Annotated in this window: 51 protein-coding genes (1 of these 51 running past the window's edge); 30 read left to right on the forward strand and 21 right to left on the reverse strand. The window is 47.1% G+C overall.

Annotation, left to right across the window (positions count from 1 at the left end; translation table 11 throughout):
* Nucleotides 1-436: 436 nt before the first annotated feature.
* A complete protein-coding gene (locus tag N2K84_RS09050; protein ID WP_282591476.1) occupies nucleotides 437-1177 on the forward strand; it encodes an NADPH-dependent oxidoreductase in 741 nt (246 codons plus the stop codon).
* A gap of 8 nt (nucleotides 1178-1185) precedes the next feature.
* Here the strand turns inward: N2K84_RS09050 and N2K84_RS09055 are convergent, their stop codons facing one another.
* From N2K84_RS09055 to nrfH, 5 genes are read right to left on the reverse strand one after another with little or no spacing between them, the layout of a single operon-like run.
* On the reverse strand, nucleotides 1186-1989 hold the full coding sequence (locus tag N2K84_RS09055) for a cytochrome c biogenesis protein (protein ID WP_282591477.1): 804 nt from the start codon (nucleotides 1987-1989) through the stop codon (nucleotides 1186-1188).
* The gene (locus tag N2K84_RS09060; RefSeq protein ID WP_282591478.1) at nucleotides 1976-3220 is read right to left on the reverse strand and encodes a cytochrome c biogenesis ResB family protein; all 1245 of its coding nucleotides are present in this window, start codon (nucleotides 3218-3220) and stop codon (nucleotides 1976-1978) included. The genes N2K84_RS09055 and N2K84_RS09060 overlap by 14 nt, the downstream gene beginning before the upstream one ends.
* A gap of 3 nt (nucleotides 3221-3223) precedes the next feature.
* A complete protein-coding gene (locus N2K84_RS09065) occupies nucleotides 3224-4441 on the reverse strand; it encodes a hypothetical protein (RefSeq protein WP_282591479.1) in 1218 nt (405 codons plus the stop codon).
* A 21-nt stretch (nucleotides 4442-4462) separates the two neighbouring features.
* Nucleotides 4463-5977, reverse strand: a complete 1515-nt coding sequence (gene nrfA / locus N2K84_RS09070; RefSeq protein WP_282591480.1) for an ammonia-forming cytochrome c nitrite reductase — start codon at nucleotides 5975-5977, stop codon at nucleotides 4463-4465.
* An 11-nt stretch (nucleotides 5978-5988) separates the two neighbouring features.
* Nucleotides 5989-6561, reverse strand: coding sequence for a cytochrome c nitrite reductase small subunit (nrfH, locus tag N2K84_RS09075; protein WP_282591481.1), 573 nt, complete (start codon nucleotides 6559-6561; stop codon nucleotides 5989-5991).
* A 438-nt stretch (nucleotides 6562-6999) separates the two neighbouring features.
* Between nrfH and N2K84_RS09080 the strand changes: the two genes are divergently transcribed.
* The 15 genes from N2K84_RS09080 (at nucleotide 7000) to N2K84_RS09150 (ending at nucleotide 20231) form a co-directional block, all read left to right on the forward strand.
* The gene (locus N2K84_RS09080) at nucleotides 7000-8274 is read left to right on the forward strand and encodes a hypothetical protein (protein WP_282591482.1); all 1275 of its coding nucleotides are present in this window, start codon (nucleotides 7000-7002) and stop codon (nucleotides 8272-8274) included.
* Between the two features lie 14 nt (nucleotides 8275-8288).
* Nucleotides 8289-9611, forward strand: coding sequence for a phenylacetate--CoA ligase family protein (locus N2K84_RS09085; RefSeq protein ID WP_282591483.1), 1323 nt, complete (start codon nucleotides 8289-8291; stop codon nucleotides 9609-9611).
* A gap of 13 nt (nucleotides 9612-9624) precedes the next feature.
* Entirely contained in the window at nucleotides 9625-10056 is a 432-nt protein-coding gene (locus N2K84_RS09090; RefSeq protein WP_282591484.1) for a hypothetical protein, read from the forward strand.
* A 70-nt stretch (nucleotides 10057-10126) separates the two neighbouring features.
* On the forward strand, nucleotides 10127-10306 hold the full coding sequence (locus N2K84_RS09095; protein WP_282591485.1) for a symporter small accessory protein: 180 nt from the start codon (nucleotides 10127-10129) through the stop codon (nucleotides 10304-10306).
* Nucleotides 10307-10316: 10 nt separating this feature from the next.
* The gene (locus N2K84_RS09100) at nucleotides 10317-11903 is read left to right on the forward strand and encodes a sodium:solute symporter family protein (protein ID WP_282591486.1); all 1587 of its coding nucleotides are present in this window, start codon (nucleotides 10317-10319) and stop codon (nucleotides 11901-11903) included.
* 14 nt (nucleotides 11904-11917) lie between these two features.
* Complete coding sequence (locus tag N2K84_RS09105) at nucleotides 11918-13216, forward strand: phenylacetate--CoA ligase family protein (RefSeq protein WP_282591487.1); 1299 nt, start codon at nucleotides 11918-11920, stop codon at nucleotides 13214-13216.
* 12 nt (nucleotides 13217-13228) lie between these two features.
* Nucleotides 13229-13657: an ACT domain-containing protein gene (locus N2K84_RS09110; protein WP_282591488.1), complete on the forward strand. Its 429-nt coding sequence runs from the start codon at nucleotides 13229-13231 to the stop codon at nucleotides 13655-13657.
* Nucleotides 13658-13875: 218 nt separating this feature from the next.
* Complete coding sequence (locus N2K84_RS09115) at nucleotides 13876-14715, forward strand: prephenate dehydratase (RefSeq protein ID WP_282591489.1); 840 nt, start codon at nucleotides 13876-13878, stop codon at nucleotides 14713-14715.
* Nucleotides 14716-14726: 11 nt separating this feature from the next.
* Nucleotides 14727-15257 carry a flavodoxin gene (locus N2K84_RS09120; protein ID WP_282591490.1) on the forward strand — a complete coding sequence of 177 codons (531 nt, stop codon included), beginning with the start codon at nucleotides 14727-14729 and terminating at the stop codon, nucleotides 15255-15257.
* Between the two features lie 196 nt (nucleotides 15258-15453).
* On the forward strand, nucleotides 15454-16767 hold the full coding sequence (locus tag N2K84_RS09125; RefSeq protein ID WP_282591491.1) for an aminotransferase class I/II-fold pyridoxal phosphate-dependent enzyme: 1314 nt from the start codon (nucleotides 15454-15456) through the stop codon (nucleotides 16765-16767).
* Between the two features lie 18 nt (nucleotides 16768-16785).
* The gene (locus N2K84_RS09130) at nucleotides 16786-17352 is read left to right on the forward strand and encodes a Crp/Fnr family transcriptional regulator (RefSeq protein ID WP_282591492.1); all 567 of its coding nucleotides are present in this window, start codon (nucleotides 16786-16788) and stop codon (nucleotides 17350-17352) included.
* Nucleotides 17353-17518: 166 nt separating this feature from the next.
* Nucleotides 17519-17743 (forward strand): 4Fe-4S dicluster domain-containing protein, encoded by a 225-nt coding sequence (locus tag N2K84_RS09135; RefSeq protein WP_282591493.1) that lies wholly within the window; start codon nucleotides 17519-17521, stop codon nucleotides 17741-17743.
* A gap of 29 nt (nucleotides 17744-17772) precedes the next feature.
* Nucleotides 17773-18867: a 3-methyl-2-oxobutanoate dehydrogenase subunit VorB gene (locus N2K84_RS09140; RefSeq protein ID WP_282591494.1), complete on the forward strand. Its 1095-nt coding sequence runs from the start codon at nucleotides 17773-17775 to the stop codon at nucleotides 18865-18867.
* Between the two features lie 3 nt (nucleotides 18868-18870).
* Entirely contained in the window at nucleotides 18871-19668 is a 798-nt protein-coding gene (locus N2K84_RS09145; protein ID WP_282591495.1) for a thiamine pyrophosphate-dependent enzyme, read from the forward strand.
* 11 nt (nucleotides 19669-19679) lie between these two features.
* Nucleotides 19680-20231 carry a 2-oxoacid:ferredoxin oxidoreductase subunit gamma family protein gene (locus N2K84_RS09150; RefSeq protein WP_282591496.1) on the forward strand — a complete coding sequence of 184 codons (552 nt, stop codon included), beginning with the start codon at nucleotides 19680-19682 and terminating at the stop codon, nucleotides 20229-20231.
* A 74-nt stretch (nucleotides 20232-20305) separates the two neighbouring features.
* On the opposite strand, the gene N2K84_RS09155 is transcribed toward N2K84_RS09150, so the two are convergent.
* Nucleotides 20306-23488, reverse strand: a complete 3183-nt coding sequence (locus N2K84_RS09155) for a PAS domain S-box protein (RefSeq protein WP_282591497.1) — start codon at nucleotides 23486-23488, stop codon at nucleotides 20306-20308.
* Nucleotides 23489-23769: 281 nt separating this feature from the next.
* Here N2K84_RS09155 and N2K84_RS09160 point away from each other — a divergent pair, with 281 nt between their 5' ends.
* The 4 genes from N2K84_RS09160 (at nucleotide 23770) to N2K84_RS09175 (ending at nucleotide 27102) form a co-directional block, all read left to right on the forward strand.
* On the forward strand, nucleotides 23770-24363 hold the full coding sequence (locus N2K84_RS09160; RefSeq protein ID WP_282591498.1) for a hypothetical protein: 594 nt from the start codon (nucleotides 23770-23772) through the stop codon (nucleotides 24361-24363).
* Nucleotides 24364-24518: 155 nt separating this feature from the next.
* Nucleotides 24519-24755 carry a Nif11-like leader peptide family natural product precursor gene (locus N2K84_RS09165; protein ID WP_282591499.1) on the forward strand — a complete coding sequence of 79 codons (237 nt, stop codon included), beginning with the start codon at nucleotides 24519-24521 and terminating at the stop codon, nucleotides 24753-24755.
* Between the two features lie 253 nt (nucleotides 24756-25008).
* The gene (locus N2K84_RS09170; protein ID WP_282591500.1) at nucleotides 25009-25734 is read left to right on the forward strand and encodes a peroxiredoxin; all 726 of its coding nucleotides are present in this window, start codon (nucleotides 25009-25011) and stop codon (nucleotides 25732-25734) included.
* Between the two features lie 156 nt (nucleotides 25735-25890).
* On the forward strand, nucleotides 25891-27102 hold the full coding sequence (locus N2K84_RS09175) for an outer membrane protein assembly factor BamB family protein (RefSeq protein ID WP_282591501.1): 1212 nt from the start codon (nucleotides 25891-25893) through the stop codon (nucleotides 27100-27102).
* A 74-nt stretch (nucleotides 27103-27176) separates the two neighbouring features.
* On the opposite strand, the gene N2K84_RS09180 is transcribed toward N2K84_RS09175, so the two are convergent.
* The 7 genes from N2K84_RS09180 to N2K84_RS09210 all read right to left on the reverse strand — a co-directional run bounded on the left by N2K84_RS09180 (nucleotide 27177) and on the right by N2K84_RS09210 (nucleotide 36126).
* A complete protein-coding gene (locus tag N2K84_RS09180) occupies nucleotides 27177-28817 on the reverse strand; it encodes a dipeptidyl-peptidase 3 family protein (protein ID WP_282591502.1) in 1641 nt (546 codons plus the stop codon).
* 27 nt (nucleotides 28818-28844) lie between these two features.
* Nucleotides 28845-29162 (reverse strand): antibiotic biosynthesis monooxygenase family protein, encoded by a 318-nt coding sequence (locus tag N2K84_RS09185; RefSeq protein WP_282591503.1) that lies wholly within the window; start codon nucleotides 29160-29162, stop codon nucleotides 28845-28847.
* A gap of 5 nt (nucleotides 29163-29167) precedes the next feature.
* Nucleotides 29168-29566 carry a thermonuclease family protein gene (locus N2K84_RS09190; protein ID WP_282591504.1) on the reverse strand — a complete coding sequence of 133 codons (399 nt, stop codon included), beginning with the start codon at nucleotides 29564-29566 and terminating at the stop codon, nucleotides 29168-29170.
* Nucleotides 29567-29695: 129 nt separating this feature from the next.
* Nucleotides 29696-31612: a membrane protein insertase YidC gene (gene yidC / locus N2K84_RS09195; RefSeq protein ID WP_282591505.1), complete on the reverse strand. Its 1917-nt coding sequence runs from the start codon at nucleotides 31610-31612 to the stop codon at nucleotides 29696-29698.
* Between the two features lie 110 nt (nucleotides 31613-31722).
* Complete coding sequence (gene pyrG, locus N2K84_RS09200) at nucleotides 31723-33324, reverse strand: CTP synthase (RefSeq protein WP_282591506.1); 1602 nt, start codon at nucleotides 33322-33324, stop codon at nucleotides 31723-31725.
* A gap of 138 nt (nucleotides 33325-33462) precedes the next feature.
* Nucleotides 33463-35502 (reverse strand): DUF349 domain-containing protein, encoded by a 2040-nt coding sequence (locus N2K84_RS09205; RefSeq protein WP_282591507.1) that lies wholly within the window; start codon nucleotides 35500-35502, stop codon nucleotides 33463-33465.
* Nucleotides 35503-35688: 186 nt separating this feature from the next.
* Complete coding sequence (locus N2K84_RS09210) at nucleotides 35689-36126, reverse strand: Hsp20/alpha crystallin family protein (RefSeq protein WP_282591508.1); 438 nt, start codon at nucleotides 36124-36126, stop codon at nucleotides 35689-35691.
* Nucleotides 36127-36374: 248 nt separating this feature from the next.
* On the opposite strand from N2K84_RS09210, the gene trmD reads away from it, so the two are divergent.
* Nucleotides 36375-37064 carry a tRNA (guanosine(37)-N1)-methyltransferase TrmD gene (gene trmD, locus N2K84_RS09215; RefSeq protein ID WP_282591509.1) on the forward strand — a complete coding sequence of 230 codons (690 nt, stop codon included), beginning with the start codon at nucleotides 36375-36377 and terminating at the stop codon, nucleotides 37062-37064.
* Between the two features lie 56 nt (nucleotides 37065-37120).
* Here trmD and N2K84_RS09220 read toward each other — a convergent pair whose 3' ends face one another.
* Entirely contained in the window at nucleotides 37121-39958 is a 2838-nt protein-coding gene (locus N2K84_RS09220; RefSeq protein WP_282591510.1) for a PD-(D/E)XK nuclease family protein, read from the reverse strand.
* A 117-nt stretch (nucleotides 39959-40075) separates the two neighbouring features.
* On the opposite strand from N2K84_RS09220, the gene N2K84_RS09225 reads away from it, so the two are divergent.
* Nucleotides 40076-40783, forward strand: coding sequence for an SIMPL domain-containing protein (locus N2K84_RS09225; protein ID WP_282591511.1), 708 nt, complete (start codon nucleotides 40076-40078; stop codon nucleotides 40781-40783).
* 116 nt (nucleotides 40784-40899) lie between these two features.
* Here N2K84_RS09225 and N2K84_RS09230 read toward each other — a convergent pair whose 3' ends face one another.
* Entirely contained in the window at nucleotides 40900-41367 is a 468-nt protein-coding gene (locus N2K84_RS09230; protein ID WP_282591512.1) for a c-type cytochrome, read from the reverse strand.
* 107 nt (nucleotides 41368-41474) lie between these two features.
* Nucleotides 41475-42200 (reverse strand): ThuA domain-containing protein, encoded by a 726-nt coding sequence (locus N2K84_RS09235; protein WP_282591513.1) that lies wholly within the window; start codon nucleotides 42198-42200, stop codon nucleotides 41475-41477.
* Between the two features lie 266 nt (nucleotides 42201-42466).
* Here N2K84_RS09235 and N2K84_RS09240 point away from each other — a divergent pair, with 266 nt between their 5' ends.
* Nucleotides 42467-46711, forward strand: coding sequence for a hypothetical protein (locus N2K84_RS09240; RefSeq protein WP_282591514.1), 4245 nt, complete (start codon nucleotides 42467-42469; stop codon nucleotides 46709-46711).
* A 56-nt stretch (nucleotides 46712-46767) separates the two neighbouring features.
* Here N2K84_RS09240 and N2K84_RS09245 read toward each other — a convergent pair whose 3' ends face one another.
* Nucleotides 46768-47712: a glycosyltransferase family 2 protein gene (locus tag N2K84_RS09245; protein WP_282591515.1), complete on the reverse strand. Its 945-nt coding sequence runs from the start codon at nucleotides 47710-47712 to the stop codon at nucleotides 46768-46770.
* Between the two features lie 108 nt (nucleotides 47713-47820).
* On the opposite strand from N2K84_RS09245, the gene N2K84_RS09250 reads away from it, so the two are divergent.
* Entirely contained in the window at nucleotides 47821-49389 is a 1569-nt protein-coding gene (locus N2K84_RS09250) for an ArnT family glycosyltransferase (RefSeq protein WP_282591516.1), read from the forward strand.
* 2 nt (nucleotides 49390-49391) lie between these two features.
* Here the strand turns inward: N2K84_RS09250 and N2K84_RS09255 are convergent, their stop codons facing one another.
* Nucleotides 49392-50075: a phosphatase PAP2 family protein gene (locus N2K84_RS09255; protein ID WP_282591517.1), complete on the reverse strand. Its 684-nt coding sequence runs from the start codon at nucleotides 50073-50075 to the stop codon at nucleotides 49392-49394.
* Nucleotides 50076-50471: 396 nt separating this feature from the next.
* Here N2K84_RS09255 and N2K84_RS09260 point away from each other — a divergent pair, with 396 nt between their 5' ends.
* The 6 genes from N2K84_RS09260 to N2K84_RS09285 all read left to right on the forward strand — a co-directional run bounded on the left by N2K84_RS09260 (nucleotide 50472) and on the right by N2K84_RS09285 (nucleotide 54872).
* Nucleotides 50472-51347: a YicC/YloC family endoribonuclease gene (locus N2K84_RS09260; protein WP_282591518.1), complete on the forward strand. Its 876-nt coding sequence runs from the start codon at nucleotides 50472-50474 to the stop codon at nucleotides 51345-51347.
* A 53-nt stretch (nucleotides 51348-51400) separates the two neighbouring features.
* Entirely contained in the window at nucleotides 51401-51766 is a 366-nt protein-coding gene (locus N2K84_RS09265) for a four helix bundle protein (RefSeq protein ID WP_282591519.1), read from the forward strand.
* Nucleotides 51767-51810: 44 nt separating this feature from the next.
* Nucleotides 51811-52377, forward strand: coding sequence for a guanylate kinase (gmk, locus tag N2K84_RS09270; protein WP_282591520.1), 567 nt, complete (start codon nucleotides 51811-51813; stop codon nucleotides 52375-52377).
* 9 nt (nucleotides 52378-52386) lie between these two features.
* Nucleotides 52387-52959 carry a nicotinate (nicotinamide) nucleotide adenylyltransferase gene (gene nadD, locus N2K84_RS09275; RefSeq protein WP_282591521.1) on the forward strand — a complete coding sequence of 191 codons (573 nt, stop codon included), beginning with the start codon at nucleotides 52387-52389 and terminating at the stop codon, nucleotides 52957-52959.
* A 318-nt stretch (nucleotides 52960-53277) separates the two neighbouring features.
* Entirely contained in the window at nucleotides 53278-54291 is a 1014-nt protein-coding gene (locus tag N2K84_RS09280; RefSeq protein ID WP_282591522.1) for a GntR family transcriptional regulator, read from the forward strand.
* A gap of 122 nt (nucleotides 54292-54413) precedes the next feature.
* Nucleotides 54414-54872 carry a response regulator gene (locus N2K84_RS09285; RefSeq protein WP_282591523.1) on the forward strand — a complete coding sequence of 153 codons (459 nt, stop codon included), beginning with the start codon at nucleotides 54414-54416 and terminating at the stop codon, nucleotides 54870-54872.
* Between the two features lie 21 nt (nucleotides 54873-54893).
* On the opposite strand, the gene N2K84_RS09290 is transcribed toward N2K84_RS09285, so the two are convergent.
* From N2K84_RS09290 to N2K84_RS09300, 3 genes are all read right to left on the reverse strand, one after another.
* Nucleotides 54894-55640 carry an SDR family oxidoreductase gene (locus N2K84_RS09290; RefSeq protein ID WP_282591524.1) on the reverse strand — a complete coding sequence of 249 codons (747 nt, stop codon included), beginning with the start codon at nucleotides 55638-55640 and terminating at the stop codon, nucleotides 54894-54896.
* Nucleotides 55641-55758: 118 nt separating this feature from the next.
* Nucleotides 55759-56967 carry a C1 family peptidase gene (locus N2K84_RS09295; protein WP_282591525.1) on the reverse strand — a complete coding sequence of 403 codons (1209 nt, stop codon included), beginning with the start codon at nucleotides 56965-56967 and terminating at the stop codon, nucleotides 55759-55761.
* A gap of 510 nt (nucleotides 56968-57477) precedes the next feature.
* On the reverse strand, nucleotides 57478-57671 hold the 3' portion of the coding sequence (locus N2K84_RS09300; protein WP_282591526.1) for an L-threonylcarbamoyladenylate synthase. 754 nt of this gene lie beyond the right edge of the window; 194 of the gene's 948 nt are visible here — the last part of the coding sequence; its start codon lies off the right edge, out of view; it ends in the stop codon at nucleotides 57478-57480.

The raw sequence follows: 57671 nt of genomic DNA on the forward strand, positions 1-57671 counted from the left end.
GCTGAACTCGTTTCAGCATCTATGGCCATTTGCCGCTTCTGCAATTCCCGACAGAGATCCCGAAATAAATTCGGGATGACGCTTTCACAATTGGATGATGCCGGAGGCATCGAATGTTTATAGAAACAAGGGGCCACGCTTCCGGTTCGACCCCTGCGGGGTCGCATGTCCTCCACCAATGGATTTGCTATAAACATGCAATCCCTGCCGGGATTATACGGACGTAAACGTTGTTGCCCTTTCCTCTCCTTCATTTGATCGAAGCGGTAACGAGGGGTTCGCTGGCTGGCGTTTGTAACGACAAGAAGCGGTCATACGACTGCAATGGTCGATATCTTCAGGTCAGCACAGCGCGTTTTTTCCACATTTTTTCTTCCATTTCCGGCGTTTGACCTTAACTTTGGCAACCAAAATACGAAACCACAAATTAGCGATCATGGATATTCTTTTACAACACCGCTCCATCCGAAAATACAAATCCGATGCTGTTTCGGATGAAATGCTGAACGAAATACTCGAGGCCGGCACACGGGCCTCAACCACCGGGAATATGCAGCTGTACAGTGTAGTTGTTACCCGCGATGCAGCCAGCAAAGCGCGCCTGGCGCCACTTCACTTCAACCAGGGCATGGTTACCCAGGCGCCGGTGTTCCTTACCGTTTGCGCCGACCTGAACCGCTTTAACCGTTGGTGCGAGCTGCGCCAGGCCGATGCCGGTTACGACAATCTGCTGTGGGTGGTGAATGGCATCATCGATGCGTCGCTGTTTGCCCAAAACATTTGCATCGCCGCCGAATCGAAAGGACTGGGCATTTGCTACCTGGGAACACCGTTGTACAATGCGCCGGAAATCATCGAAGCGCTCAACCTGCCCAAAGGGGTGATCCCGGTGACGGCCATCAGCCTGGGCTATCCCGACCACGAACCGGGCCTCACCGACCGCCTGCCGCTGAGCGCGATTGTGCACCACGAAACATACCGCGAAAACACCGACGAGCGGATCAACGACATGTACCGCGAAAAAGAAGCGCTGGAAAGCTCGGCCCAATTTGTGGCCGAAAACGGAAAACAAAACCTGGCCCAGGTGTTTACCGATGTTCGTTACAAAAAAGCCGACAACCTGTATTTTTCGGAAAAGCTATTGAAAACCATCCGCGAACAGGGGTTTAACATGTAAGATAATCCTTAACTGGTATAGGTATGCACACTGTTTTGTGCCGACGGCAGGTAATTCACGCCGAACCAGCAAACCATGAGCAAGCCGAAGGCAATCAGTAAAATCCACATGGCCTGTTTGTGCCGGTGTTGGTGCTTGTAGCGGTAATGAATGTAAATCAGGTAGGCCGTCCAGGTGATGAAAGCCCAGGTTTCTTTGGGGTCCCAGGTCCAGTAGTGGCCCCAGGCTTCTTTGGCCCACAGCGCGCCAAACAGCAGGCCCATGGTTAAAAACGAAAAGCCCAGGTAAACGAAGTTATCGGCCAGATTGGGCAGCGTATTCCACCGCTTTCCGCGATAATCCTGATAAACAGCTTTGAGGGCCACCAGGCTGGAAGCCGCCAGCAAAGCATAGGCAAACATATATACAATCACGTGCGGAATAAACCACACACTTTGCAGGGCAGGCATCAGGCTTTTGTCGTAGGTTTCGGGATGAAGGATGTTGATCAGCAAAAACAGGCCGCCCATCAACAGGCTGTAAGCCAGCAGCCATTTGTAGCGCCAGCGCAAAAAACTCACCAGCCCGATGGCCGGGAGCAAAAACGAATACCACAAACGGGTTTCGCCCAGGGTGCGCATGGGCGGCCGGTCGATCTTCAGCCATAAAAGCAGGATGAACAACATCAGCACGGCCAGTCCTGCTGCCGAAAACAGAGCGGGCACCCTCACCCCTATCCCCTGTTTATCGGTTTTGAGGTACAGCGAAACGCTGCCAACGCCCCACAGCAAAAGGGCCGCAAAGGCATAATATTCAAAATTAATCCAACCCATTCTCCAGTCCTTTCTTTTTGTAAGTTCCATGGCGGAACAAAAACAACGATCCGGCCAGCATCATAAAAATCCCGAGATAAACAACCGGGATCCAGGGATCGCGAACCAGCTCAATCACGCTCATGTCCGACCATTTGCCCATGTCGGCATGATAACTTAGCTGATAAAATTTCCAGCCCCCCAGCTTCAGCGGCTTGTTCACCTCCAGGGTGGCCGTTAGCTGCTGTCCCTCCTGCGTCATCACACGAATGTCCGACTGATATTTGCGTGGCTCGGGCGGCAGCATCACCAGCGAATACTGGTCGGATATTTTGAACGCATACGGCTGAAAGCGGAAACTGCCCGAGCTCACCCAGCCACTTTGACTGTCGCCGGTTGAAAGTCGGGTAACGGTAAGGCGGGCAGCCGGCGGCGACCCCACTTCGTTTACCGGCTCAAAGCGATCGCCGATCAAGCCGGCTTCGGGCAGCAGGCGGTCCACCTCAACCCGGTAGTCCAGCAGTTGAAAAGAGGAATCGGCCACCGAGAAAAATGCGTTTTTTTTGTCGGGCACGGCAATCCGTCCGGTTTCATTATCAACCAATGTCAGCTTGGGAGGGTATTCGTCAATCTGAAAATCGAGCAGCTCAATGGCTACAGGCATTTCTACCAGCTGCCCGCTCCCGTCATACGCCCGCCATTCGGGTTGTCCTTCGGTACAGTTCATGCTCAGGCGTTGCAAATCGCTGCTGCCCAACGCCGCTGCGGTGAGGGCAATCCACAATCCGGCATGGTTCAGCAGGTAACCCAAGTTTTTCAACTTAAACGGGAACAGACGCTTGAGGGTAGCCAAGCCCAAACTGGTTAGAAAATACAGGTTAGCCAGGGCAAACACCCACGAGCTGGTAAGCTGGTTCAAACCCAATACGTGAACAATTGGAGAGCCGGATGACTGTCCTTGCGGGATAATCCCCAGCAAAATGGCCAAACCGCAGTACAAAGCAGCCGATGTCACTGCCGCCGGAACGGATGCCAACCATTTCACCACGCTGGTGCTTTTCAGTAAAAAATGAAGGGTAAACAGGAGTGCCAGAAAAATCAGGCCCATATACAAATTGCCGGGCCAAAATGGTAGTTGAAATCCGGATGAAGGCAGAAATACCTGCCAGACTACCCCCAGAAAAACCAATCCTCCACCAATAATTACTCCCTCACGATACGACCAGGGCGCCTGCCAGGTATTTCTTCTCATGCTCTATTTAATAAATGTCGGTGTTACGGTTAACATCAGATAGGCCCAGTAATTACCGGCTGATTTGTCCCCGCCTTTCAGTAGTTCCATGCTGTCGTCGGCAATCATGAATGAAAATCCTCCGCTGAAATTGGCTTCGGGACTGATCTTCCAACCGGCCCCCAAGTCCACTTCCGTTCCCAGGTAACGATCGGCACCGGATGTGATTTTGGCCGCCGAGGAAAAATAATGCACATGCGCGTACAGGCTGAGCTCGTCTTTTGAATAATTGTACTTGGCATAGATATTATTCAGCCCAACATTGTTCAGGTGATTTCCCACGAAAAAATAGTCCATGAAGCCGTTAAACTTGTGGTTGGTGCCATACAGCGGATTGAACGATTTGTTTTTGGAATCATCGTAGCCGGTGCCCGACAAACGCTCATAGCCCCAGGTGACACCGTGCTTGCAGATAGCCTCCAGCAAAAGATTGTGGGCGCTGATGTCGTTTCCGGCAACATCTTCGCCGGTTTGCAGGTACGCGTTGACCGAAAACTTAAACTCGCCAATCGTGAACTTACCGTGTCCGCCAAAAGTCTGGCTGTAATTCACCTTTTGTCCATCCACTTCGTTTACAGGAACGCCGTTGTTCAGGAAAAGTAAACTCAGGCCGGCGTCGTCCCATTTCTTGTTGAACCAGGCAAACTGTATGTCCTTGTAGGCATCGTTCCCATCGAATATATTGTTGGTGATGGTGCTGTTTTCGTGGTGGGCAATCCCAACATGCAGACTGATATCTTTCTGGTACTTGAACACAGCCACATCGTGCGAACGGGCCTGTTGTGCCCAGCCCACGTTTCCCAAAATCCGTTGATCGTCGTAAACTAGTTCCTGGCGCCCGGCTTTCAGCGAAAACTCAGGGGCGAGAAACACTTCGGCCCAGGCCTGATGCACCGAGGTGGCAAAATCCTCGTTACCCACCAATTGCGCCTGACTCCCCCAGGTGCGCACATCCTGCAGCACAAGCATGGTCAACACCTTTTCGGATTTGTAGATGGCATTCAGCCGGGTACGCTGCGAGGTAAACAACGAGGCATCCTGATTGTCGGATGCCAGACTCTTGGCGCCATGGCTCAGCTCGGTACGCGGACGAAACTCCCCGCTTAGGCTAAATTGCGCATAGCTTTTCTTGCCGCAAAGCAATAGCAAAGCGACCACGATGATAATGATTGGCTGTTTCATGAATCCTTCCGGTTAAGGTCATTAATTACGGACGATCGCCCACGAATCTTCGCGTTCTTTAGCTTTTTTCATCCATTCGGGCAACAACGTTTCTTTGAACTCCTGTTTTTCGCTGTTCAGCGCATCCATATCCAGGCCAATAAATTCCTGGGCCTTCGCTTTGGTTGAAATATCCGGATAGGGCACTTCCTGGTTGAACCCTTTCGAGGCCAGCACACGTGACAGTTTGATCCGCGTTTCCTGAGCAATGGTGATACCGGTTGTGATGATGCGCCCGGTTTCGATAGGGGCATGGAACGAACCGCCATGACTGGCCGCCGCATAATCCCAACGCCACTGCGCATGGCGTATTCCTTGCAGGATGTCGTTCATTTCTTCCTCGGTGGCGCCCAAATCCCAGGCTTTCTTAGCTTCCACATGGGCACGAACAATCAACTCTTCCAGCTTGTCGCGGTTTTCGATGATTTTGTCCTGACGTTCGTACACGTTCTGCACCAGTTCCAGTGTTTCTTCGCGGTGACAAACCTGGCACGAATTAGCGACGTTGTTCAGCGGCGACTGAATGTGGTGATCGGTGAATTTTTGTCCGCCCTCCGATTTGTAAGGCATGTGACAATCGGCACACGACACCCCGCGCTGGGCATGAATGCCGTGCGTATAAATTTCATAATCCGGGTGTTGAGCCTTCAGCATCGGAGCTTTACTCAAAGCATGGGTCCAGTCGCTGAACTCGATGTTGTCGTAATATTCTTCCTTCGCATCAACAGTCAAACCGTTAGCCCAGGGGAAAGTCAGATATTCTGCGCCTTCCACGGTCTTCTTATTGAAATAATATTCCACATGGCATTGGGCACAAACCAGACTGCGCATTTCCTGATGGCTGGCCTTGGTAATGTCTTTGCCCATAGACTGAAAACCCTCGATCAATGCCGGGCGGCTGATGCGCAGGTTCATGGTTTCAGGGTCATGACAATCGGCACAACCAATGGGATTAACAATTTCGGCCCCCAAGCGGGCCCACTTTCCTTTATAAAATTCAGCCACCCCTTTTTCCTGCATCACCCGGGGAACGTCGGGACTTTTACAGGTCCAGCAAGTGGACGGCATCGGGCCTTCATTTTCGTTGAGCGGCCCGCCGGTGCGCAAGGTATTGTGAACATCTTCCACGGCATAATAATGTCCACGTCCCTGATTGTAATCTTTCGAGAAACTGTAACCAGCCCAAAGAACAACCATCCGGGGATCGATTTCAAGCATGTCGAGCATGGCGCCGCCACCATGTTTACTGCGGAAAGTGGTATCGGCCGTATTAATATACGACTGGTACTCCCGCGGAAAGTTTTCGCCCCACACGCTGTTGCGGGGTTCAAAATCGGCAAGTTTCACTTTAGGAACATTGACAAAACTGGCTTCGGCCCGTCGCTCCATGATGGAGGAGGCCAAGAGGCCCAACAAAAAGACAACAATCAACGTGGCCAGAAAAAGCAACCAGCCTAAAATCGGTTTTTTCTCAATGGTGGTTTTCAGTGGTTTCATATGGATTTGATTTATTTTTTTGTGAATTCTTTCAACCAGTTGGGAACAGGGCTTTCCGGCAGCGGCACCCGCGCAAAAGGAGTACTCGACAGGCTGTTTACCCTTCCGTGCGGGACTTCGCGATGGCAATCCCAGCATTTTCGGGAGGTGCGGTTTTCTTCATAATTAGCAATGCAACCAGCCTGCCGGGCATCCATCAACTGATTGCTGTGGCAGCGCACACAATTTTGGTGCACCACTTCGGCCCCGTCCTCCTTGATGAAAATAACCTGTGGTTCCAACCGTAAGGTGAACATGGTAGCATGGCGCATTCCGTCTTTTGCTTTGAAGAAATATTTATTGAAAACATTATCGTGGGGCACATGGCAATCGTTGCAGTTGGTCACTTCGCGATGCGAGCTGTGGTTCCAGGTGGCATATTGCGGCGCCATAATGTGGCAGTTGACGCAGGTTTTCGGATCGTCGGACAAATAAGAATGTGCTTTGGAAAGATATACCGACAACACAAAAAGCCCGGCAAAAATTCCAAGAACCAGTATGACGGGAATTTTCCAGTTTTTTGGCGGATGAAGTTTTCGGATCATGCGGGTTAGCTTTTTTAGTTAGCTAAAATTACGGCGCTTACCCCGGACAAGTTGTAACCGATATTACAAAATGACATTTTTTTGTTGAAAAACATACCACCTGCACAAACCAGGAGAATGCGCTTTTCTTTATTCAAACTGATTATAAATTACATCGTTTTCAAATTAACGTCATTTGCACTCGATTATTTACAAATGCTTGTTTTTCGGCACCTTTGCTTATTAAATTGTAAAACAGACAGCATTCTTTCCAATAATTCATTTTTCGCTTCTGTTGTCCGAACAGGCATTTGTTATATTTTTGATTCCCAATCAATCAATAGGACGCTGACTAACTTTCAAGCAGCCTTCTCTGAAAGGCTGCTTTTGCATGTTCTGAAAGCAGTTACCGCCAATTGAACAACCATTTCTATTCATTAAAAAAACGCAAAAACCGACATGTTTAAAAAGTATTTTGCCCTGCTCTGCTTACTTGGCTTATTTTTGGCATCCTATGCCCAGGAACAATCGGGAAAAGACCTGAACCTGGATTTTTACGGCTTCATCCGCAACGAATTTTTTGTAGATACCTACAAGGGGCTCGATGCCGCCTATGATGTGTTTTACCTGGTGCCATTGTATGCGGGCAAAGACGGCAACGGCAGCGATATCAACCAACAAACCAGCTCGTACCTATCGGCCCTGGCAACGCGGTTGGGCGTAAAAATTGAAGGCCCCGAGATTTTCGGCGCTAAAACAAGTGCCAATATTGAATTCGATTTTGGCGGAATTGTAAAAACCGAACCAACCTTGTTCCGCATCCGCCATGCCAACATGGTTTTTGCCTGGGAAAAATCAAAACTGCTGATCGGCCAAACCTGGCACCCGTTTTGGGGAGGGAGCGTTTTCCCGGTTGTTGCCGGACTGAATACCGGCGCTCCGTTTCAGGTATTCAGCCGTGCCCCGCAAATCCGCTACGATGTTCGTTCCGGAAACTTCACCTTGGGCGGATCGATTGTTTACGAAAATCAATACAGTTCAAAAGCGCTTGAATCAAGTATATACACCACTCCGAACCAAGCCCAGCGCAACGGTGTCATCCCCGAATTGGTTTTATCGGCCGAGTACAACAAAAACGGGCTGACCCTGGGGGCAGGCGCCTCAACAAAGCGTACCAAGCCCAGCATGACCACTACGGGAACGGCAGGCACCTTCAAGTCGGACGAGTACCTGACCAGCACTGGCTTCACGGCTTATCTGCGATACAAATCAGATAGGTTTATGCTCACCGCCAAAGGCTATTACGGACAAAACATGACCCACCTCACCCTGTTGGGCGGGTATGGCGTGGCAAGCAAAGATGCTGCTACCGGCGCCGAAACCTACACCAACTTTAATAACTACACCAGCTTGCTGAGCATGGAGTACGGAAAAAAATGGCAAGTTGGCATGATGCTGGGCTATGGCGCCAACCTGGGCACCAGCGACCCGCTTTACGAAAACACAACCACCGGCAAAGCCGTCACAGCAGGTTTGCTGCCCAACGTGATGAACCACGCGCGGGTTTCGCCGCACTTGGCCCTGAATGTTTCGAAAATGCGCTTTGTAGCCGAATACGAGATGACAACAGCCAACTATGGTGTTGGTGATTTTGATTTTTCCGACGGACTCTATGGTGATAAACACCTGACCACCAACCACCGTCTTATTTTGATGATGATGTACCACTTTTAAAGGAAATCCGGCCAATGTTTTGGGAAAAAGAATTTGAAACTCTCCGGCGAAAAGATCTTGAAAAGCTGCAGGTTGACAGGCTGAAAAAGACGATCAATCAAGCCATGGAATCGCCGTTTTACAAAGAACTGTACGCCGCCAAAGGGATTACAGCCGAACGGATTTCAGATGTGAAGGACATCCGCGAATTACCGTTTACAACCAAGCAGGACCTGCGAAATCATTTTCCATACGGGTTCCTGACCCAGCCAAAAAAAGAAATCATCCGCCTGCACAGTTCGAGCGGAACAACCGGCAACCCAACCGTGATTTTTCATAACCGGCACGACATTGCCAGCTGGGCCAACCTGATGGCCCGCTCACTGTTTTGCGCCGGAATCCGCGACACCGATGTCTTCCAAAATATTTGCGGCTACGGGCTGTTTACCGGAGGGCTTGGATTTCAGTACGGCATTGAACGACTGGGCTGCCTCAGCATTCCTGCCGGGGCCGGCAACAGCCTGCGCCAAATCAAGCTAATGCGCGACTACGGCACCACGGCTATTCATGCCATTCCCAGCTACCTGGGGCGCCTGTACGAAGTTTTTCAGGCTGAAGGACTGGACCCGCGAAAAGACACCGACCTGCGTATTTTTGTGATCGGCGCCGAACCGCACACCGAAGAACAACGCCGCCGCATTGAAGAAATGTTTGGTGTAAAAGCTTATAATTCATTCGGTTTATCCGAAATGAACGGCCCAGGAGTAGCCTTTGAATGTACCGAGCAAGCCGGCTTGCACATTTGGGAAGATGCCTACCTGATTGAAATACTTGATCCGGAAACACTGGAACCCGTTCCCGATGGCGAGTTTGGTGAGCTGGTGATGACCACCCTCGACCGGCAAGCCATGCCCCTGATCCGCTACCGCACCCGCGATCTCACCCGCATTATCCCCGAACCCTGCGCCTGCGGACGCACCCATGCCCGCATCGACCGCATCGCCGGACGCTCCGATGACATGTTCATTATCAAGGGCTGCAATGTTTTTCCGATGCAGGTGGAAGGCGTGCTGTTGCGCATCCCCGAGGTGGGATCGGATTACCGTATCACGCTGGAAGAAATTAACGGGGCTGATGAAATGATTGTTGAAGTGGAGGTAAAAAAAGACTGGTTTAACGGCGACATTGCCCGGCTTGAAAAACTGACACGTGTGATAACCAGCCAGATCCGCGACGAAGTACTGGCCAAACCCATTGTCCGTCTGGTGGAACCTGGCGCCATCCCGAAAGGCAAAGGCAAAGCCGTTCGCGTAATCGATAAACGAAAACAGATCGCCACTCAAATTCAAACAACCTAAAAAACTGCTAACGATGGCTTATCAGGTATCCATTTTTCTTGAAAATAAACCCGGCCATTTTGAACGGGTAACAGGTGTTTTAAAGGCAAATGGCATAAACATCCGCTCCATGACACTGACGCATACCGTCAGCGGTTGGGGTATTTTGAACCTGCTGGTCGATCAGCCCGAAAAAGCCTGTGAAGCGCTGACCAAGGCAGGCTTGTCGGCTGCTTTACGCAAAGTGCTGGCCTTCGGGATGGAAGACCACCCCGGCGGATTGGATGACATTTTAATGAAAGTGTCCCACGCGGGGGTAAACATCCTGAATGCTTACGGACGGATTATCAGCAAAAATGAACAAGCGTTGCTGCTCATTGATGTGGACGACTATGATCAGGCGCTGGCTACATTGGCCGCCGAAGACCTTTATCCGTTGGAGGATCACCTGGTTTACGGTAATTGAAGAACTGAAATCCAAACAAGATCTGAAGTATATTTCAAATAAAACCATAACTAAACTAAAAACGAACACGATGCTTGGAATTGATGACCCCGGAATTTACCTCGGCTATCTGCTGTCTGTCCTGAGTTTGGTGGCCTGCGTCTGGTACGGCGCTGCCAACTGGAACAAAGGCGCCGAAATCACTGCCGAAGAGCTGAAACGCGACATCGACTGGGAAACCAAAGAAGACCAAATCAACGAAGAACTTTAAGCCTGAACGTATGGACACTTTCACCCTTGGACTTGTAGTTATTGTTTATCTGCTGCTGATCGCCTACTTGGGCTATGTCGGATTCAAAAAAACAAAAACAGCCAAAGATTATTTATTGGGCGGACGCGAAATCCACCCCTTTGTCATGGCCGTGTCGTACGGCGCCACCTTCATCTCCACATCCGCCATCATCGGATTTGGCGGGATATCCGGCGTTTACGGCATGGGGCTCATCTGGCTTACCTTTCTGAATATCTTTGTCGGCGTATTTATTGCCTTCATCTTTTTTGGCCGCCGAACCCGTAAAATGGGACATAACCTGGATGCCCATACCTTTCCCGAATTTATTGGGGCACGATTTCAATCCAAAAGCATCCAGATGCTCATCGGCGCCATCATTTTTGTGGCCATGCCACTCTACGCTGCCGTTGTGCTGATTGGTGGCGCACGCTTCATTGAAAGTATTTTTCAGATCGACTTTGGCATTGCGCTCACCTTCTTTTCCGTCATCATTGCTGCCTACGTGGTAGCCGGAGGCCTGAAAGGGGTGATGTACACCGATGCCCTGCAAGGCGGGATCATGTTTGTGAGCCTTTTCTTCCTGTTGTTTATGACCTATATTAAACTAGGCGGAGTTTCGGGCGCCCACGAAGCACTCACCAACATGGCCAACCTCGTTCCCGAAAGCCTGCACCAGCAAGGGCACCACGGCTGGACCGTATTTCCAAGCCTGGGATCGGCCTGGTGGTGGATCCTGACAACAAACATCATCCTGGGTGTTGGCATTGGCGTATTGGCCCAGCCCCAGCTGGTGGTCCGGTTTATGACCGTAAAAAGTAACCGTGAATTGAACCGTGCGGTGTTGATTGGCGGCATTTTCATTTTTGTGGTAACCGGATTTATTTATACCGTTGGTTCACTCTCTAACTTATATTTCTACCGCGAAAGTGGACAATTGGCCATCGAAGTTGCCAAAGGGAATGTCGACCTGATTATTCCGGAGTTCCTGAACGCAGCCATGCCCGAATGGTTTGTTTACCTGTTTATGCTGTCGTTATTATCAGCCGGGATGTCAACTTTAAGTTCACAGTTCCACACGATGGGGACTTCCATTGGTCGCGATTTGTTTGAAAACCTATTCCCCCAAAAAAACAGGAACAGTATGCTGATCACCCGGATCGGGATCATTTTTGCTATTCTGATCAGCATCATCATCGGGTACAAACTGCCCGTTGGCATTGTAGCACGCGGTACCGCCATCTTTTTTGGCGTGTGCGCAGCAGCTTTTCTGCCAGCCTATTTTGCCGGACTGTATTGGAAAGGCGCCACAAAATCAGGTGTAAAATGGAGTATCTGGATTGGCTTACTGGTGAGCGTGTTCATGCTCGTGTTCATGCACCAGAAAGAATCGCAGCCCCTTGGAATTTGTCAAGCCTTATTTGGAAAAGATATGCTTTTTGAGCAATTTCCCTGGGCCATTATCGATCCCATTGTGATTGCCCTGCCCGTTTCTGCATTGGTGCTGATCGGCGTAAGTATTTTTACACCAAAAATGGATTCAGAACATTTGGATGCCTGCCACGAAGGGGTCCGTTAAAAAATAGTACCGTTATGATTTGGAACGAAAAAATTGAATGCGCCGAACGTGAAGAGATGAAAGCCATCCAATCGGAACGGCTCCGCGAAACCGTTCAGCGGATTTACCACAAAGTGCCTGCATACCGTAAAAAAATGCAGGAAGTTGGGCTGGTACCGGCCGATATCCGCTCGGTGGACGATTTGCACAAATTACCCTTTACCACCAAACAAGATTTGCGCGATAACTACCCGTTCGGCATGTTTACCGTGCCCATGAGCGAGATTGTCCGTATCCACGCCTCATCGGGCACTACCGGAAAACCGACAGTTGTTGGTTATACCCGTAAAGACCTGAACAGCTGGTCGGAAGTGGTTACCCGCTCGTTGTGTATGGCAGGGGTACACCAAAACGATATCGTCCAGGTAGCCTATGGCTACGGCTTGTTCACAGGCGGTTTGGGCTTGCATTACGGGTGTGAAAACCTCGGAGCATCGGTTATCCCCATCTCGGGCGGAAACACCCAGAAACAGCTTCAGTTGATGGAAGATTTTGGCACCACCGTGGTAGCTTGCACCCCTTCCTACTCGCTTTATTTGGCTGAAGCCATGAAAGATGCCGGCATAAAAAAAGAAGATCTAAAACTGCGCGTAGGCATTTTTGGCGCCGAACCCTGGACCGAGAACATGCGAAAAGAAATTGAGACCCAACTGGGACTGAAAGCCATCGACATTTACGGGCTGAGCGAAATCATCGGACCGGGCGTTTCGTGCGAGTGCGAACACCAATGCGGCATGCACATCAACGAAGATCACTTCATCCCCGAAATTATTAACCCGGAAACCTTGGAGCCGATGCCGGCCGGAGAAATCGGAGAACTGGTGTTCACCACGGTTACCAAAGAAGGCATCCCGCTGATCCGTTACCGCACCCGCGACCTGACGCGCCTGATTTACGACAAATGCGAATGCGGCAGAACCCTCGTACGCATGGAAAAATGCAAGGGCCGTAGCGACGATATGCTCATCATCCGCGGGGTGAATGTGTTCCCATCGCAAATAGAAAGTGTGTTGCTGGAAATGAGCGAAACCGAACCCCACTACCTGCTGATCGTAGAACGGGAAGGAAACCTGGATACCCTGAACCTGATGGTAGAAGTGCAGGAACAATTCTTCTCCGACGAGATAAAACAACTGGAATCGCTCCGAAAGAAAATTACTCACAACATCCAGAGCACGCTGGGTATTTCGGTAAATGTAAAACTGGTTGAGCCCAAAACCATCGAGCGTACGGCCGGAAAAGCCAAACGTGTTATCGATAACCGCAAATTATAGGAGGACAAAAATATGATCATCAAACAACTATCGGTCTTTTTGGAAAACAAAACCGGACGGTTAAACGAGGTTGCCGGAATTTTGGGAGATGCCGGCATCAATATGTCGGCTTTCAGTGTGGCCGACACCTCCGAGTTTGGCATTTTGCGCCTGATCGTTTCAGATCCCGACCGGGCCTTGCAGGAACTGAAATCCGCCGGGTTTGCCGTCCGGCTCACCGAAGTGGTATGCCTCAGCAGCCCAAACGAACCCGGCGCATTGGCCCGGGCGCTGAATATCTTGTCGTCCGAAGGGGTTTTCATCGAGTACCTGTATGCCTATTCCATGGACAACAAATCGGCCAATATCGTACTGAAACCCGAAAACATTCAAAAGTGCATCCAGGTATTGCAGGATCACAAAATGGAATTGGTGAAAGCCAGCGACTTGTATAAGCTTTAAGAAATAACGGAATAAAAAGTTTTATCCTTATGCCGGGGGCCGGTCCAGTCCTTCTGAAAAATGAAAAAGAACTGGAAACAGTCTCCGAAAACACCGGAAAGACTTGTCTTTTTGTTAATTTTCACCGGATGAATGTCTGACAGACAACCATACAGGCTGATTTTTGCGTAAATTGTCCCGGGTTTATCCCCCGGGATTTTTAATTAGTTTAAAAAGGTATGAAGAAAATTGCTATACAAGGAATTGCAGGTTCCTTTCACGAAGATGCTGCGCGAAAATATTTTGGTGACGAAGAAATTGAAGTGGTGGAATGCCGTTCCTTTCAAAGCGTTTGCGAGCTGATTGATGCTGACAAAGTGAGCATCGCTGTTATGGCCATCGAAAATTCCATCGCCGGGAGCATTCTTCAGAACTACTCGCTGATCCGCGACTACCACCTGCGCGTCATTGGCGAAACGTACATCCACATTCAGATGAACTTGATGATGTTGCCAGGCGGAAAAAAAGAAGACATCAAAACCATCTACTCGCACCCGGTGGCCATTCGCCAGTGCGTGGAATATATCGAGAAATACTTCCCCAATGCAAAAATTGTGGAAAACCAAGACACCGCCAAATCGGGCAAACTGCTGGTAGAAGAAAACCTGCGCGATGCCGCTGCTATTGGCAACCTGCGCACTGCCGAAATTTACGGACTGGAAGTGCTCGAAACCGGCATTGAATCGAACAAGAAAAACTACACCCGCTTTTGGATCCTCTCCAAACACGCCAACCAACATGTAAAAACCAACAAGGCATCGCTTTGTTTCGAAGTTGGGCATTATTACGGCGCGCTGGCACGGGTGCTGAATATTTTTGCCGACAATAAAATCAACCTCAACAAAATTCAGTCGGTGCCCATTGTTGGCAAACCAAACGAATACACCATGCACGTGGATGTTGAATACGATTCGGAAGAAAATTATGAAAAAGCCATCCACCTGGTCTTGAAAAATGTCTCCAGTTTATCTATTTTAGGCGAATATGTTCGCGGAGAACTAGAAATCAGTAATCAGTAAAACATAAGAGAATGAGCAAAATTGGATTGTTTTTCGGCCCGGAAAAAGGGTCAGTCCACCGGGTGGCAGAAAAAGTGAAGGCGGCGATCGGCGCCGAGTTGGTCGAGTTGGTGTCGGTAAACCATGCCAGTGCTGCCGACCTTGAAAAGTATGATAAAATCATTTTCGGGATTTCAACTGTTGGCAAAGAAACCTGGGACTCGGAATATTCAAACACCGATTGGGCCAAATTTTTCCCCGAAGTAAGCAAAGTGGATTACTCCAATAAAACCATCGCCATTTTTGGCCTGGGCGATCACATCACCTACCCCGGCCATTTTGTAAATGCCATGGGCGTGTTGGCCCGCGAAATCCGCAAGGGGAATGCAAACGTCAACATCGTCGGGCAAGTTGATCCGTCGGGTTATGAATTTGAAGGCTCGGAAGCGCTGGTGGACGGAAAATTTATTGGCCTGCCCCTAGACGAAGATTTTGAGCCCGAACTGACCGACGAACGTGTAACCAGGTGGATAAACTCCATCAAGGCTGATTTTGGCATTTGAAAACATGATAAAATTCAGCGCACACAAAACGACTGAATTTCTGTTGATTTCATTTCATTACTCCAATAAAAAAATCAAATTAATCCTTTACGATTGAAAGTATTTCCGATTTATAAAACCTGCTAAGAAAAAGCTCTGGCATATTTGATAAATCGGGAATACTTTGCTTTTTTTAAAGAGATTTTCATTCGCTAACATGAAAAATACACCCATAAACCAGGAATTGGTAACCAAAAATTTATCACGTCTTCGAATCGAAGATGTTGGCCAAGCATCCATCCGCGAAATTGTTGCGCTGGTTAATTTAATTGAAGCCGAAAGTCCCGAGAAATTCATCCGCATGGAGATGGGCGTTCCCGGCTTGCCTCCAGCCCAAGTTGGTGTGGAAGCCGAAATTGAGGCCCTGAAATCGGGCGTGGCCTCCATCTACCCGATGATCGATGGCATAAAAGAAGTCAAGCAGGAAGCTTCGCGCTTTGTCAAACTATTTATGGATGTTGACGTTGCACCTGCGGGTTGTGTGCCCACGGTCGGGTCCATGCAGGGTACGTATTCGGCCTTGCTGGTGGCCTCCAACCTGGATGTAAAAAAAGACACCGTGCTGTTTATCGATCCCGGGTTTCCGGTACAAAAACAGCAAATGATGGTGATGGGCTGCAAATACGAAAGCTTCGACATCTTCAACTTCCGCGGAGAAAAACTTCGCGAAAAATTGGAAAGCATTCTCAGCAAAGGGCACATCAATTCGGTGATTTATTCCAACCCCAATAACCCGAGTTGGATTTGCTTCACCGAAGAAGAACTGCAAATTATTGGCGAACTGGCCAACAAATACGACATCGTGGTGATGGAAGACCTGGCGTATTTTGCCATGGATTTCCGCAAAGACCTGTTCTCGCCCGGACGCCCACCCTACCAGCCAACTGTGGCGCGCTACACCAACAACTATGTCCTGTTCATTTCCAGCTCAAAAATATTTTCGTATGCCGGACAACGCATTGGGATCATGGTTATTTCTGACGCCCTGTACAACCGCGACTACGAAAACCTGAAAACCCGCTTTCAGAGTAATAGTTTTGGCAACACCATCACCCTGCGGGTATTGTACGCTATCTCGTCGGGTACCAGCCATTCGGCGCAATACGCCTTGGCAGCCATGTTTAAAGCGGCCAACGACGGGCGCTTCAACTTTGTAGAAGAAGTGAAGGAGTATGGTGAAAAAGCCAAAATCATGAAACGCCTGTTCCTCGAAAATGGATTTACCATCGTATATGAAAAAGATGGCGACGAACCTATTGCCGACGGTTTTTACTTCACCATTGGCTATCCGGGCATGACGGGTGGCGAACTGCTGAACAAGTTGCTATTTTACGGCATCAGCGCTATCACCCTGAAAAATACGGGCAGCGAGCTGGAAGGATTGCGCGCATGCGTATCGCACGTAAAACGCAGCCAGTTTGACGATTTGGAAAGGCGGCTGAAACAATTTCATGCTGACTTTCCCGCTTAACTTTCGAACAAAAGAAGCATGAGTATAAACGGACTCGCCACAGGATATAGCCAAACACTTGAGCAATTGAAGGATTTCTTTTCCACACGACAACCCATTGTGTTGAAAAAAGGGGAAACCTTTGTAAACTATGGCGAGCAGAACCGGAAATTGGCTCTTTTACTGAAAGGGCTTTTGTACGCCACCTACACGGCTGAAAACGGTCAGGAATGGATCTCCCGCTTCTATTACACACCCGACAATTGTATTGTGAGCAGTCACGAAACATTTATGACCGGGCGAAAGTCGTGCGAGGCCATCCGGGCATACGAAGATTCGGAACTGATTTGCATTGAACGGGCCGAGTACGATGCCTTGCTCGATAGTCACCCGCAACTGGAGCGCATGGTGCGCATCATGGCCGAAGAAAGTTACGTACAAGCATTGAACCGGATCCATACCCTGCAATCGCTTTCGGCCTCGCAACGGGTGAAAAAATTTGTGAAGGAACATGCCGAAATTGTGTCGCGGGTACAACGCCAGCATGTGGCCTCGTACCTGGGCATCCACCGGAACATCTTCACCCGTATCCTGAACAAGCTGTGATTTCGCAACATTTGTTGCAAGCCAGCTTTTCGGATTGGAATAGTTTTGTGGGGCCCGTCAACCAAAATGCATTGGCAAAACGAGTGACGAAGGCACGAAATGATTAAATGAAACTTGGAAATTAGCCCTCTGAACCGGGCAAATTTGAAACATAAAAAGCAAAACCATGGCAAAAGTTATTGGAGCAGTAGTGGTTGACACGGAAGAATGCAAAGGTTGCGGCCTTTGCGTGGTAGCTTGTCCGCAACAAGTGCTTGGACAAAACAAACAAGTCAACAGCCGGGGATACCATTATTCGTTTATGGAGAATCCCGAAGCCTGTATTGGCTGTTCAAATTGTGCAGTTGTTTGCCCGGATAGCTGCATCACTGTTTATCGTGTTAAGTTGTAATTTTTTGTAAACATCAAATCAAAAGATAGATGGGAGAATTAAGATTAATGAAGGGGAACGAGGTGATTGCCGAGGCAGCCATCCGCTGTGGTTGCGACGGTTACTTTGGCTACCCGATCACCCCTCAGTCGGAGGTAATGGAAACCTTAATGGCCCGTGAACCCTGGGACGAAACTGGTATGGTAGTGCTGCAGGCCGAAAGTGAAGTAGCCTCCATCAACATGGTTTACGGCGCTGCCGGCAGCGGTAAAAAAGTGATGACATCCTCCTCCAGCCCGGGTATCAGTTTGATGGCCGAGGGCATATCGTACATTGCCGGGGCCGAACTTCCCTGTGTAATAGTGAACGTGCAACGTGGCGGTCCGGGACTGGGCACCATCCAGCCTTCACAGGCCGATTATTTTCAATCGACCAAAGGCGGTGGCCACGGCGACTATAAACTCATCGTGCTGGCGCCTGCATCGGTTCAGGAGATGAATGATTTTGTAGAACTGGCCTTTCAACTGGCTTTCAAATACCGCAATCCGGCCATGATCCTGTCGGATGGCGCCATTGGCCAGATGATGGAAAAAGTGGAACTAAGCGACTTTCAGCCCCGCCTGACCGCCGAAGAAATAAAAGCCCGGTACGGCTCATGGGCAACCACCGGAAAAACAGCCGACCGCGACTACAACATTGTGACTTCCCTGGAGATGGATTCGGCAAAAATGGAACACAATAATTTGCGGTTTCAGGAAAAATACCGGACCATGGAAGAGGAAGAAGTACGCTACGAAATGATTGAATGCGATGATGCCGACTATGTGCTTGTTGCCTTTGGCTCATCGGCCCGAATTTGCCAAAAGTCGGTTGATATTGCGCGGGCAAAAGGCTTAAAAGTTGGCCTGCTCCGCCCCATTACGCTATTCCCTTTCCCCAAAAAGTCCATCGCAGAATTGGCCAAACGGGTAAAAGGTTTCCTGACCGTGGAAATGAACGCCGGACAAATGATCGAGGATGTTCAATTGGCAGTTGGGTGCTCCGGAAATAACGTGCCGGTAAAACACTTTGGCCGGATGGGCGGAATTATCCCCACCCCGGGTGAAGTTGCAGAAGCGTTGGAACAAAAATTAATTGGAGGGTAACACATGGATCTAGCAGAAATTATAAAACCGGAAAATCTGGTTTACAAAAAACCCAACTTACTGACCAACAAAACCATGCATTACTGTCCGGGCTGTAGCCACGGGGTGGCGCACAAGCTGTTGGCCGAAGTAATTGAAGAGCTGGATATACAGGAAAAAACCATCGGTGTTTCGCCGGTTGGCTGCAGTGTTTTTGCTTACAATTACATCAGCATCGACTGGCAGGAAGCCGCTCACGGGCGGGCGCCGGCAGTAGCTACCGGGATCTCCCGTGTAAACCCCGATAAGGTGGTCTTCACTTACCAGGGCGACGGCGACCTGGCATCCATCGGAACGGCAGAAATCATGCATGCCTGCAACCGGGGCGAAAACATGGTGGTCATCTTCATCAACAATGCCATTTATGGCATGACCGGTGGACAAATGGCGCCGACCACCCTGCTCGGACAGGTGACTGCCACCACGCCCTGTGGCCGTGATCTGGAGAGAAACGGTTACCCGCTGAAAATTACCGAACTGATTGGACAACTGCCAGGAACATCGTATGTTACCCGCCAGTCAGTCCATACGCCCGCCGCATCGCGCAAGTGCAAAAAGGCAATTAAAAAAGCCTTTGAAAATGCGCTTGCCAAAAAAGGAACTTCCTTTGTTGAAATAGTATCGACCTGCAACTCGGGCTGGCGCATGACACCCGTGGACGCCAACAACTGGATGGAAGAAAACATGTTCCCGTTTTATCCGGTAGGCGACATCAAAGATGCAGAAAAAGCAGGCCCGGAGGCCTTTACCAAGAAAAATTAAAACCGAAGATCATGACAGAAGAAATCATTATAGCCGGTTTTGGCGGACAAGGTGTTCTCTCGATGGGGAAAATTCTGGCGTATTCAGGTGTGATGCAGGGTCAGGAAGTGACCTGGTTCCCGTCGTACGGCCCCGAGATGCGCGGCGGTACGGCAAACGTATCGGTCATTTTGAGTGACAGCCGGATCAGTTCGCCCATCCTGCACGAGTTTGACACAGCCATCATCCTCAACCAGCAATCGATGAACAAGTTTGAAAAAGCCGTAAAACCAGGCGGCGTGTTGCTCTACGATCCTCACGGGATTGTGCATCCGCCCACACGCACTGACATCAATATCTATAAAATTGAAGGAACCAAAATTGCAGCCGACATGGGCAATGTAAAAACCTTCAACATGGTTGTGCTGGGCGCCTACCTGAAAGCCAAACCGGTGGTAAAAATGGAGAGCATCCGAAAAGGACTGGAAAAATCGCTGCCCGAACGCCACCACAAGCTCATCCCGCTAAACTTGCAAGCCATTGAAGCCGGGGTTGACCATTTGGAAGTGGTACAAAAAGTATAAAACAATTCAAACGACATTATCGAAAAGCCGCTCTCCCAAAAGGAAGCGGCTTTTTGATTTCTAAAATGTTACCACTATTGTTTGATTGGCAAATAAAACCGGAAAGTAGTTCCCTTTCCCTCCTCCGATTGAAGTTCGATATGACCACCCATCAGTTCCAACAGGTTTTTGGTGATGGAAAGCCCCAGGCCTGTTCCGCCGTAAATCCGAGAAGTACTCATCTGGGCCTGCCGGAATCGTTCGAATATATGGGATTGGTCCTTTTCAGGAATACCAATACCCGTGTCCGAAACAATAAAAGCAACCTGCCCATCATCCATCCCACTTACACCGAAAACAATTTCCCCAACGGCTGTAAATTTGACAGCATTGCTCAATAAATTGCCAAGTATTTGTGACAACCGGTACTCATCGGCAGAGATAGTCTGTGTTTCAAATCCGGGTAATAGACGAAGGTTCACAAGTCCCTTTCCGTCTTCAGCCAGTCGACGCGCAAACTGGGTGTGCAGCCGTTGAAGCATCGGACCAAGAACTACAGGGGCAAAATTGATGGCTACCTGGCCGGTTTCCAACTTCGAAGCATCGAGCACATCATTGATGATTTCGAGCAGTCCTTCGGCGCTTTTGTTGATAATCAGCGAGAACTCCTGCTTCTTTTCCGCTGCCATTTGCTGATCGCTCACCAGCATTTCCGTGAAACCAAGGATTACGTTTAGCGGGGTACGTATCTCATGGCTCATGTTGGCCAGGAAGGCCGACTTAAGCCGCTCACTTTCTTCGGCTTTCTCTTTTGCTTCTACCAACTCGCGAATCATTTGTTTACGTCCGGTAATATCTTCTTTAATTCCAATATAGTTGGTTATTTCCCCGTTGTCACCAATGATCGGCGATATGATCGCTTTTTCCCAATACAGTTCGCCCGATTTTTTGCGGTTACGGAATTCGCCCACCCAATTCTGTCCCGATTTAATAACCTGCCACAGATGGTGATAGAATTCGGCTGTATGCAGCCCTGAGCTATTGATGGACATATTTTTACGAATAGCCTCATCAAGCCGGTAACCGGTTACTTCAGTAAATTTTGGATTAACGTATTCGATTTGGCCCTCCGGATCAGTGATAACAATGCTTATCGGGTTTTGCTGAATCGCCTGGTTGAATAATTGCAACCGTCTCTCTGCTTCTTTTTTCGCGCTCACGTCGTGAATAATGGAATGCAGGCAATCTGTTCCCTGGAATTTTATCAGGCTTGAGAATACTTCAACATCACGTACCGAACCGTTCGCCAGGCGATGCCTGAATTCGAAATGAATTGTCCTTTCCCGCTTTGCACGTTCCATTTCTGCCTGAACCTGTGCTTCATTTAAGGTATTAATTTGCTGGATATTCATCCTCTTCAGTTCATCCACCGACCAACCGTAAAATCGGGCTGCCGCTGGGTTTGCATTCAGGATCTTTCCATTTTCAGGGTGAATGATCAGCTTGACCGCCGAGTGGTTTTCAAACAGGTTCCGATAATTTTCTTCACTCACCCGCAGGGCCTGCATGGCCTCAACCCGCTGCGAAACATCTTGTGCCAACACCAACCGGGCCGGTTTCCCTTCATAGTCGATCAGGTGTGAAATGATATCCGCATGAATAATCTCGCCGTTCTTTTTCAGGTGGCGCCAAACTCCGGCATGGTTCAGTTTCGACCTGGTTTCTTCCACATCCTGAAGTAAATCCTGAACATCTTCCACGGGACGGATATCTTTCAATGTCATCCTCATGAATTCCTCGCGGGTATATCCGTATTGTTCGATAGCTGCGGGGTTAACCATCAATATCTTCAGGTTTTCAGGATCATATACCCACATCGGCATAGGATTGTTTTCAAACAGGTATTTGTAGCGTACCTCGCTCCTCTCCAGGGCCTTCCTCGATTGCAACCGCTCAGTGATATCCCGCGTGATGCCCAGGTTTCCAATCCATTTCCCCTGTCCATCATACAATTTTGCCCCAAAAGTTTCACCGGGGAAGTGCCTCTCATCTTTTGCTTTGTACTCGGAAACATACAATTTTTTACCCACTAAGGCTTTTTCATCATAAATTCTTTCGCCTGCCTGTTCGAACATTCCGAATGAAGCATATAAAACCTCGGTGCTCTTTCCGATCAATTCATCAGGTTCATAACCATAGGTTTGTTTAACCCCTTCGTTCGCCAGAACAATTTGCCGCTTCGTATCGGTAATGACTATCCCGTCGGAAATGGCATTAAACATGGTTTCGAAAAGCTTCTTCTGGATATCAAGTGCCTGTTGCTGCCTAACCTCTTCGGTCATATCGCGAAAAACCAGTACCACTCCTTGCAATTGGCCGTTCTCTGTCCAAATGGGTGCACCACTGTCGGCAATCGGGTACTCCACTCCGTTCCTGGAAATCAACACCGTATGATTGGCCAATCCTACGATAGCACCCTCGCGGATGACTCTTTTTACGGGACATTCAACCGAACCTCGCGACTGCTCATTAATGATGTTGAAGACTTCCCCAATATCTTTATTCCGGGCTTCAAGCTCTGTCCACCCTGTCAGCTTCTCGGCTACTGGGTTCATCAGTTGTACCCGCGCGTTTAAATCGGTAGTGATCACAGCATCGCCAATGCTGTACAAGGTAGTACGGTATAAACGCTCGCTTTCTTTTACTTGCTTTTCGCCCAGCAAGCGTTTTTCCTCGTTGCCCAGCAGCACGCCAATTATCAGTGTTGCCAACGGAAAAACCAAAAGAATGGGCAACCATATTTTACTGATAATCTCCAGGCCCGAAGGCAACAGCAACTGTGAGCCCAACATAAAAAGGTGAGCCACAATGCCAATACCCCAAAGAGGCAAAAGTCTTATTTTTTCGGGTCTATTATCGTACAGATAACGGAACAACGCGCCTGCCAGCGCACAAAAAACAATGGTCGCCAAACCAGCCCAAACGCCCGTACCGCCCAGCCAAATACGGTATAGTGCGGTCAAAACAACGGTAACACTTACAGCAAGTTTACCTCCAAACAGTCCGGCCAGTACCAATACGATCGACCGGCCATCATAAAAAACCCCGGGCTCAAGGGTAAAAGGCATGTTCATCCCGGCAATGGCTATGCCCGCATAAATAAGGCCGGACACCAGCTGAAACACCTTCCCTCTCGATCTGAACAAGCGGATTGCCAAACCTTGCATCAAGCTCATGGAAATTAGCAAGGCTGCATTTTGTATTAATTGAATCACCATACCAAGGGGAGTTGAATCTTATTTCGCACTACATAACAAATCTTAATGGAGCTAAAGATAAATAAAATACCCACTTTTCAAGTATCCATCGTTGTCATTCGTCTGCCATGTAAACTTTGCTTCAGAACCTATCTGCAACTGAAATTGTTCCGATTCAAATTATTCGTGTAATCCTTAGACGCGGGCACATTTTTTTTGACGGCAAATGCCGACGCAACTTTTTTGTAAGTTTGAGAATCATACAATCGTTTGATTTCAATCCCTATCCCAAAATCTGTAAAATGAGAATAATTTACCCTCTGCTGTTACTGCTTCTGTTTTCAGCAGTTTCAAACGCGCAAACGCAGTCCGAAAAAATAGGTGCCTATTATCGTTTTGCCAACGAAAATGATTTGTTCCGAAGCGATGAGCTGATTGGCGGGCCGGGTTACCGCGGCAACGGCTCGTTTGCGATCGGTATTGGCTACGAAAAAAAGTTGGCCGGCCCTCTTTACTTTGTAACAGGACTTGAATATTCAAGAAACGATATTCGAGTCACCCCCTCACCAAATCCTGAAATTGACTGGTACGAGCGCCAGGCCGACATCCATCTGCTTTCCGTTCCCCTGTATGGCAAGCTGGTTTTTCTCAGGTACTTCTATCTTCAGGCAGGCCCGCTCATCGATTTTCAATTAAACAAACCAGACCAGAGCACGGACAACCAAACGGGCATCGGTGCAGGATTCGAACTGGGGGCCAGCCTGCCCGTCAAAAAGCTGGAAATCATGTTTGGCCCTTTTTGCAAAAGCCATACCTTAGTGCCCTTCAACCGCGAACGACACCAGCAGCACTTGTGGGAAAGCGGGTTTTCAGTTGGGCTGAACTACAGTTTTTAGCATTCGCCTGTAAAAACCTGGATTCCGGCATAAGCTTTGTCGCATTTATGATGAGGTAGATTTTCGTCCAAATTCCTACTATTTGGTTGGATTCGACAATATATTTCCTACCCAAATGCAGGACTTGCAAAACATTTCATTTTAAACCACAGCGTATGGCTATTCAAAGTGCAATTAAATTTATCCGGGAGTCGCAAGAGAACCGTGAATTACGAAAAACGATCAATCAAAGTCCGCCAAAAGAAATTTTCGACAAGCTGGCAGGCATGGGCTATGAATTTACGATGGAGGAATTTGAGGAGGCCGTGAATATGCTTCATGTAAAATGTCAGTTTGAAGAAGAAGCCAACCGGTTAATGCAAACCAAGCTTTGGTTTACCATACAATTTTAAAAGCGCACCAAGAGTTGCACGTCTTCTAAATCACCCCCGATTGGATTGAAATATCCTCACGTTGCAGTTAAACAGCCCCCATCTGAACCATAAATTTAAACTGGTACTTTTCATCAAAAATTTAGGCCCCTGGTTTGATCTATTTTTTTGTTTCATTTTTAATATTAAAAGATCTCTTTATCCTAACTTATTAATATTCCCTTCGTATGATTGACCATATGATGATTGCGATATTAACAAAAAAGACAGGATTATGAGAAAACATCTATTAACTTTACTGCTCGCTACCATTTTTGTGGGCACGGCCTTAGCCCAAAGTAGCCAAATTCCGTTAATCGGATCAAAGGCGCCCTCCTTCACAGCACAAACCACCACCGGCGATTTAAAATTCCCCGAAGATTTTGGAAAAAATTGGAAAATTCTCTTCAGCCACCCCAAAGATTTTACGCCGGTTTGCTCCTCCGAACTTCTGGAACTGGCCTTCATGCAAAGCGAATTTGAACAGCTGGGGGTCAAGTTAGCGGTAATTTCAACCGACAATCTTTCGCAACACAACATGTGGAAAAACCATTTGGAAGAACTTGATTACAAAGGGAGAGGACTGCAAAAAATTAACTTTCCACTGATCGACGACCAAAGCATGGCGATCTCCAAAATGTATGGTATGTTGCATGCCCCTACCTCCACCAGCCGCGACATCCGGGGAGTCTATATTATTGACTCCGAGAACATTGTCCGGTCGGTCAATTTCTACCCCATCCAGATTGGCCGCAACCTGAATGAAATTGAACGGATTGTGATAGCCCTGCAAACCTCTGACGAAACCCAAATGCTGACCCCTGCAAACTGGGTAAAAGGAGAAGATGTGATGGTGCCGCATTTACCGTACCGCGAAGAAGAATTGGCCACCAACCCTGAGCTGAAAAATCAATATTACAGTGTGGGAAACCGAATGTGGTTCAAAAAAATGAAAGACTGACAGCGTTATGATTTGAAAAACAGGACATTTTTCATTCGTTTTTAACAACAATTAAACAGCAGGAAAAGGGGATTCGTCCCCTTTTTCATGGATCTATTTTCCAATAAAATTTTTGAAATATTATTGTATTTTAGCCAAAACCAAATCTCTAAAACCATGAAACAGGCCCTGTTCTTCATCGTACTATGCTTTCTACCCGCTGTGCTTTGGGCACAGGCACACAAATGGCACGGCACCAACCAGGACGCACGCTACCCCGACGTTAACCTGCAAGACAACTGGCCCACCAGCGGACTGGAAATAAAACAAAGCTACACAGGTATCGGCGAAGGGTACGGATCACCTTCTGTCAGTGAAGAAGGACTGTTTATTGCCGGGATGCACGATTCCACCGGCTATATTTATCATTTTACACATGAAGGCGAATTGGTTTGGAAAACCAGTTACGGACGGGATTTTACTTTCCGTTTTCCCGGATCACGGGGCACACCTACATTGAATGAAGGAAATCTCTATTACTCCGGCGCTCACGGCGATGCTGTCTGTCTGGATATGAAAACCGGCAAAAAAATCTGGCACGTCAATATTTTTGAGAAATACAGTGGAGAACTGATTAAATGGGGCTACACCGAATCGCCTTTGGTATATCGCGATCTGGTAATTTTGCAGCCTGGCGGACCAAAAGTTTCCCTTTGCGCACTAAGTAAACACGATGGTTCGGTGGTGTGGGAAACGGCCCTGGAGGGGAATGCCAACGCCTACTGCTCCCCAAAATTAATCGAACATAACGGCGACACGCTGGTCATGGTCAACCTCGATTTCAACCTGGTTATTTTTGATCCCAACACCGGCAACGTGCGGATTAAGCACCCGCTGACAGAAAAACGCGGAAACCACTCCAATGAGCCGTTTTATAAAGAAGGTCAGATTTTCTATTCATCAGGCTATGGGGAGGGTTCGGTCATGTTTCAAATAAACGATGAAAAACAACGTTTGGACACGTTGTGGCAAAACACAAATTTCGACTCAAAGCTAAGTGGCATACAAGTGGTTGACGAACTCATTTATGGAACCGCTGACCAGAAAAAACATTGGGCCGCCGTCCGTTGGGATACCGGCGAAGAGGTATTTACAACCCGCGAAATCAAGCCCGGGTCATTCGTCATGGCTGACGGAAAATTCTTCATCTTCACCGAAGATGCAAAAGTAGTACTGGCCAAACCTACCAGCACCGGCTTCGATATCATCAGCCGTTTCCAAAGTCCTGCTCACCCGGCAGTTCATGCGTATGCCCACCCGGTAATCTGGCAAGGCGATTTGTTTGTACGTTTTAACGATCACATTTGGAGATACCGGATTTCGAAATAGAATTTATATCAGACAAAAAAATCCATCTGCCTCAGTGTTTAGCCAGATGGATTTCTTTTTCAAAAAGAACAAGTTCAAACTCCCAAAACCTCGGGGCCTTGTTCAAATACGATATCAACCGGTATGCCGGCTTCGTTGATACGGTCCAGATCTTGCTGCAATTCTTCGCGGATAAAACCGGATTCTTCAATCATTTTCTTGGCCAGTTCGTAATCCCCATCCCCTTGAATGGTCAAAATCTGTGCTGACAAATCAAACATGGCCTGCTTCATCTTACCAAAGTCTACCCGATAAGTTCCGGTTTCCGCGTCGCGCTCAAAAGCGCCTTTTTCCTGAAAATAATAAAACCGGATCATATTGGCTTTGCCATGAGCGCTGGCGGCACCAAAGCGCACCGAACGAAAAATACCCGCCATAAAGGTTACAAAGTTGTCCATCATGTCTTTATCCGCAAGCTCGCCCCGTTCGTTTAATTCGTAAACAGCCCAAAGACCAAGAATATCCGCTTTGCTTTCCTCGATTGAGGTATAGGTTTCTTTTAATGCCTGCCGGACAGTTTGGCTGCCATCCACCGTTTTTCCCAGCCCCAGTCCGTGGGCCACCTCGTGAAACATGGTATTTTCGAAGAAGGCATCAAATTTCACATGACTACGCTGGTCTTCAGCAATCAATAAATCGGTGATAGGCACCAGAATTTTGTCGAATTTGGCCTGCATCGAATTTTTAAGTTGCAGCTTTCTACTCCCTTTCTCTGCCTGCACTTGCTCATCGTTGGGCAGGTTGATGGCGATTGTTTTGCTACCGGCATTGCAGTCGCCCGCATAATAAACCACATCGTAAGCATTCAAGTCCGAATCGGAGCCCGGTGTTTCATTTTTATAGGGGGCATCGCAAGGAAGCGCCTTTTGCAGATCGGGTAATAAAGCGGCAAATTTTTCCAACTTGCTGCTCCAAACTTTGTCTTTTATTAAAATGAAGGCCTCGTGGGCAGCCTTGTAGCCAAACAACTGGTCTTCATAATTTTCAATCGGGCCAACCACAAAATCTACCGTATTGGTTTTCATCTCCATCCAGGCCACATCACTCGGATAATAATCATCTGTAAGAAGCGCTTCGGCCCGCAACTCCAGGTATCTTTTCAATCCGGGGTCTTCGGCCAAATCAGCAGCCTGGCGGATATACCCGGCAGCCGCTTCCACTTGGCTTTTGAATGCCTCATGATAAGGCACAGCAATCAATTGCCCGCTTTCATCCCGCTGAATGAGCGTATATAAGCTCGATTTTGCAGGCTCATCCCAAGCGTCAAACTCCGCCTTGGTCATGTCAACCGGATAAAAACCTGCGCCTGCCGGCTTCTGTCCATAACCCTCCATAAAAGGTAGGTTACCGTTTAAGCGCTCCCATGGTCCATAATTAATCCGGATGAACCTTTCCATAGCAGGACTCGTCGCTTTTGCCAGGATTTCATTTTTATCGCCGTAGGCCTCCAGCCAAAAAATGTCGTCCATCAGTTGAGCAGCTTGAAATAACAGCGGCAACATTTTCCGCTCGTTTTCGGTCAGGACCGATAAATCAGTCGTCAGCTTAAACGAGGCAAATGCCTCTGCTTTTCCATCAATCTCAGTTTTCACGGGTTCTTGTACTTTCGGTTTTCCGGTGCAGGATGACAAAACCAGCCCGGCTCCGGCAATCATTAAAATCAGTAAGTTTTTCATGGTCATATATTTTCAGAAAATAAGGTTCTAACGTTCAAAACCGTAATCACGTTCGACAAGAGCGATCCTCACTTTGAAAGCAGTGTACCACTTCTCCCGTCCATATATTCTGGCGATACTGTGTTCTGCATGTTCTCTCCATTTAAGTATCGATCCGGCATCTTTCCAATAGGATACGGTAATGCCTATCTCATTACGGGCAGATTCGGCCCCTAAAAATCCGTCCTGAACTTTAGCCAGCTCAATCATTTTCTCTGCCATTTCACAATAGCCATTGTCGCCCTCTGTGCGAAGCGAGCTAAAAATGACAGCATAATAGGGTGGTTGTGGCGTTTTTGAGATCATGTACGCTACAAATAATACGGTTCTGCCAGTCCTTTAGCAATAAGCAAATCATTAATGCAGTAGAAATCGCCTATCGAGCGGATATTTGCATGGCCTTCCAGTATTTCAGTTGCAACCCGGACATACAGCACACCAAGGTACCTACCATATTTCCCTTTGGCATCTTGCAGGGTTTCGATAATCGCCAGATCGCCTTTTTTGATGACTGACTTCACAAAGTCGGAGGCTTGTTTCCCCGCCAGGTAATCATCTGACCCCTTCTTCACGCCGTAAACTTCGGGCGTGTTTACGCCATACAACCGGATTTTTTCATTTCTCACCCACACGGAGAGACCCAGGTCGATGTCGATCTCATAAGTGTCGCCATCCACCACACGCTGTATTTGTGCCTGATACTGATACATAAGTAAATGTTAAAATGTTAACAGAAATCGATTAACGTAAATTCCGGTGAGTTTGCCAGGAAACCAGCCGGTAAAAACACAGGCAAAAAGATACAAAAAATGCCGCCCGAAGACAGCATTTTCTGAATATTATTTTGGAAGCTGAACGCCCCTTTCTTTGGCCATTCGTTCGAGCCGCTGCTGAAATTTCGATTTCACTACCGGCCCCTTCTTTTTATTGGCATGAAGTTGTGCCCTGATTTTCTCTTCGTCAATCAATACCCTGAACAGGTACATTTGCCCGATGGTAATCAGGTTGGCCAGGAAATAATAGTAACTCAATCCTGACGGGTAACTGTTCAGAATAAACAGGAACATGACCGGCATCATGTACATCATCGTTTGCATGCCCGGCATGGCCTGGCTGCTGGTTGCCTGCGAGTTCAGCTTGGTCGAAATAATAGTGGTAACCGTCATCAACAAACAGAACAAACTCACATGATCGCCATAAAACGGAATGGTAAACGGCAGGTTCAGTATCGAATCATACGACGAAAGGTCGTTTGCCCACAGAAAGCTTTCCTGACGCAATTCGATCGATGTGGGGAAGAAAAAGAACATGGCAAACAAAATTGGCATTTGCAGCAGCATGGGCAAACATCCGCCCATTGGGTTCACGCCTGCTTTTTTATACAACGCCATGGTTGCCTGTTGTTTTTCCATCGGCTTATCTTTCCCAAACTTTTCGTTTAGTTCATCAATTTCGGGTTTTAAGGCCCGCATTTTAGCTTGCGAGATGTATGATTTGTAAGTAAACGGGAACAGGATCAACTTGATGAATACAGTCAGCAACAAAATGATAATCCCGAAATTACCGATATAATTGCGCAGGAAATTGAACACCGGGATCACCAAGAACCGGTTTACCCAGCGCAGGACCGAATATCCCAGGTTAACCAGCTGGTCGAGTTCAATATCGTATTGTTTTAAGGTATTGTAATGGTTGGGGCCAAAATAAAATTTCATTCCGTAGGCCTGATTGGGATCTCCTTCGTACGGGAAAGCAATGTCGGCATAAAAATCGCCCACATATCGTTTGCTGTCTTCCGTATAGTTAAACTTAACGTCAGCTGTTGGAAATGCTTCGTCGGCAATAATGGTCGAGTTGAAAAACAACTGTTTGAAACTGATCCATTTCACCTTTGTTTTCAAGGTTTCTTCACTTGACTTGGCCGGACTCAGTTTATCCACTTCATCACCAAAATATTTATAGTTGACCGACGTATAACGATCCTCCCCGTACTGCGATTTCCGTTCAAGGCGCGGGCCGGCAACCGCCCAGTTGAAGTTCAGGTAATTGGTATTGGACGAAATCAGGTTGTTCATTCCAACCGCTTTCACATGAAAGCCGACCATGTAGGAGTTGTGACTCAGTGTGTATTGGTACTCCAGGTAACCGCCATCGCCTGCCGGAAGTTGCATGGCCAAAACTTGCGAATCTCCGCCATGTTCCTCGTTGAATTCTTCATTACCCTCTTTTCCTTTGCGCACTTCAGGTCCGCCCACAGTCAGCAGTTCCTGATTGACGGATGGCACAAAAAACAAATCGTCGGTGCGGATACTCCGGTTCTGCGCGAAAAAATTCAGACCGAACAAATTTTCCGGGCCATCGAATAAAATCAAGGGCAGCGAATCATAGGTCTGGTAATTTTTCAGCTCAACCGAATAAATTTTCCCTCCTTTGGTGGACACTTTCACCTTCATGAGGTTATTTTCGAGTGTGATGAATTTCTCTTCACCGGTTGCCGCGGGGGCAAAAATGCCGAAACGATCCTGTGCCGCCGTTGTCAACTGGCTTGAATCGGAAGCCAAGGTTTCCACCTCAGGAGTGGCCATCTCTGTTATTCTGACTTCTGCCTCCTGCCTGCGCTCCGCCTCAACCTGGGCAATGGAATCCTGACGCCGGCGGGCTGCTTCAATTTCTTCCTGCGAAGGCTTGTTCAGGTAACTAAAACCAATCAGGATGGCAAAAATCAACACCATCCCGACAATCGTATTTTTATCCATAGAAATTTATTTTTACGAAAATTAAGGTCACCGACCTACTCATTTTTTCTTGATCACTTTTATTTCAGGACATGTACGGCATCCTATCACGATGCAACAGGGGCATATTCCTATTTCATGGCTGCCTTAACAAAAGCAACAAACAAAGGATGCGGCGCCAAAACGGTACTGCTGTATTCCGGGTGGTACTGAACGCCTACAAACCATTTATGAGTTGGTATTTCAACCACTTCCACCAGGTTGGTATCCGGATTCAGGCCCACAGGCACCATTCCTCCTTTCTTGAAATCATCAAGATATTGATTGTTAAATTCGTACCGGTGACGGTGACGTTCCCGAATTTCGGCATTTCCGTAAGCTTTATACAGGTTCGATTTTTTGTCGATAATATTGCAGGCGTAGGCACCCAGTCGCATAGTCCCGCCCTTTTCGGTAATACCCTTTTGTTCCTCCATCAGGTCGATAACAGGATAAGCTGTTTTTTCGTTCATTTCGGTTGAATCGGCGCCTTCAAAACCCAACACATTCCGGGCGTATTCAATCACAGCGATTTGCATGCCCAAGCAAATTCCCAGAAAAGGAATATTATTCTCGCGCACAAATTTGGTGGCCAAAATCTTCCCTTCAATACCACGGTGCCCAAAACCGGGAGCAATGATCACTCCGCATAACCCCGACAAGGTTTCAGCGACATTCTTTTTGGTAATTTCTTCGGAATGGATCCATTTCAGGTTCACCTTCACCCGGTTTTCGGCGCCGGCATGGATTAAAGCCTCCGCGATGGATTTATAGGCATCCTGCAGCTCAACATATTTACCAACCAGACCAATATTGACAGTCGCCTCCGGGTTTTTATGCTTTTGAAGGAATTCATTCCAGTCATCCAGCTTCGGTTCGTTTTTATGCGGTAACTTCAGTTTTTTCAGTACCGTAACATCCAGCTTTTCTTCCAACATTTTATTTGGCACCTCATAAATAGTGGGAACATCGATGGATTGCACCACGGCATCGATATCGACATTGCAGAAAAGCGCCACTTTTTTACGGATGCTGGTATTTAAATCATGTTCGGTGCGTAAAACCAGAATGTCTGGCTGAACCCCGTTTTCGAGCAATAATTTTACGGAATGCTGCGTGGGTTTGGTTTTCAATTCACCCGAGGCCGCCAGGAATGGCACCAAGGTCAGGTGGATTACCAACGCACTGGAACCCAGTTCCCATTTCAGCTGACGAACAGCTTCAACATAAGGAAGCGATTCGATGTCGCCAACAGTTCCGCCAATCTCGGTCACGACGATATCGTAATTGCGCTTGGTCCCCAGAAACTTGATTTTTCGCTTGATTTCATCCGTAATGTGCGGAATGATTTGTACGGTTTTGCCCAGATAATCACCACGGCGCTCTTTGTTAATCACCGATTGGTAAATGCGCCCGGTGGTTACATTGTTTGCCTGCGAGGTAGGCACATTCAGAAAACGTTCGTAGTGGCCCAAATCCAAATCGGTTTCGGCCCCGTCTTCGGTGACATAACACTCCCCGTGTTCGTATGGGTTTAAGGTTCCCGGATCGACATTGATGTAAGGATCCAACTTTTGAATGGTCACGGAGTAACCCCTGGCTTGCAATAACTTAGCTAACGATGCGGCTAATATTCCTTTTCCTAAGGAGGAGGTTACACCCCCTGTCACAAAGATGTACTTGGTTGCTGACAAAATCGTAAATTTTAATATTCCTAAAAACGCACAAAGTTAAGCAATAAAACTTATTGCGCTCCAAAAATGTGCACGATATAATATGAACAAATAATTAAAAGACCCGCCAAAAGTAGCGGGTCTCTCATTTCTTTTTGGTTAATCATCGTCTTCCATCTCGTCGATGATCCGTATCTTCTCTTTCAGGAACTCAATCTTCTCCTGTGTAGTCTGTATTTTTTTATTGACGTCATCAATCAGCGATTCAGCATTCTTGGTATTGGCAAAAAAGCCAATGTTATTATTGAGCAGGGCCAGGTCATTTTCCATCTGCTTCAGCTTGGTCACATACTTGTCGCGTTCAAAGCGCATTTTGTTCTGACCTCTTGAAGAACCGGAAAAATTAGTCATTTTGCTCTTAAATTTCAGCAAATTGCGCTTTTGGTCATCAATTTTCAGATGGTCAAAATGCAGGTTAATGGCATCGCGGAACTCGTTCTGTATCTTATCCTTTTCCTTGAACGGAACATGGCCAATCTCGGTCCAGCGGCGCTGAAAATCTCTCATTTGCGCCAGGTCTTCATCCTCATTTTTTGTCAGCGTATAGTTTTTAATTTCTTCAATCAGGGCCTTTTTCTGGCGCAGGTTTTCATCCTGCTCATGATCAACTGTTGAGAAATGTTCCGATTTTTGCTCAAAGAAATAATCGCAAGCGGCCCGGAACCGTTTCCAAATGGCATCAGACTGTTTGCGGGGTACCGGACCGATTTCTTTCCACTTCTTTTGAATACGTATAAATTCGTCGGTGGCCTTTTTCCAGTCGGTGCTGTCTTTCAGCGCTTCGGCCTGGATGCACAAATCGGCTTTCAGTTGCAGGTTATTTTGCTGCAATTCTTTATTTTGGGAATAAAACTCACGCTTGGCATCAAAAAATTTGTCACAAGCGCTGCGAAACCGTTCATAAATCCGGTTATTGTCTTTTTTTGGTGCAAAACCGATCGTTCTCCAAACTTTCTGCAGTTCGATCAGTTCCCGCGATTTATCATCCCAGTCTTTATGATTGGGCAATTCCATCGATGCAATCTCCTCTGCCTTTTCGCACAAGGCGGTTTTTGCTTCCAGGTTTTTCTTTTGTTCATCCTTGCGATCGTCAAAATATTCCTGGTGTTTTTTGTTGATGATGGACGTAGCTGCTTTGAAACGCTCCCAAAGCTCATCCTTTTTATCGCGAGGTACCGGGCCAATTTCGCGCCACTGTTCATGGTATTTTTGCAGAATATTGAATGCTTTGATGATGGATGGTTCCACCAGCAATTCTTCCGTTTTTTCGCACAAGTTGATTTTGGCCTCCAGGTTCTTCTTCAGGTCGAGGTCGCGTAGTTCCTTGTTTATTTTGATGTAATCGTAAAAATTTTCAACATGGTGGTGGTATGTTTCCCAAAGATCCTTCAGTTTTGATTGCGGTACCAAGCCGGTATCACGCCACTTTTGCTGCAAATCACGGAATTCCTGAAACGTTTTATTGATCGACTCTTTTCGGTTTACCAGCGATTTGATCTCCTCAATGATATCGTATTTGATCTGAAGGTTCTGATCCTTTTCTTCCTCCATTTGCTTCTGGTGGTCATTTTTCAGTTGATGATATTCCCTCAGCAGGTTTTTCAAATCATCTTCATAAGGTGCATTACCGGGAACAAACTCATTTTCATCGCCTCCAGCCTCCAGGTAGGCCTTTTTCTCAGCTTCAACATTGGCTTTATGCTTTTTGTAGAAGTTGATTTTTATCCGGTCAACTTCGTCTTTTATATCTTCATCTTTTGTTTTACTGATCAAATCACGCAAGGCATTGATCAGCTCCACCTCGGTGTAGCCCGAATAGTTGATTTTACCCTTGGCGATCATCGCTTCGGCCGCCTCCTCATCCAGCTCTTCATCTTCGCTACCGGCCGATTCAGCTTCATCGGGTTCAACCGCTTTTACCGGTTCTTCATCGGTACTTGCAGTCAAATCGGGTTCAACTTCCTCCTCAACTTCCACTTCAGGAGCCGAAATGGATTCTTCGGTAACAGCACTTGCTTCAGGAGCAATCTCTTGTTCAGCTTCAAGCTTCTGGCTTTCGGCAGGCGTAGCAGCAGCGCCGGTTTCCTCCGGAGTTGCTTTCAACTCATCTGTTGAGTTTTTCAGATCTTTAGGTTCCATGTGATAATTGTTTAAATTACTGAGTAATTTTCAGAGTTTTAGGTCTCGCACCAAGTTACGAAAATATAATTTTCGGTACGAATACTCAAGTAAAACCACGATTAATTCTGAAAAACATGGACATAGACATAAAAAAAGCCACTCCCTGAATGAAAGCGGCCTGTAAATAAAAACGCACAAATCCCCTTAAGCAATCTCTATTTCACGACGTTGCGGAATGGCCTCTTCCTTTTTGGAAACGACCAATTTCAGGATACCATTCTTAAAAGCAGCTTCAATTTTTTCTGCATCAAGCTTTTCCGAAAGCCTGAATTTCTTCTCAAAATTCTGCGGCTTGAATTCCACCCGTGCATATTTTGCTGCTTGTCCCTCTTGTTCTGCCACTTCGCCTTTGATAACCAACAAGTCTTTTTCAACGGAAATCTTTACTTGTTCCTTTTCAAAACCGGGAATCAGCAATTCAATCTGAACTGATTTTTCATCTTCAAACAAATTGGTAGCCGGTTGCCACGAAAGCTCATTTTTAGCAAAACGATCTGAACGGTACTCCTGCGTAAAAAGGTCATTCAATAAACGATCAACTGCATTGAACGAATAAGCCGGATTTACTTTTACTAGTTTCATAATCATTTTCCTCCTATAAAATTTTATTGTTTCTCATTGTTTTGCCGATCATTTTTCAAGTTCTGTTCCAACACAAAAAACGCAGACAAAAATTTCTTCAACCCGCAAGGATTAGCGTCAACATTTCCGAATCAATCAAATATAACAGGTCATTTTGTCATCTTATGCAGATGCATAGATATATTTTGAATGCCAATTTTAAGCGGGCGATCTGGTAAATGTTGCTACTTTTGCAGAAAAAATCTTGTATGCGCATCGATATCCTCACTGTTGTTCCCGAATTGCTCGAAAGTCCGTTTAAACATTCGATCCTGAAACGGGCACAGAAAAAAGGCCTGGTGGAAATCCACGTTCACAACATCCGTGATTTTTCGACCGACAAGCACCGGAAAACTGATGATTACGCCTTTAGTGGCGGGGCGGGCATGGTGATGACCATTCAGCCAATTGAAGCCGCCATTGAACACTTAAAGACGCAACGCGAATACGACGAGATCATTTACACCAGCCCTGATGGCGAGGTTTATAACCAGCAAACAGCCAACAAGTTATCTTTAAAGAAAAACATCATCATCCTTTGCGGGCACTACAAAGGTGTTGACCAAAGGGTGCGCGACCACCTTGTCACCCGCGAGATCTCGATTGGCGATTACGTATTGACCGGAGGCGAAATGGCTGCGGCCGTGATGGTTGACAGCATCGTCCGGCTGATTCCGGGGGCAATATCTGACGAAACCTCCGCCCTTACCGATTCGTTTCAGGACAACCTGTTGAGTCCGCCCGTTTATACCAGGCCGGCCGATTATAAAGGCTGGAAAGTACCTGAAATCCTGTTGAGCGGAAACGACAAACAGGTTAACGACTGGAAGGAAAAGCAAGCCTACGAACGCACCAAGCAGCTGCGTCCCGACTTGCTCGAAAAACACGACCGGGAATAGTTGACTAACGATTGCCGATTTGCGAACGAAGATCAAGAGATCAGACAGATCCCATTTTAGCCGCGGCGACAAATCAGGTTATATGGACAGGTTTGGCATTTCCTGACCTCCGCTGTTTGATCATACACAGTTGAATCGCTGAACATTTCCAATAACAATTCATCCAGACTGGCAACAAATTCATCAGCAATACCGGAATAATTTACCGGTTGGCCGTTTTGCATCACAGAAGGCAAAAAATCTTCATCAAAAAACTGGTCGATTTTATAAATGGTTGGCAGGATGGGAAGATTTCCCTTATTGCGCCGGTAAATCTCGGCATAAACCAATGTTTGGAAGATTTCTTTCGGACGTTTTGATTTTTCTCGATCGTAAAATTCCGAAAATTTTTTAAACTTCAAATCCAATGCCCGCCCGGTTTTGTAGTCAATAATCCTTACCCCGTCTCGGGTTTGATCAATCCGGTCCACAATACCGCCCAACTTTATTTTCCGCGGCACTCCACCGATGGGCAAAACAAATTCTGCTTCGAAATCCCCCTCTAGTTCCAGCACCGTAAACGGGGCAAAAGCACGGTCATTTTCCAGCATCCGCTCCAGGTAAGTTTGCAGGTTTTCGGCGATCAGGATATTCTTCCCGGTAATTTTAACGTCCTTCAACGCTCTATCCTTGTAATATTCGCGCGCAAAAGCCGAATGGATGGCCTTGCCGATTTTATTTTTATTGACGGCTACCGTCTTTAAATCCTCACTGCTAACCTCTTTCCCTTTAAATTCGGTATAAATAAGCTCCGCGGCGTGGTGAAACAAATTTCCAAACAGACGCGGGTCAACATCTTCCAGCAGTTCATCCGTTTCCTTAATATTGGCCACATGCCGGAAGTAAAATTTCAGTTTACAATCCAGATAGGTATTCAGGGCACTCGGGCTGAGGCGCTTTTCGGCATACCGCTCCAGCAACCGTTGCTGGTGGACAGCAGTTCCCGGTATCGAAATCGGCTCCGAACCGGATGCTTTAAAATCAAAATCGAGGTGCCAAAATTCAGGTTTTAGATCAGAATCATACATCATCTGAAAAAGATAACGGCTCATCTCCCCCGTATTCAGCCCGTCACTCGACGAATCGTAAACCAACACCACTTCTTCAGCCCGGTGAAGCAACCGATAAAAATAATAGGCATACATGGCATCCTGCTCTTCGTAGGCCGGCAATCCAAAAGCCTTCCGAAGGTTGTAAGGAATAAAGGAATGAACCGCCGAAGTTTTGGGCAACTTTCCCTCGTTCACCGAAAACAGAACCAGTTTTTTAAAGTCGAGGTTTCGGGTTTCCAGCACGCCCATCACCTGCAAGCCCGATAGTGGCTCACCCTCGAACGGAATGGCAATGCGCTGTAAGTGTTGCACTAAAATGCGGTAAAAAAGCGATAAAGAAATTTTCTCCGGATGAAATTGCTCCAGGGTATCCACCAGGCGCTGAACCGCCAGATAAACCTGGTACAGGTATTCGGCCTCCAGATGAACAGATGCTCCTCCCTTGGATTGATAGCGGACAGCCAGCATCCGGACAAGCTTCATAAAATAATCAGCGCAACCCCGCCAATCTTCCTGCCTGGTAAAAGCCAAACTGAACAATTCATCCTTTTTCAGATCGGACGTGCGCACATATATTTTGTTTTGCTGATGAATCTCGCGCACCAGTTTTTTTGATTCCGGGCTCGCCAGCAGCTGATGGTTCAGCACAGCCAACACCGGACGGTAATAAAAGGCCTCATCTCCATCCAGCCTGCGGAAATTTTTCTGCAACTCGATCAACTGCGAAATCAAACTGTAAACAGGCGTATTTTGTAACGGATAGCCCATGGTAATATTGATGCTATTGAACCGACAGCCGGCAGCAGAAACCACCGGGATCAAAAAATTCTCGTCGGCCAGCACCAGCGCGGCATCATCAAAAGAGGTTTTTGCAGCCGGATTGGCCAGAAATTGCTGATGGTTGACCACCTGCGCCTGTGCCACCTGCCCGGGAACCGACACGACCTGAATCTTTTTGGCCGGCAGGACATCTTCATCCAATACAAAACCATTGGGCATGGGAAATTCAATCAAATTTTGGCGAATAAACAAGCCTGCCTCATGGGTAGGATCCTGCACAAACGCCACATCATAATCCCAAAAGAAATCGGCAATACCAGCCGACTTAAACCGACGGAACAGGCTGTTCTCAGCCGCATTCAGCGCATTAAAACCGACAAAAACATACCGATCGGATGGCAAATTGAGTTCCGGTTGACGCTGTAGTTTTTCAACCAAATCGCGGTACACCAGCCCGCTGTACCCCACTTGTTCGGCCAGCAACTCGTCCCGAAAACGATGATAAACCGTTGCCAGTTTGTTCCAAATCGTCAGGAACTTCTCCCTGTTAACCGAGGCGCCGGCCTTTCCCAGATTTCCCCAGAACAACTCAATCGCGCGCTTTTGCCCGGGTGTGAGATAGTCAAAACGGCTTTCAATTTCCTTTAAATCCGAAATATTTTGGAACAGGTCATCCGCGTCCAGCAAGTATTTATCCACATCATTAAAATCATTCAGCAGAATTTCGCCCCAAAAGAAAAAATCGTCAAGTTCCTCCAGATGACCGGTTTCTTCCCGATAAATACGATGCAAACGCAAGATCAGGCTGATCTGGTCTGATATTTGCATCCCCGAAAGCTGTGCCACCAGGTCGTTGATGGTGATTACCTCGGGGCCAAGAATCGGGCCGGTGGCCAAATCGTTCAAATAAGCATTGAAAAACACGCCTGACCGGCGACTTGGGAAAACAACCGACAACCGACTGATACCGGCCCCGAACTGTTGATCTAAAAAACGGGCAACCTGTTTCAAAAATGGATCCATGAAATCGATATTTTTGTTAAAGATAGCACATAAATTGAGCACCGTCGAACCGAAAAAAATTACAAAAAGAATAAGCGCTTTAAAATGAATTATTTACAAACAAAAAATCAGAAAACAATGAAAACAATTTATCTCCTTTTGTGCCTGATGATTCTTAGCGGCGTTTCGATCGCACAGAATCAACTCAACCCGCTGGAATCGACCCCTTACATTGAAGTTACCGGCGAAGGCAAGCTGGAAGTGGTGCCCGACGAAATCTACCTTCAGTTTACGCTGAAAGAACGCTACGACGGACGCAACAAAATTGAGCTGGACAACCTGGAAAAAAAGATGAAACAACTCATGCAGAAAAACAAGTTTAAGCTCGAAGATTTATCCCTGGCCGATGCGTCTGCCGATTTTATCTCCATCAAAAGAAAAAAGAAGGATGTTCTCGCTTCGAAAGAATTTGTCATGAAAGTTTCCACCACCAGCGAACTGACCGACCTGTTGGCCATTTTAGATGAAGTGGAAGTACAAGACGCCTTTGTAAGCCGGGTTGACCACAGCCGGATTGAAGACCTGAAAATAGACGTAAAGATGCAGGCGGTAAAGAATGCCAAAGAAAAAGCATCATATCTGCTGAGTGCCATTGACGAAAAACCAGGAAAAGTACTGTTCATTCAGGAACGCGAAACTTACGAACCAATTTTTACCCCCCGAACCAAAATGATGTCCACCGTCATGATGGCCGAAAGTGAGGACGCGGCACAGCCGGAAGTGGAAATTTCATTCCAGAAGATTAAGTTGAATTACAAAGTTTTTGCCCGTTTTGCTGTCAACTAAAGTCACAGGCCTATTTAGTAGCTCCATCGATTTTACGGTGACCGAAAAAAAGTTATCCCGTCCGTGTTTATACATGTACGGGATAATTTCTTTTCAGAAAAAACCAATTTTAGCTTTTACCTGTTTCGCACGGCTGCTACCTCTTCAACGGTAACCGGGTCCAGTTTGTTCCCAAAGTTGGAACGGACATACGAAATGACATTGGCCAGCTCCAAATCGGTGAGATGATTGTGGGGAGCCATCAAGCTGTTGTATTTTTCACCATTCACCTCAATCTCTCCGGTCATGCCGTGCAACACCAGTTCAATCAGCTGCGTTTTATCTGCGATGTATTTATTGGGCGTTAGTGGCGGGAAAACCCCGGACACGCCAGCCCCGTTGGCCTGGTGGCAAACCTGACAATATTGTTTATAAACTTTCTCGCCGGGATGAGGCAGGCTTTTCGCCGATGCTTCTATTTCAGCCCCTTGCTTTTCAGCTAAAGCTGAAGTTTCAAGCGCTTTTGGCTTTTCCTGGCTTCCGGAGCTGCAGCCAGCGATTAGGATAGCAGTCGCTATAACCAGTAGAAAAAATAACTTACTCATATGTTTTTCATCTTCTATTATGAATGAAATAAACGCTGTTTAAAAACCATTTTGAAGCATACTTGCCAACAAAAACGCGGTCTGATGCCAATAGTTTAGCTTATCCCTCACTTTTTCCTTTCCGCCAAATACGCGATGGCCTGCCGGATCAGTTTCCGGTAATTCTCATCCTGGTAGGCATGATGATCGTGACCGGGCTGCAAATAAATGATCGTCGAAGCTTCATATTGGTTTACCCAGCCAATGATGGGTGAACTTTCGGCATGCGTTGTTTTAAGCAACGGGATGACAGTAGGCAACACACGAAAATTGCCGTACACCTCATCGAATAAGATAAAATCAGCCAATCCCTTCGTTACCGGATGATTGTCCTGCACAATCTGCACTGGCACCGGAGTATCGTGCCGATACGTTGAAAATCCGTTTTCGAGGGTCATTTGATAGCGTTTTTCATCGAAATAACGCCCGCCAATAATGTGCTCAAACTCATCCCAGGTTTGATACGAAACCAGCGCATGGTGCAAAAACAACATGGGTTTGCCCGCTTTCAGCAAACGTAAAAAGGCAGCCTGCTGCTCCGGGCTGATTTCCTGGTACATGTCGTAAAAAACAAGCACATCATAATCATCAAGCTGTTCTTTTTCCATCAACCGGTTGGCTTCCGGCTGAATTGCTTCTTCCCAGCTTACCCCCTCCAGAGTATCGAACAGGGCAAAAAATGGGTCACGCTCAAAACTGTGCCCGCCGGTAACCACCAAAACTTTCGTGTTGCCCGAAAAACCGATTACCGGCAATAAAAGCACAGCAAAAAAGGAAAAGATTGTTTTCATCATCGCACAAGTTCGTTTCGTTCAAAAGAATATTCAAAGCACAATCGCTGATAAGATGAACAAACCGACAAATTATAAAGTTTATTGGTCACCCAAAAAGCATCCAACAAATTGGGCATCAAAACAAACCGGCAAACAAGCTGTTTTTCATTCTAAAAACCGGAAACAGAAGTCCAAAATATTTCCGCTCGTTTTCTTTGACGAAGCAACTTTTTTCGCAATTTTTAACTCTTATTGAATAAAACAATTTTGTTTTTTTACCAATCAGCATGACTGCAAAACACACATCCACAAAACGGCATCTTCTTCGTTGGACGACTTGGACAATGCTTAGCCTGTTGATTGGATGTGCCGCCTATATTTCTATCAAATCCGGCGAATTTGTTCAAAAAGGCATCAACAATTACCTGGCCGATGCAACCGGAAACGATTATCGGCTCACTTTTTCGGGCATTCAGGCCAACCTGTTTACCCAAAGCGTTTCCCTGGATTCGGTCCGGCTGGAGTCGCTAAAAAAAGAAGGCACGCACTATCGCTTTACGTCACTGTCGCTGCGTGCCGGTGGCATTTCAATCAGGGCGTTGCTACTGAACCACAAATTGACGGTTAACAAGCTCACTTTGGTTGAACCGGCGCTGGAAACATACAGCCCCGACGGCCGGATACAATCGGAAACCGACAAAAACGACCTGAAAAGAAAACTTGGACCCTTTTTCGGAAACCGACTCAAAAGCCTGTCCATAAACGAAATAAAACTGCACCACGCAAAAGTAAGTCATTACAACCTGACCGAAAATGCCGTGTTGCCCGATTCGCTTTCCAATTTTGACATTGGCATTGATCATTTTTTTATAGACCCGGTGACTCTCGCCCGGCACGAAGAATTGTTCCGGGCAGAAGAAATTTACTTCCGGATAGGAAACCTCAAACGCATGCTGGGCGACAGCCTGCACCGCCTTTCGGTAGATGAACTGACCTATTCGGTGCGGAAGAATAACATTACCGGAAAAAACATTCGCCTCGAACCGGTTGACTCATCCGGAGTGCCAGGCACCCGCTACTGGATTGAGGTGCCCGAAGTGAGGCTGAAATCCGGGAACCTGCGTAATGTTCTGGTAAACGACACCATCCGGATCGACTCGCTGATCCTCCGAAAAAGCGACATCCGCATCCGACCTTCGGCAAACAACGATGGACTGAACCTGCGCAAAATCAAAGAATACGACCTGTACCAGCTCATTCGCAACGACTTCAAACAAGTCAATATCAGCCACCTTTCATTCGAAGGGGAAAAAATGCGGATTGAACCGCGTACACAAACAGAAAATTCATTCCAGGAATTTAGACGGCTGAAAGTGGAGGTCGATCAGTTCCGGCTGGATTCGACCTCAGGACGGGAGCCTGCGAAAATCCTGTATTCAAATGTGGTCAGCCTGCATATTGAAGCGTACCTGCTGCAACTGAAGGATGGGGTACACCGGTTTGAAGCGGAAAATATTTCAGCTTCGAGCCAGGACAGCCTGATCCGGGCCGACAACCTGCGCTTGATGCCCATGACCAACAACCATAAACTTCCGGCCAGTGTACAACTGCATTGCGACAGTATCCGTCTGCTGTCGGTTGATCTGGCACGTTTGTTCCACCAGCGTGAAATGCCCTTACAGGAAGTAGCCGCATTCAAACCCGAACTCAAACTGCAACAATGGCACAACCCAACCGATAAAAACCGAAATAACAACAGCTTACTTTATCACTTTATCGGCGACTACATCAAAGGTGTGTATGCCAATGTAGTAGCGATCGAGCATGGTTTTTTTCAGGTTGACGATCTGCGCAGCAAGGCCGATACCGGGATCGTTACGGCTAATTTCGACTTTCGCCTCACCGATTTTTCGCTCGACTCGGTGAGCGCCCGCAGGACCGATAAGTTGTTTTTTGCCACCAACCTGGAATTGAGTTTCCGCGATTACCAGATGAAACTGGCCGACCAATTGCACCAACTGAAAATCGAAGAAATTACCGTATCGAGCCAGCAAAAACAGGCAGCCATCAAAAAACTACAACTTTTCCCGGATGAAAATCAGAACACAGAAGCGCTCATGAAACAGCTCAACAGGAGCGAGCGCTACCGGATCAACATCCCGCAATTGCAACTGCGCAATACGGACATCCATCATGCTTTTTTCAATAAAAGACTAAATATCAACATATTTTCCATTGTCCAGCCGGAAATATATTTCGAAGTGTTTGCCAATCCGCGCCGGGGCGAAAAAGAATTCAACCCGGAAGAGTTTTATGAATTGCTCAACAACTACATCGCCCATATCGAAATCAATAAAATAGACCTGTCGAACGGGAAAATCCGGCTGGTAAGCCACAGCAAAAAAGGCCGCACCATTGACCTGACTAACAAATTCAACCTGGAACTCGACCATTTTGTACTGAATGACGAGGAACTGAAGAAAGACCGCCTGCTGTTTGCCGACCATTTCGACCTGAGCATCAAAGACCACTTGTTCAAGCTGTCGGACAATGTACACTTTCTGCAGGCCAGCGAAATCAGCATTTCGTCGCGAACCTCCAACGTATTGATCACCAAAGCGCTGCTGTATCCCGATATTACCAGCCCCGATTACATGAAACTACCGTGGCACATCCAGGTAAGCGCCCCCAGGATCAGCCTGAAAAACGTAGATCTCCACCAAGCCTATTTCAATCAAATACTCGATGTGGAATATTTCAAGCTCAACGCTCCGGTGGTCGAAATTTACCGGAACAGCAACGGAAAAGGAAAATTCAATTTCAGCGACATCAGCGTGCCGTTGCCCGAAGAAATGAAAGAGCTGAACGTACAGCAAGTGGCCATGAACAAGGGACTGCTGAAAATTTACAACATGGATGGCTTTCAGAAGAACCAGACGGTGAATGCCACGGTCGATTTTGAGGTTGAACAAGCTAACCTGAAAAGACCGGCGAACGATAAAACCGCCCGGTTTACTTCGTCCAACATCAAAACCCTGATCTCACGCCTGCACCTCACCCCCGAGAAAGTAGCTTACACGATGGATGTGGAAAGCATCAGTTATTCATCGGCAGACAAGCAACTTACCTTTGCAGGGTTGGATATCCGTTCGAACCGGGAAAACGACCGGCTGGCACTGGCGGGCATCAGCATGCCCTTGCTGCGCTTCAACGGGCTTGACCCCACGGAGGCCTTTCAGCATAACCGGTTTCATGCCGAACAGATCCGGATGAGCCAACCCATTTTCAAACTGAATGTAACCGAAACGAAACGAAGCAACAATCCGTTGTTCATCAAGTTGCCTCCCGACCTGCAAATGGTGATGGACGAACTCTCTGCCCGCGAAGTATCGGTGGATGGAGCAACGTTCATTATTCAAAACAAAGGCGAAATCACCCGGCATGATCAGGTTGACCTAAAGCTGGAACAATTCAGGCTGGACAGTACCCTGTCTGAAAAAACACTGGGGGCCGAAAACCTGGAAATCGTCAAAAACAACCATCATTTCTCGGATAAAAAGAAACGTTACAACCTGGTGGTTGACCGTATCGCTTACACGGGCAACAAGCAACAATTAACTTTTTCGGGCATCCATATCCAACCGAAATACTCCCGTGAGAGTTTCCAGCAGGCTATCCGCTTTCAAACCGATTATTACTCCGGCGATATCGATCAGCTGGCATTTACCGGAATCGATACCGATCGTTGGTTTGCCAAGCGTGAATTTACGGGCAATCAAATCCTGGTTCACGGCGCACGCGTGGACATTTACCGGGACAAACGCACACCTTTCAACGAAAAACAACGTCCGCCCCTGCCCCAGGAACTAATCAAAACCTTTGACCTGCCGTTCTATTTCGATTCGGTGAAACTGATCGGTTCGGAGGTTAGTTACGCCGAGCAATTGGAAGGAATGCCTGCCCCCGGCTACGTGAAATTCACCCGATTGAACATGCGCCTGCACCCGTTCACCAATCTCACTTACCTGCGAAACCTGTCCCCAACCCTCCGGATGGCAGCATCGGCCAGGTTGATGAACGTAAGCGACCTGAACGTGAATATGACCTTCAATATGAATTTGCCAAACTATCCGTTTACTGCCACCGGATCACTTTCACCATTCGACATGACTGTGCTGAACCCTATAACGGAAAACAATGCCAGCATCCTGGTACGATCAGGGCAGCTCAACCGCTTCGATTTTGAATTCTCGGCCGATGCCGAAAAAGCGAACGGCAAGCTCCGCTTTGCCTACGACGATCTGAAAATTGCCATCCTCGAACAAAAAGACGGCGACACCAAAGAGGCCAAGTTCGCCAGCTTCCTGGCCAACAGCCTGATGCTGAAATCCAAAAATCCGCGTACCCGGTTCCTGCTGCCCGATGATATTTACTTCAGGCGCGACCAAAAGCGGTCCATCATCAACTATTGGTGGAAAACCATTTTCAGCGGCGCAAAAAACACCTTTGGCATCAAGGACGAAAAAGAATAGTGCAGCATCGTCCATACCCGAACCAAGAACGCCGTGAAATTCAGGAAAAAGAGAATTTACTCGCTTTTTACCGGAGCTACTTTCCGAATGCTGTATGGTTTTTTGTTTTGCGACTCAAAGTAGGTACGCATTTGCATTTCGGCCACAATCCCGATGGTAATAAACTGGATACCTGCCACTACCAGTAGAAGCCCCAAAATAAGCAGTGGTTTTCCCCAAATGTCGTTGCCCAATATCTTCAGCACCAACAGGTAAGCATTAATGAGGATTCCCAATCCGAAAGTGACAATCCCCAAACCACCAAAAAAGTGCATGGGCCGTTGCATGTATTTCTTGAAGAAAACCATCAGCAACAAGTCGCTGAACACACGCGTAGTACGGCTCAGATTATACTTTGACTTGCCAAATTCCCGGGCCCGATGGTTCACATCCACCTGGGTCAACCGGCTGGACCCTTCGAGGGCCAGCAAAACGGGAATGAAGCGGTGCAACTCACCGTAAATGTGTATGCTTTTTACAGCTTCGTTTGTAAAGAGTTTCAGCGTACAACCTAAGTCTTTCATCTGGGTACCGGTAGATTCGCGGATGATGTAGTTGGCTATTTTACTGGGAATTTTACGCAAGAAGGCGCCGTCCTTCCGGTTGGCCCGCACACCGGCCACCATGTCCCATTGGCCATCTTTGCACATTTTCAGCATCATCGGGATATCGGCTGGATCGTTTTGCAAATCACCGTCCAGCAAAACAACATAATCTCCCTGCGCTTCATCGATCCCTGCCTGCAAGGCCGAGCTTTGCCCGTAATTACGCTTCAGTTCTACCAAAATAAAGCGTTCGTCATTAATTGCACGGATTTCATCGCGGGTCTTGTCGGTTGAGCCATCGTCCACAAAAATGGCCTCAAAATCTAAATTGGCCAGAGCGGCTTTTATCTGCTCACTCAGTGGTTTGATATTCAACTCTTCGTTGTAAACACAAACGACCACACTTAATTGTTTCATAATTTTTCGTTTATCAATCGTTAAAAGATTTTTTACTTATTTTGAAGGACGAAATTAAGAAAAGTGACCAAACAATTCATTCCCTCACGATTAAACTTTCAGTAAGTCATGATCAGGAAAATCCATGATTTCAGGTATTTCTCCCTCCTACTGTTTATTACGGCGGTCCTGCTTTATTCATCTAACATTGGCGGAGTCAGCATCTACATTCTCGACGAAGCCAAAAATGCCGGCTGTGCCCGCGAAATGTTCGAACGAGGCGACCTGATCGTGCCCACCTTCAACCAGGAACTGCGTACCGACAAGCCACCGTTGCATTATTTTTTCATGATGCTCAGTTACTCGCTTTTTGGCGAGAATGCCTTTGCAGCCCGGTTCTTTTCAGCGCTGTTTGGCGCCCTGACCACCCTGATCACCTACCGGTTTGCCCGGAAATATGCCGGAGTGGAAACCGCCTTTTGGACCGCCGCCGTGCTATTGGCATCGGTTCACCTCAGCATTCAGTTCCACCTGGCCGTGCCCGATCCGTACCTGATTTTTTTCTTTACGACCGGCGTGATGTCGTTTTACGCGGCGGTAAAAGAGCGCAAACCGCTTTACCTCCTTTTAATGTACATCGCCATTGGGTTTGGCGCCTTGGCCAAAGGGCCGGTGGCCATCGGCCTTCCCGGGCTTATTTTTCTGCTCTTCCTGATTTTCAGCAAACGTTTTAGCTGGAAGGAAATACGCGCCCTAAAGCCACTTTGGGGCGCTGCGCTGGTGCTGGTAATCGCGCTTCCCTGGTATATTTTGGTGCACCTGAAAACAAACGGCGCCTGGACGGACGGCTTTTTCCTGAAACACAACCTGGGCCGCTTTACCGACGAAATGGAAGGGCATGGCGGTATTTTTCTGCTAACAATTGTTTTTGTGTTGATTGGCCTCTTCCCCTTTTCGGCCTTCGTGGTGCAGGCCGCCAAACAAGCCTGGAAAAACCGAAAAGATGATTTCACCCGGCTCAACTTGGTGGCCGGAGTGACCATCGTGGCGTTTTTCTCGGTGTCGCGCACCAAACTGCCCAATTACACCGTACCGGCCTATCCGTTTTTGGCCATGATGCTGGCGCAATACCTTTCAACGATCAGGATGAACCAGCCTAAAAGCAATATTTCCCTGCTTCTTTTGTTGTCTTTCAGTTTCATTCTCGCCCCCGGAATTTTCCTGGCCCTGAAACTGGACCCGGCGCTATCCCATGTAAATCATATTGCCTGGTATTTTTTGCCGTTCCCGGCCATCATGATGGCAGCCTTTTTCCTGTGGAAAAAAAAGAAGCCGGAACCGGCGCTCTGGCTTGTGACAGCCGGGGGAATGGCCACGGCCATCATCTTTTTCACACTGGCCTTTCCCGTCATCGACCGGCAAAATCCGGTGGCAAAAAGCCAACATCTGCTCGACGGGAAAGAAGTGAGGTATTTCGAAAAGTTTAACCCGGCCTTTGGTTTTGCCCTGCAAGAAGAAATACCACCCATCCAACCGGACGAATTTCAATCCTTCTTTCAGCAATACCCAAACGGAGTGATCATTTCAACCCGGAAAAAATTGGACCAGATTGAACTTCCGGAAGATTTGGAAGTCAGTTTTTCGGCACGCGACATCCTGGAAACGCCTACAAGCGTGCTGATTACCCGTAAACCCTGAAATTATTTGAATGAAATGCGGTAAATAGGCTTTTGAAAAATTTCGCCCTGATCAAATCCTGGTATCCGGCTGCTCACCCAAAGGGTAATTGCAGTGGCCAACATACCGAAAACCGAACCAAAATAAACATCGACAATGAAATGCTGGCACAAATAGATACGGGAAAAACCTACTGCCAGCGCCACAAAAAAGAACAAAACACCTGCCCATTGTTTACCTGTAAAGTAAGCTACCAGGCTCAGAAAACCGAAGATGGCCATGGTGTGCCCGGAAGGAAAACTGTTGAAATAATTAGGCTCTGCCGTGGTTACCAGCCGGTAAAATTCGTCGGCCCCAAAAAAGCTGAGTGGCCGCAGATAGCCGTGAAAAAATACATTCTTGAACAGGCCGGTCAGCAGGCCTGTCATTGCCAGGTTGAACAAGCCCATCAGGGCATAACGGATACGAAAAAAAGCAAGCAAAACAGCCACCACAGCAATAGTACTTCCCAGACCAACATCCGACAATAATAAAACGGGCAAATCAAGCCATTCTGCTGAATATTTATTGATCAGCATAACCAGGCTCCCATGCCTGAAAAAAAGCAACAGCAATAAACCCAAAGACAAAAAAAGCAAATAATACCGCATAAAACCGCGGAGTCCTTTATTGGGGAAAAGATACCGCATGCTACGTTTTAACTTCATTCTCTCCTTTTTTCAAGAAGCTGCTTGAGCTCCCTAATTTTTTAAGTTTTAAAGTTAAAGCAGTTAAATAAAACAGAACGTCATCCGAATATTAAGAAAAAGGAAAATAAAAGTAAAGCCCCCATTTCATAACAAAATGAATAACTGATACTTACCAGATCGAAAACGAATAATACAGAAAAACCAGTTGCAAATGCACCCAAATTTTTAACCGAAAAAAAACAATCAGACAACCTTAGCCACCGCCCATGAAATAAGTGAGCAATAAAAACACGGGGAAGCTTCCTAATCCCGGCATCCGGCAAACGTTCTGGTCAGACAAAGCAGTGGAGTGGAAAGCGATCTTTTTTCTGAAATAAAATTGGATTAACTTTGGCGGCAACTAAAAATTTACAAATGATCAAATCGATGACCGGCTACGGAAAAGCCGAATTTGAAACAGGGAACAAAAAAATCACCCTCGAACTGAAGTCGCTCAACAGCAAACAACTGGACATCAACTCGCGGCTTCCGATGCTGTACCGCGAAAAAGATCTGGTTATCCGCAAGGAAATCTCGGAAAAGCTGATTCGCGGAAAAGTTGATTTCTCGCTGTATATCGAAAACCTGGGGACCGAAAGCAACTCGGCCATTAACGAAAGCATCGTAACGGCCTATTTCAACCAGTTGAGCAACATACAGGCAAACCTGGGACTGCCGGTTACCGAACAGATTATGCAAAACGTCATGCGCCTTCCGGATACCGTAAAAACTGTTTACGAAGAGCTGAACGAGCAGGAATGGGAAAGCATTTTTGATAAAATAAAGTCGGTCATCCAATCGCTCGACCAGTTTCGCACACAGGAAGGACAGGCTCTCGACCGCGACATCCGCTCGAACATTGCCGACATTCAGCAACTGCTGAAACAGGTTGAACCGTTTGAAAGCACCCGGATCGAAAATGTTAAATCGCGCATCCTGGACGGACTGAACGAAATCAGCATCAATGGCAATATGGATAAAAACCGCTTTGAGCAGGAGCTGATTTATTACCTCGAAAAGCTGGATATCAACGAAGAAAAAGTACGCCTGACCAACCATTGCGACTACTTTATGGAAACGATGGACAACCCGGGCGACGTGGGTAAAAAGCTGGGGTTCATCGCGCAGGAAATCGGTCGCGAAATCAACACCATCGGCAGCAAAGCCAATGAAAGCAACATCCAGCGCCTGGTGGTGCAAATGAAAGATGCCCTGGAGCGGATCAAAGAACAATTGTTGAACGTACTTTAAAATAAAAGGCAAAAGTAAAAAGGCAAAAGTAAAAAGTACTTGGGTAACCAAAAATGAAAGATCTTCGATCACGACTATTTGATTTTGCCGTAAGATTTATCAAATTCTTGCGAACTTTGCCTGTAAACACTGAAAACAAAGTAATCCGCTACCAACTGACAAAATCATCAAGCTCGTCGGGAGCGAATTATGAAGAAGCACAAGCGGCAAGTTCGAAAGCTGATTTCATCTTCAAAACAGAGTTGGCCTTGAAAGAAATGAGAGAAAGTAATTATTGGTTACGACTTATTGAATCCATCCAGGAAGGAAATAATATTGATGTAATGGAATTGCATTTTTTGCAAAGCGAATCGGATGAATTAAAAAAGATACTTGCTTCTATCATCAAAAAAACAAAAGACCATCTCACAGGCAGCTAAATTATTTTTGACTTTTGACTTTTGACTTTTGACTTAAAAATAAAATGAAAGGAAAACTCATCATATTTTCAGCCCCATCGGGTGCCGGCAAAACAACCATTGTAAAGCACCTGCTGCAACAGGACCTGAACCTCGAATTTTCGATTTCGGCCACCAGCCGGGCAGCACGCCACACCGAAACAAACGGGGTGGACTACTATTTTTTAAGTCCGGAGGCTTTTCGGCAGAAAGTGGAAGACGGCGAATTTTTGGAATGGGAAGAGGTTTATCCGGGAACCTGCTACGGAACCTTGCTGTCGGAAGTGGAGCGAATCCGCAACAAAGGAAAGCATGTTATTTTTGATGTGGATGTGGTGGGCGGAACCAATATCAAAAAGTTTTACGGCGACGAGGCACTGGCCGTTTTTGTGCAGCCCCCATCCATCGAGGAGTTGCGCAACCGATTGGTTGGCCGTTCGACCGACTCGGCCGAAGTGATCGAAAAACGCGTGCAAAAAGCCGAATACGAACTGACCTTCGCCGCCAACTTCGATGTGGTGCTGGTGAGCGAAGAACTAAACGTTACCCTGGCCAATGCCGAGAAACTGGTAGGCGATTTCATCAACAAATAAGCGGAACACATGAAAGTTGGGCTTTATTTTGGAACGTACAACCCCATTCACATCGGCCACATGGCCATTGCCAATTACATGGTTGAATTCACCGAAATTCAGCAGCTTTGGTTTGTGGTGAGCCCGCAAAATCCCTTCAAAAACAAAAAACACCTGCTCGACGATTTCCAGCGCCTGGAACTGGTAAACCGGGCTATCGAAAACGATGAACGTTTCCGGGCCTGCGACATCGAGTTCCGGCTTCCGCGCCCCTCTTACACCATCGACACGCTCACCTACCTGAAGGAAAAATACCCCCGGCACGAGTTTTACCTGATCATGGGATCGGACAACCTGGAACATTTCCACAAGTGGAAAAACTATGAAATGATCCTTAACCACTATCAGCTGTTGGTGTATCCGCGTCCGGGCTTTCAGCCGGAAAACATCCAACCCCATCCGAACATTCACCTGGTGGAGGCACCACTGATGGAGATTTCAGCCTCGTTTATACGCGAATCGATTGCTACCGGCAAAAACATCCGCTTCTTTGTTCCGCCAAAAGCCTGGCAATACCTCGAAGAATTGAATTTCTACCGGTAAACCAACAGACTGTTCCCGTTCGGCAAGAAATCTTATCAGCTGCTCTTAAACAGTTGGTCGAAAGCCAAAAAAATCATTTTCATCTAAAAACAAATGCAGATATTTATATATTTGCACAGTCCATATCAAGACGATTGATGTCGGAAATTGAACATCCACTATTTGGCTCGAATTTGTATTAGTATAGATTGCTTTTGAGATTCCCCGTTTCATAACAATGAAGCGGGGTCTTTCTTTTTAAGTTCTCCCGCCGGTTTACAACCAGGGTTTTAAAAGGTTGGACTTTTTTTATAATTTCAGCCCACCAAACCAAAAACAATGATCGAAAATTCCAGAATCAATTCCGAATCAGAAGTTCCGCTGTACAAACAGGTGGAAGATCTGATCGTTTCGGATATTGAATCCGGTATTTTTAAACCGGGACAGCGGATCCCGTCCATCAACGAAACCAGCGAGGAGTTGCTGCTTTCGCGCGACACGGTGGAGAAGGCCTATGTTCATCTGCGTAAAAAAGGCATCATTTCGTCGGTCCGCGGCAAAGGCTATTACGTCAATAAAACCGATGTGGGCAAAAAGCTAAAAATTTGCCTGGTGTTCAACAAGCTCAGCAACTACAAACGAAGCCTGTACAACTCATTTGTACAAACGCTGGGGCCCAAAGCTGGCGTGGACGTGTTCATTTATCATTACGACATTGCCGAATTCGAAAATATCATCGACAACAACCTCAGCCACTACGATTATTTTGTGATTTTGCCCCACTTCCGGAACGAAAATGCCGACATTGGCCGGGTCATCAAAAAAATACCGACTGAAAAAGTGTTGATTGTTGACCGATACCTGGATGAGCTAAAAAACTATCCGGTAGTTTATCAGGAATACGACAAGGATATCCAAGATGCATTATCCCAAGCGCTGGACTTATTGCGTAAATATGACCGGCTGAACCTGGTTTTTCCGACCAACGAATATTATTCACCCTATATCCGGAAAGGCTTCGCCGTTTTTTGTCAGGTGCACCAATTTGAATACCGTATCATCGACACGCTGGACGAAAATAACATCTGCCGAAAAGAAGCTTATATAATTATCTCAGACAATGATTTGTACTACCTCATCAAATTCATCAAAACAGTCGGATGGACGGCCGGCAAAGATATTGGCCTAATTTCGTACAACGAAAACCCGGTAAAAGAATTACTGTGCGAGGGCATTTCAACCATATCGACCAACCACGACGAAATTGGACAGAAAGCAGCGGAGATGATCCTGAAAAAAGATTTCAAGCATATTAAAAGCCCCTTTGAGTTTATCCGGAGGGCTTCGCTGTAAACAAACAAAAGTTATCAACTTCCGGTCAATTTATCAACAAAGCAGCCACTGTCATCTGATTGATTTTTATCTTGTGGGGGAAATTGCGTTTCGTCATGTTAAAGCTTAAATGCATTTGTACCATGTACGAGGAAAAAGAAAACCCCACGGATCCAAAAGCCGGACTAAACATTTTGATCGCTGAAGACGAAGAATACAATTACCTGTTTCTGTCCGAAGTATTAAGTGACTATCAGGTTAACCTGACCCGGGCCTACAACGGGAAAATGGCTGTTGACATCTGCGCAAAAGACACAAGCATTCAACTGGTTTTGATGGATATCCGCATGCCGGTAATGGATGGTTATCAGGCCACACAGCTCATAAAACAACAACGCCCTCACCTGCCGGTGATTGCTCAAACCGCTTATGCCATGGAAGCAGACCGCAGCCGTGCCCTGGAAGGAGGTTTCGACGATTACCTGTCGAAGCCCCTGCGAAAAGCCGATCTACTGAAAATCATCGACCAATATGCTCCTGAAAATTGCCCGCTGAGGGAGAAAACGCCCAGCATCGTTAGCGGCCGGGAAGGTCTGGAATAGCTGGGGCAATAAAAATCCGTTTTAGCAATAAATCATCTTTTTGGTCATTCCGCCGTCGATTACAAAATTCTGTGCGGTGATGAAGTCGTTTTCAGGCTGAAGCAGGAACAGCACCATATTGGCAATGTCTTCGGCCCTGCCTACCCGTCCGGCCGGGTGTTGCGCATGATCCTCCGCTGACAGGTGAACTGGTCGTTGCTGCGATTTCTTCTTCAAGGCTGACACTTCAATCCATCCCGGGCTGATGGCATTTACCCGCACATCGGGCGCCAGGCTCATGGCCAGGGCGTGGGTCAGGGCGAGCAAGCCTCCTTTGGAGGCCGAATAAGCTTCGGTGTTCGGCTCCGATTGTAAAGCGCGGGTAGAGCAAAGGTTAATGATAGAACCTTTGTTTTGGCGCAGCTCGCCGGCTGCATATTTGGCACACAAAAACGGGCCGGTAAGGTTGATAGCCAAAACACGCTCCCACTCGGCCACCTGCAATTCGGTTATCGGCTTGTCGATCTGCACCATCGCATTGTTTACCAGACCATCTATCCGCCCAAATGTTTCGACGGCAAACTCCAGCGCTGTTTTTACCTGAATCTCGCTGGATACGTCCGTTTCCACGACGAGCAGATTTTCGGAAGGGAAAATTTCCTTCAACTCGCGAATGGCTTCTTCGTCCACTTCGAGTACCGTTACCCGAAACCCTTTCTCCAGTAACAGCCGGGTGATCATGCGGCCAACCCCCTGACCTCCGCCGGTAACAACAATGTTGCGTTTCATACAGTCGATTTTTAATGGTTAGCTTGTTTCAACCGTAAAGGTACAAAACCGACAGTTCTTCACGAAGGGTGCCGACAGACCCACAAAAAAAAGCCTCCGTTTTCAGGAGGCTTTCGGCTTATAAATTTAGTTTTTTGCGAATCGTTTTCGGAATGCCATCCTTGTGTACCATGATGCTCATGGTTTTGTATTTCACATAGGGCTTGGAGGCATAGAAATAGCCGTCATACTGGTTGTAGTTGCCCCACGAGTTTTTCACCTTATAATACGGATTGTCGTTTTGGTCTTTGGCCGTACCGGTGATCAACATCCCGTGGTCATCGGTGGTTTGATAGTTGTCGAAGTCCATCTGGCGCAGCTCTTGGGTGATGAGTTTTTCTTTACCCGGCTTGTTCAACGCATACAGTTGTTCTTCTTTTTCTTTTTCGGTGAGTTTTTCCCATTTGCCGATTTCTGCATCTGTCATGTCAGCTTTATCAACTTCAGGAACAACAGCAATACCTTGTTTTGAGGTACTGAATCCTTTTTCGCTTACATCTGCCGCCCAGGCAACTGTATAGCCGCTTTCTACGGAATAATCGATAATGGCCTCAAGTTCTTCCATCGGCACATTATACACTTCGCCCCACAACCAGTTGTCGGGCACCTCAATAATGAATTTCGAATAAAACGGGTGATGCGTGTATGAGCTGATTTGGATGTAATCGTCCATGTTCAGGCCAACGTAGTCGCTGGCAAAACTTTGCGGTGTATATTGCTTGCCCTCGTACTCAAATGTTTTGGGCAACTCGCCCAGGTACGAGTTCAGCGTTCCGCGAACAATTTCTTCCCAGGCCGTACTCAGCTTTTTGTTGCGGTTTTCCACCACGGCTTTTACCTGTTCTTCCAGCAGGCGGTCCATTTCGCCATGCACATGCTTCTCTTCGCCATAGTTTAAACCGGCGTAAGCCGATTCGGGCACGATGCCGTATTTTTTAATCATGGCAGTTACATCGTGGAAAGCGCCGCCAGCCGAAAAGTTGAGGTTGCCGTGCAGCCTGACTGTTTTAATGGCTTTTTCGAGATAGGTGTGCCAAACGATATACATTTCCGACAAATCCACTTCCGGTTTCCCCAGTCGGAGCATTTCGGCCTCCAGGAACGCCAGGCCCGAAAACGACCAACAGGTACCCGAGCGGTACTGGTCTTTCACCGGAGTAACCGGAATGTTTTTCAACTCGGTAAACAGATAGCCTTCTTCCTTGGTTGTGTCTTGCTGTGCCACGGCCCGGTTGCCCGAGAAAAGCGCCAGCATGGCCATCAACATCATCATCCTTACATGCTTCATCTTAATCTTTTTTTTACCCTTACCACATGCTGTTTTAACGGTCAGGGATGAATTTTCACGCACAGAAAAAAGTATTTTCAGTACGAAAAAATTCATGTTCGCTTCAAAAATAAAAAATATACACACACATTACCTGTCCGCCAGCGGATTATTTGACCCAAAAATTAACTTTCGGCCCGGTGCGATACGGTAAAGTTAGCAGATAGGTAAGATTCTCTTTACCTGCATTACACTGCTCCTGGTATTTTTTTCAGAAAAAAGATCAACTGCACCCATGCTCACGGTCCGTTAATGGTCCCGTTGAAGTCCATAGTTTTTCTATAATTTCTGTTAGGTTTCTCTAAGGTTTCTGTTAGTTAACTTATATAAACCTAGTTAAAAAATAGTTTAAATTTAGTAGTTGACAGGGAGCAGGTCCGGGCCGAAAGCGAACGAATAACAATCGGAGGCCGATCTTTCGAAAAAGTGAGGCCTCCGTAAGGAAATATACACCGAAGTAGCGGATACTTTTTACCTGCTTTTATGTGCTGCCTTTTTCAACCGGTCCATAATGGCAAGGCCGATACCATGCTCGGGTACGGGTTCTGCAACAATGCACTCCACGTCCGACTCTTCCAGTTGATGCATGGCGGCAAACAGGTTCACGGCATATTCCTTCAAATCCTGCGTGTTTGTCAGCCTTATAACCTGAGCAAAGCCTTCGG

Origin of the sequence: Gaoshiqia sediminis, from assembly GCF_025907915.1 — a bacterium.
In the GTDB taxonomy this organism is placed as follows: domain Bacteria; phylum Bacteroidota; class Bacteroidia; order Bacteroidales; family Prolixibacteraceae; genus Gaoshiqia; species Gaoshiqia sediminis.

What these genes read in the sequence shown, in the direction of transcription:
- N2K84_RS09290 (WP_282591524.1), bottom strand. Translation starts at nt 55,640, where the DNA reads ATGAAACGCAACATTGTTGTTACCGGCGGAGGTCAGGGGGTTGGCCGC.
- N2K84_RS09100 (WP_282591486.1), top strand. Translation starts at nt 10,317, where the DNA reads ATGGACACTTTCACCCTTGGACTTGTAGTTATTGTTTATCTGCTGCTG.
- N2K84_RS09160 (WP_282591498.1), top strand. Translation starts at nt 23,770, where the DNA reads ATGAGAATAATTTACCCTCTGCTGTTACTGCTTCTGTTTTCAGCAGTT.
- N2K84_RS09205 (WP_282591507.1), bottom strand. Translation starts at nt 35,502, where the DNA reads ATGGAACCTAAAGATCTGAAAAACTCAACAGATGAGTTGAAAGCAACT.
- N2K84_RS09155 (WP_282591497.1), bottom strand. Translation starts at nt 23,488, where the DNA reads ATGGTGATTCAATTAATACAAAATGCAGCCTTGCTAATTTCCATGAGC.
- N2K84_RS09255 (WP_282591517.1), bottom strand. Translation starts at nt 50,075, where the DNA reads ATGAAGTTAAAACGTAGCATGCGGTATCTTTTCCCCAATAAAGGACTC.
- N2K84_RS09280 (WP_282591522.1), top strand. Translation starts at nt 53,278, where the DNA reads ATGATCGAAAATTCCAGAATCAATTCCGAATCAGAAGTTCCGCTGTAC.
- nadD (WP_282591521.1), top strand. Translation starts at nt 52,387, where the DNA reads ATGAAAGTTGGGCTTTATTTTGGAACGTACAACCCCATTCACATCGGC.
- gmk (WP_282591520.1), top strand. Translation starts at nt 51,811, where the DNA reads ATGAAAGGAAAACTCATCATATTTTCAGCCCCATCGGGTGCCGGCAAA.
- N2K84_RS09095 (WP_282591485.1), top strand. Translation starts at nt 10,127, where the DNA reads ATGCTTGGAATTGATGACCCCGGAATTTACCTCGGCTATCTGCTGTCT.
- N2K84_RS09060 (WP_282591478.1), bottom strand. Translation starts at nt 3,220, where the DNA reads ATGAGAAGAAATACCTGGCAGGCGCCCTGGTCGTATCGTGAGGGAGTA.
- N2K84_RS09080 (WP_282591482.1), top strand. Translation starts at nt 7,000, where the DNA reads ATGTTTAAAAAGTATTTTGCCCTGCTCTGCTTACTTGGCTTATTTTTG.
- trmD (WP_282591509.1), top strand. Translation starts at nt 36,375, where the DNA reads ATGCGCATCGATATCCTCACTGTTGTTCCCGAATTGCTCGAAAGTCCG.
- N2K84_RS09295 (WP_282591525.1), bottom strand. Translation starts at nt 56,967, where the DNA reads ATGAAGCATGTAAGGATGATGATGTTGATGGCCATGCTGGCGCTTTTC.
- N2K84_RS09135 (WP_282591493.1), top strand. Translation starts at nt 17,519, where the DNA reads ATGGCAAAAGTTATTGGAGCAGTAGTGGTTGACACGGAAGAATGCAAA.
- N2K84_RS09085 (WP_282591483.1), top strand. Translation starts at nt 8,289, where the DNA reads ATGTTTTGGGAAAAAGAATTTGAAACTCTCCGGCGAAAAGATCTTGAA.
- N2K84_RS09150 (WP_282591496.1), top strand. Translation starts at nt 19,680, where the DNA reads ATGACAGAAGAAATCATTATAGCCGGTTTTGGCGGACAAGGTGTTCTC.
- N2K84_RS09120 (WP_282591490.1), top strand. Translation starts at nt 14,727, where the DNA reads ATGAGCAAAATTGGATTGTTTTTCGGCCCGGAAAAAGGGTCAGTCCAC.
- N2K84_RS09090 (WP_282591484.1), top strand. Translation starts at nt 9,625, where the DNA reads ATGGCTTATCAGGTATCCATTTTTCTTGAAAATAAACCCGGCCATTTT.
- N2K84_RS09115 (WP_282591489.1), top strand. Translation starts at nt 13,876, where the DNA reads ATGAAGAAAATTGCTATACAAGGAATTGCAGGTTCCTTTCACGAAGAT.
- N2K84_RS09190 (WP_282591504.1), bottom strand. Translation starts at nt 29,566, where the DNA reads ATGTATCAGTATCAGGCACAAATACAGCGTGTGGTGGATGGCGACACT.
- N2K84_RS09170 (WP_282591500.1), top strand. Translation starts at nt 25,009, where the DNA reads ATGAGAAAACATCTATTAACTTTACTGCTCGCTACCATTTTTGTGGGC.
- N2K84_RS09235 (WP_282591513.1), bottom strand. Translation starts at nt 42,200, where the DNA reads ATGATGAAAACAATCTTTTCCTTTTTTGCTGTGCTTTTATTGCCGGTA.
- N2K84_RS09065 (WP_282591479.1), bottom strand. Translation starts at nt 4,441, where the DNA reads ATGAAACAGCCAATCATTATCATCGTGGTCGCTTTGCTATTGCTTTGC.
- N2K84_RS09245 (WP_282591515.1), bottom strand. Translation starts at nt 47,712, where the DNA reads ATGAAACAATTAAGTGTGGTCGTTTGTGTTTACAACGAAGAGTTGAAT.
- N2K84_RS09260 (WP_282591518.1), top strand. Translation starts at nt 50,472, where the DNA reads ATGATCAAATCGATGACCGGCTACGGAAAAGCCGAATTTGAAACAGGG.
- N2K84_RS09185 (WP_282591503.1), bottom strand. Translation starts at nt 29,162, where the DNA reads ATGATCTCAAAAACGCCACAACCACCCTATTATGCTGTCATTTTTAGC.
- nrfA (WP_282591480.1), bottom strand. Translation starts at nt 5,977, where the DNA reads ATGAAACCACTGAAAACCACCATTGAGAAAAAACCGATTTTAGGCTGG.
- N2K84_RS09180 (WP_282591502.1), bottom strand. Translation starts at nt 28,817, where the DNA reads ATGAAAAACTTACTGATTTTAATGATTGCCGGAGCCGGGCTGGTTTTG.
- N2K84_RS09220 (WP_282591510.1), bottom strand. Translation starts at nt 39,958, where the DNA reads ATGGATCCATTTTTGAAACAGGTTGCCCGTTTTTTAGATCAACAGTTC.
- yidC (WP_282591505.1), bottom strand. Translation starts at nt 31,612, where the DNA reads ATGGATAAAAATACGATTGTCGGGATGGTGTTGATTTTTGCCATCCTG.
- N2K84_RS09145 (WP_282591495.1), top strand. Translation starts at nt 18,871, where the DNA reads ATGGATCTAGCAGAAATTATAAAACCGGAAAATCTGGTTTACAAAAAA.
- N2K84_RS09140 (WP_282591494.1), top strand. Translation starts at nt 17,773, where the DNA reads ATGGGAGAATTAAGATTAATGAAGGGGAACGAGGTGATTGCCGAGGCA.
- N2K84_RS09110 (WP_282591488.1), top strand. Translation starts at nt 13,229, where the DNA reads ATGATCATCAAACAACTATCGGTCTTTTTGGAAAACAAAACCGGACGG.
- N2K84_RS09230 (WP_282591512.1), bottom strand. Translation starts at nt 41,367, where the DNA reads ATGAGTAAGTTATTTTTTCTACTGGTTATAGCGACTGCTATCCTAATC.
- N2K84_RS09250 (WP_282591516.1), top strand. Translation starts at nt 47,821, where the DNA reads ATGATCAGGAAAATCCATGATTTCAGGTATTTCTCCCTCCTACTGTTT.
- N2K84_RS09125 (WP_282591491.1), top strand. Translation starts at nt 15,454, where the DNA reads ATGAAAAATACACCCATAAACCAGGAATTGGTAACCAAAAATTTATCA.
- N2K84_RS09210 (WP_282591508.1), bottom strand. Translation starts at nt 36,126, where the DNA reads ATGAAACTAGTAAAAGTAAATCCGGCTTATTCGTTCAATGCAGTTGAT.
- N2K84_RS09165 (WP_282591499.1), top strand. Translation starts at nt 24,519, where the DNA reads ATGGCTATTCAAAGTGCAATTAAATTTATCCGGGAGTCGCAAGAGAAC.
- nrfH (WP_282591481.1), bottom strand. Translation starts at nt 6,561, where the DNA reads ATGATCCGAAAACTTCATCCGCCAAAAAACTGGAAAATTCCCGTCATA.
- N2K84_RS09265 (WP_282591519.1), top strand. Translation starts at nt 51,401, where the DNA reads ATGAAAGATCTTCGATCACGACTATTTGATTTTGCCGTAAGATTTATC.
- N2K84_RS09050 (WP_282591476.1), top strand. Translation starts at nt 437, where the DNA reads ATGGATATTCTTTTACAACACCGCTCCATCCGAAAATACAAATCCGAT.
- N2K84_RS09240 (WP_282591514.1), top strand. Translation starts at nt 42,467, where the DNA reads ATGACTGCAAAACACACATCCACAAAACGGCATCTTCTTCGTTGGACG.
- N2K84_RS09225 (WP_282591511.1), top strand. Translation starts at nt 40,076, where the DNA reads ATGAAAACAATTTATCTCCTTTTGTGCCTGATGATTCTTAGCGGCGTT.
- N2K84_RS09105 (WP_282591487.1), top strand. Translation starts at nt 11,918, where the DNA reads ATGATTTGGAACGAAAAAATTGAATGCGCCGAACGTGAAGAGATGAAA.
- N2K84_RS09175 (WP_282591501.1), top strand. Translation starts at nt 25,891, where the DNA reads ATGAAACAGGCCCTGTTCTTCATCGTACTATGCTTTCTACCCGCTGTG.
- N2K84_RS09285 (WP_282591523.1), top strand. Translation starts at nt 54,414, where the DNA reads ATGTACGAGGAAAAAGAAAACCCCACGGATCCAAAAGCCGGACTAAAC.
- N2K84_RS09055 (WP_282591477.1), bottom strand. Translation starts at nt 1,989, where the DNA reads ATGGGTTGGATTAATTTTGAATATTATGCCTTTGCGGCCCTTTTGCTG.
- N2K84_RS09130 (WP_282591492.1), top strand. Translation starts at nt 16,786, where the DNA reads ATGAGTATAAACGGACTCGCCACAGGATATAGCCAAACACTTGAGCAA.